Below are 57,671 nucleotides of genomic sequence, written 5' to 3' on the forward strand. Positions count from 1 at the left end.
AGCTTGTCTCATAGACAAACTCTTCAAAATTAACGTCTGCACATTTTGGTGGTTACCACAAATCAATCTGAATAAATCTAAATCGATCCGTCGTCTCCAGGATGCACAGACTGTAGCGCCATAACGCTGCCCGCGCATCCCTTCCTTCTGATCTACAATGTCAAAGAACTCTAGGACCGAAGCCCCGAACCGCTCAGTCCGCGTCGCCGTCTCGTTGGCGCCGCACCCCGTCGGTGGAGGCGGGTTATAGGGCCCCTATCCCGACCTGTAAACACCTTTTTTCGAGATTTATCGAGATTTTCGGCGATTGTTTTTTTCACCCCCGAAACGGTCCGCACAAACCCTTGGCTTTCGGGGGTTTCACGTAGAAATCGGATATGTGCATAGCTCGACCCACATCGGTGCATAACGCCGAAAACCACAGGGAAAACCGACTCTGCGCCAATAATTACAATATGGAGTCCAATGACTTCGCAGCAAAAACGAAAAAGGAAACGTTCAAATCGCAACAAGATTTTCGCTTTTTCACACAATCCAAGTCGCGTAAGAGAATCGCATTGATGTTCTTGCACCACCAGAACAACCGATGGCCTGATCCATCATCTGTTTTGGCTGTTGTAGCCCCACATATATAAAAGGCCCATATCCGTGATCGATATCCCGCACATTGTCGCCCATCGCGGCGCTTCGATTGAAGCCCCGGAAAACACCATTGCCGCATTCCGGGTTGCCGGCGCACGCGGCGCCAAATGGATTGAGTGTGATGTCACCCTAAGTGCGGATGACAAATGCGTGCTCATCCATGACGACACGCTTGAACGGACCACAAACGGTACCGGCCCCATCCACCACAGCGATTTCGACACCCTGCGCAACCTCGATGCCGGGGGATGGTTTTCAGACATATATAAGGGTGAACGAATCCCCAGCCTGAAAGATACGCTGGAAACCCTGTATTTCATGGATATGGGGGCCAACCTTGAAATCAAGCCATCTGGTTGCGATCCGGTCCGCCTGTGCGAGGAAGTGATCAAGGAACTCCGCACGTCAAAGACCGTGCCGCCAATTCTGATTTCAAGTTTTGATGACACCGCGGTTGCCCATATGCGCAAGCATATGCCAGACCTGCCGTGCGGCTGGTTGCTGGAAACCCTGCCAAAAAACTGGAAGGCCGAGTATGCGCGTCTTGGTGCATCGGCCATTCATATCGACCACAAGGCACTGACACCGGTGAGTGCTGCCGAGATTGTCGATGCTGGTGTCCCGCTGGTTTGCTATACCATCAATGATGTCGAACGTGCCAAGGAGCTATTTTCCTGGGGGGTAACATCGGTGATTACCGATGATCCGGCCAAATTGCTGATGGCGATTCCCCGCCGACCGTTCGCCGCCCACAGATAGACCCTGGATCAAATCAAACCAGGGCAAAACGGCATCATGGCTCTGATCGCCACCACGACCCAGAGCCTGAACGCCAGATAAAAACAGGAAACAGTCCAATGTCCATTGCCCCACAAGATGGTGCTCCGGCGCCACCGCCACTTGATCCGGCACTTGATCCCGCACTTTCGCCAACCCCGCTTTATCCCAATAACCGGGTAAAGCGTCATCTAAGCGAATTGTTCAGGCTGGCCCTGCCGGTGACGATTGCCCGTCTTGGCATGCTGATCATGGCGGTTGTCGATACCATCGTGGTTGGCAACTATGACAGTGCGGCACTGGCCTACCTTAATATTGCACATGCACCCTTTACATCCTTGATGGTGACCGGCATCGGACTTCTGACCGGGGTCATGGTCATGACATCGCATGCCAAGGGTCGCGACAACCTGATGGCGGCCGGGGCTGTGTGGCGCAATGCCATGCCTTATGCTGTCCTGATCGGCATTGTCTTTACCGTTCTGACCATGCAGTCGGACTGGCTGTTTAAAATCACCGGTCAACCGGTCGAAATCACCGACCATGCCGGCGATCTGGCCATGATTCTGGCAATCGGAATGCCCGCCGCACTGATTTACATTGCCTGTGCCTTTTTCCTTGAAGGATTGCAGCGCCCACTGCCGGGCATGGTGTTGATGATCGCAGCCAACCTGGTCAACCTCGTTCTTGATTACGGGCTGGTTTACGGGGCGTTTGGTTTGCCGGAACTGGGTGCCGAAGGTGCGGCATGGACATCAAGCGTCATTCGCTGGTTCATGGCGCTTGGTCTGCTGGGTTATATCCTGCTGATGAAAAGCCATCATCTTTATGGCATTCGCAACGGCTTTGCCGGGTGGTGGCGCGGATCGCGCGATGCCCGTCATCTGGGCTATGCTGCGGGCGCCAGTCAGGGGATGGAAACCGGGGCCTTTGCCGCCATGCAGCTTTTCGCCGGCCGTCTTGGCGTGATTGCCGCGGCAAGTTACGGCATCAGCATGACGCTTTTGGCCCTGATGTTTATGGTGGCCCTTGGTCTGGCCTCGGCAACATCGGTTCGGGTCGGCATTGCCTATGGCAGGCGGGACCGACCGGACATGGCACTGGCCGGTTGGATTGGTCTTTTGACCACGATGTGCGTGATGCTGGCCCTTAGCATTCCGCTTTATTTGTTCCCCGATGCGGTTGCACATCTGTTTACCCAGGACGTCGCGGTGCTTGCCACCACGGTTTCGGTCCTGATTTTGATGCCGATCATTTTCCCGACTGATGGCGGGCAGAATGCGGCAATCAGTGCGCTTCGCGGGGCTGGCGATAAATGGGCACCAACGATTTTGCATCTGGTATCCTATATCTTTGTCATGATCCCGGTTGGCTATTACCTGTCATTCGTTCTTGAGATGGGGGTGCGCGGCCTGTTCTGGGGTATTGCGATTGCAAGCCTTGTCGCGGTCAGCGGCCTGGCGATCCGTTTCCTGATCGTGTCATCGCGCGACATTCCGGAACATCCCGAACAGATCTAGGCATCGAGAACCAACAAACAAAAAGCGCCGCCGGTTTCGCCCGGCGGCGCTTTTTTTTAACCCATGCCATGCATGTGATCAGGAACGCGCGGCATCAAATTGGCGCTTCGGCATCAAAAGATCACAGAATGGCAGGACCAATGTGTCGAATGCTGATGCGGCGCGCGCGGCATCAATCCGGATGATGTGCTGTTCGATATCGCGCTGGGTGGCAAACGCGCCAAGCGGTGCCAGTTCCGGCAAGGCATCAACCATGATCGCGTAAAATGCGATTTGATCCTCGCGCGCTGTTCCCGCCGCCAGATTGCCCAGATGGTTATAAAGCGCCATCGCCAGGAACCAGCGGCAATAGGGCATCAGACCTTGCAATATCTCGGAGCGTTGTTGCGGCTGGACATATTGTTGCAGGTCATGATCAAGCCAGACGGCATTCTGCACGCCCGCCACAAAGGCATTGCGAAGGGCTGGATATTCATCACTAAAGAACACAGTCGTCAGCCAGGATGACACATCATCAAGGGCTGCCCGGCGCGATGCCGGTGTGCTGTCATCCCCGAAATCAAGGGCAGGCATCGGCGGTTTGCCCGACATGGCAAGACTTGCCACCGCCGGATCAATCAGCGCATTGGCAAGCCATGCCTGATGCCAGATTTTCATCGGCCGGAAATAGGGCTCCTTTTCCGCACCGCCGGCTTCGATCCAGCTTTCGATCAGATGCGCACGCCCCAATGCGATACCAAGGCGCAGGGCATCTTCAAACCCCATGCCGTTTTGCAAGAAAGCATCACCGAGCATATCTTCAAGCAAGGGCAGCATGCTTTTGACATTGTCAGACCGAAGTCCTGCACCAAGCGGCTGATAGAATGATGCCGCGTCACTGTGTCCAAGAATGGCGCGGGCATGCTTGGCAAAATCACCCCAGAAAACAAGCTTTACCGGCTCTGCCCGCTTGCGCCAAAGCGGGCGGGTCATGTGCCAGTTTTCGCATTCAAAATTGGCCACCGGCAGGGCATCAACAAGGCGCGCCAACGGTTTGGCCACCGCCAATTCCAGATCATCCTCGGATCCGACATGCCCGATGGACAGACGCCAGCCCGGTTCTTCATGCGGATGACGGTCCAGCCACAACATGGCAAACCCGGTTGCATTCGAACGGCCCGCTGCCGGGGCAACGAGATCAAAAAACAGCGACAGCGGTGCCGGCATTTCCGGCACGCTATGATCGGTCAGTGCGTCCCCAACGGTCCATGTTTTGACCAAAACATCATCGGCATCCGGTCGATTGTCAAAACGCGGCGGCAGAAAACCGGAATACTCGTTTGCAGGACGGATGGGGTCAGTCATGGCAGCCTCATGGATGCGAAGGGGCACGATGATTTAAACGAAATCATACATGGCGCTGCTGATACCCAAGGAAACCGGGCAGGTCAATCACCGGGCAATCAACCCGCACACCTTGAATGGCCGCGCTCACCCCAGACGGGTTAGGCATTACGCCCGGGTCAAACCGGCATGTCCGATGCTGGCCTCGCGGTAGACCGAGGGCGGCATCGCCATCAAACGTCTGAAATCGCGTGAGAAATGCGCGTTATCTGTAAAGCCGCACCAGAACCCGATTTCACCAACCGAAAGGGTGGTGCCATATAAAAGTCGGCATGCTTCGCGTACGCGCACCAGACGCAACAGATCAGAAAACCGGCTGTTGGCCTGTTGCAAGCGGCGCTGCAAGGTGCGCCCGGATGTATCAAGCGCAGCAGCAACTTCATCAATGGTCCAACTGCGCCCGATGTCATGTTCCAACACCGTACAAAGTTGTTGCACGATCGGGCGTTGCGCCCCGATTGACGGCGCGGTTCCGGGCATATTGGCCATGAATGGGTAGGAGGACGAAACCTGTTCGAAGCTGCCCCAGTTAATCCGGAAGCGAAGGCCACGACCGGAAAATGCCAGTTTGTCGCTAATGCGACCCTTGCGAGTCACGCGCACTGCCGGACCGTGGCTGGGCAAAATGGTGGCATCAATATTCTCGGCCCCGGCCGCCTCAAGCAAGCCGATCAGGAACCCCAGCAACAGCAGGTTTTCCACCCGTGCCGGTGGCTGACCGCGCACGACCCCGCGATGGATGGTCATGGATTTTCCGGTGACGGAAAAATCACTGCGCGCACGCGCGTGCGAATAACCTTCAAGCCGGCGCCAGCGATCGGCAATCACCGACGGGGTAGCCGAGTGACGCAACATGGTCAGGATCGGTTCCTGTTCCTTGGCCGCCAGATACCGCCCAAGACGCACCAGCACTGCCGGACCATTGATCTCTTCCAGTGCGAGCATGATGCTGCGCAGCTTGGCAGAAGTTACAACAGTCCCGCCCGGGACAAGGTCATAGCCCCGCGGCAACCATGCCAGTTGCCGGATCAGGGCAACATGCAAACCAAAAGAAACAAATTCCTGCATCAAAACGCGCCAAATTGAAGGTAATTGGCGCGATCATACAAACTAATGACCGACCTGTCAGTGTCACATTCAAAATGTCACGAAGCTGTTACATTGATCGCGATTTTTAAAAATCCGCTGAGATGGAGATCACTGGGCGCAACGACAAGCCATTGCTCGCCGGGTACGGGCATGTCACTTTTAGACATCTCCTGCCCCTTCCCAGACAATACGGATTGATAACGTGATCAAGGTTCTTTTCGTCTGCACCGGCAATATATGTCGCTCGCCCACGGCCGATGGCGTTTTTCGCAAGATGGTTCGTGACGCCGGACTGGATAACCGTATCAGCGTCGATAGCTGCGGGCTTTCGGCCTATCATGTTGGTGAATTGCCCGACCCGCGATCGCGCGAAATGGCAAAAAGTCGCGGCATTGATTTAAGCGACATTCGATCCCGCAAGATCAGGCCCACCGACTACCATGAATTTGACTATGTTCTGGCCATGGATGACGGGCATTTGCGTGATATGCGCCGCCAGGCACCCAATACCCATCAGCACCGTATTGAGCTGTTTCTGGATTATCATCCGTCGATGGCAGGACAAAGTGTCCCCGACCCCTATTACGGCGGCGCCAACGGGTTTGTCGATGTGTTTGACATGATTGAGGAAGCCTCAAGCAACCTGCTGTCGCACATCCGCGAAAAACACGAAATCTAGGCCCTTAACCCCGGAATAGATTATGGATAAACGCGCGCTTGCAGATTTGATCAAACGCCATACCGGGGCGTCGGTGCGATCCGTCGCGCCACTTTCGGGTGGATGCGTTGCCAATGTGGCGCGAGCTGATCTGGATGATGGGCAGCAACTGGTGATCAAGCAAAGCACGACAAATGACGCGCAAAATGATGCAGGTCTTTTGATCGAGGCGGAAATGCTGCGTTATTTCAAAACGCACTCTCCGATCCCCTGTCCCGAGGTCATCCATGCCGACGCAAATTGGCTGGTGATGACATTTATCGCCAACGACAATCGAATGACTGGTCGTGTGCAGCGCGATCTTGCCGAACAGCTGGCAAGCCAGCATCAGGTAACCTCCAAAACGTTCGGACTTGGCTTTGACACTTTAATTGGCGGCCTGACGCAACCAAATACACCCGAGGAAAGCTGGATCACGTTCTTCGCCGAACACCGTTTGCGCCATATGGCGCAACACGCACATCGCGAAGGCAGGCTGCCCGGTAGTATGGCCGCGCGCGTTGATCGATTGATCGACAGTCTTGGTGATCTTTTGCCAGACCAGAGCACAGCGGTACTGCTGCATGGTGACTTGTGGGGTGGCAATATCCTGTGTCAGTCTGACAAGCTTGCGGGCTTGATTGATCCGGCGATTTATTACGGCGATCGGGAAATCGAACTGGCCTTTGGGACACTGTTTGGGGATCTGACGCCGGAATTTTTCGCGCGGTATAATGAAATATTGCCGATAGAGCCGGGGTTCTTTGAAGAACGCCGTGATTTGTATAATCTTTATCCGTTACTGGTCCATGTTCGCCTGTTTGGCGGCCATTATGTCGGTTCGGTTGACCATATCCTTGCCCGATTTGGGCACTAAAGCACGTGAACAAACACAAAATACCATCAGTTAGGCACACCTAGAATGGGGAAGAGAGAGTTGAAAGTACTAGCAGGAGCCGCCATCGCCTTGACCATGACGGTCAGCATCGCCGCCATCGCCCATGAAGGCGCGACCGGTGTTGTCAAGGAACGCATGGAAGGCATGAAGGCCATTGGCCAACAGGTCAAAATCATGGTCCCGATGATGAAGGGTGCATTGCCCTATGACCCGGATCAGGTCGCGAAAGCCGCGACGATTATCGAAGGTCACTCAGGCGAGACCTTTACCGCCCTTTTCCCGGAAGGCAGTAATGGCAAACCGTCTGAAGCGCTGTCAGACATCTGGGAAGACTGGTCAAAATTCACCAATCTGGCAAACGAACTGCACGCCAAGGCCAGCGATCTTAAATCGGTCGCCGTTTCCGGCGGATCAGAAGACGATTTCAAGGCATCACTTGGTGAAATGATGCAGACCTGCAAATCCTGCCATAGCGATTTCAAGGAATAGATCGGACAAATTTTGCGGTCCTGACGCAAAAAAGGCCGCAGCATTTTGGTGCTGCGACCTTTCTTTTTGGATCAACTGACTGCGTCTTAGCGACCGATCATGGCAAAGAATTCGCGGCGTGTGATCGGGTCATCGCGGAATGCGCCAAGCATCCGGCTGGTGACCATTGATACGCCGGTTTTGTGCACGCCACGGGTGCTCATGCATTGGTGATTGGCATCAATGACCACCGCCACACCAAGCGGATCAAGTTCTTCCTGAATGGTGTTGGCAACCTGTGCGGTCATCTTTTCCTGAATCTGCAGGCGTTTGGCATAGACCTCGACCACGCGGGCCAGTTTGGAAATACCAACGACACGGCGGCGCGGCAGATAGGCGACATGTGCCACACCAATGATCGGCACCATGTGATGTTCGCAATAGGATTCGACGCGAATGTCGCGCAGAACGACCATTTCGTCATAGCCGTCGGTTTCTTCGAATGTCCGACGCAGAATCTCGGCCGGGTCCTGCTGATAGCCAGCAAAGAATTCACCATAAGACCGTGCCACACGGTCAGGGGTTCCGCGCAAACCTTCGCGGTCGGGATCATCCCCTGCCCAACGCAGAAGTGTCCGAACCGCTTCTTCTGCTTCTTCGCGTGTCGGACGCTTCACCGGGTTATGTTCGCTGCACATACCAAATCCTTTGTCATTTTATTACAGGATTGAACCTGCCTTGGTGGGGCTCACGGCCCGCGCTACCTGATACTGTTTTTTGACGCGATCAGTTCACAGTGTGTTGCCCATGCGGACTGTCCAGCGAAAAGGCTGGAATCGCAATATCAAAATGATTGCCGTCCATATCCGTCATTTCGAAAGTGCCCACCATGAAGCCGCTTGGCGTGGTCAGTGGCGCGCCACTGGTGTAGTTGAAACTTTCGCCACATGCCAAAACAGGCTGTTCGCCGACAACACCCAGGCCTTTGACTTCCTGGGTTTCGCCGCGCGAATCCGTAATCCGCCAGTGACGGTTAAGCAACTGAACAGTTTTCGAGCCGAGATTCTCGATCTCGATGCGATAAGCCCAAATATAACGATGGGTGTCCGGGTCTGATTCGTCCTCAAGGAACATCGGCTTTACCGATACCTTGATGTCGTGGGTTACGGTCGAATACATGCATATCTCCGGGCCAAGTGTGTTCCAGTCAATTTGCATCAGCCAAGAATGCGATGGATGGACCCTTTATGTAGACAATCCTTCCCGAAAGTACCAGTCAGCAGTCAAAACAAACTGGCATTATCCCCCGGATCGGAAACGAAAAGGCCCGCACAATGTACGGGCCGGATCGATGTCAGGATTACTGTTGGCGCATGCTTTTAAACGGCAAGGGCTGCCAACAGGTCTTCCTTGAGGTCATCAATATCTTCCAGACCGACAGATAGACGCAGCATGCCCTCGGTAATGCCCATTGCGACCTTGTCCTCGGCCGGCACACGCTGATGCGTGGTGGTCCAGGGATGGGTTGCAAGGCTTTTTGCATCGCCAAGGTTGTTGGAAATATCAATCAGCTTGAGATTATCAAGCAACGAGAAGGCTGCTTTCTTACCACCGGCAAGCTCGATTGCGATCAATCCACCACCACGGCCAGACATTTGCTTCATTGCCAGTTCATGCTGCGGGTGACTTTTCAGCCCCGGATATAGAACGCGTGACACTTGCGGCTGTTCCGTAAGAAATTCAGCCAATGCAGTTGCATTGCGAATATGCTGATCCACACGCAGGCTAAGTGTCTCAAGCCCCTTAAGAAGAACCCAGGCATTGAACGGGCTCATGCTTGGTCCGGTATGACGCAGGAAGGTGGTCAGATGTTCGTCATGCCATTCCTTGTCATTAAACAGGATCGCCCCGCCAAGGCAGCGCCCCTGACCATCGATATGCTTGGTCGCGGAATAGACGACGATATCCGCCCCCAGTTCCATCGGTTTTTGCAGGATCGGTGTGGCAAAGACGTTATCGACAATCACCTTGGCACCGGCCTTGTGCGCCAGTTCGGAAATGAAGGCGATATCAAGAACCTCAAGGGTCGGGTTCGACGGTGTTTCAAGGAAAACCGCATCGGCCGGTTTCGAAAGTGCCTTCTCCCAGGCGTCCTTGTCCGTGCCGTCCACCAGTTCGGTCTCAACCCCGAACCGCGGCAAAAGCGTGGTCAGGATAAATTCGCACGACCCGAACAGCGCACGTGATCCAACCACACGGCCACCGGCCTTGGTGCTGGCGGCCAACGCATTCCAGACAGCCGACATGCCCGATGCTGTCGCGCGGCAATATTGCGCGCCCTCGATCAGGGCAAGACGTTCTTCGAACATGCCAACGGTCGGGTTGGCGAAACGCGAATACACAAAACGTTCCGGACCGCTGCCATCAAAGGAGGCCTCGGCCTCGGCGGCAGTTTCATACACATAGCCGGAATTCATAAAGATGGCTTCGGAGGTCTCGCAGAATCCGCTGCGCGCTGTACCGCCACGCACGGATCGGGTCGCCGCGCGCCAGTTATCGGAAGCCTTTTTGTCGGTCGTCATCGTCTTGCTCCTACATGCCCGGAATGTATGCATACCTTAATCCGGACACAAAAAAACCCTGACCGGCATGAATGGGTCAGGGCCGAAGCCATAGCACCCCTCTTTAGCGATTTTTTACGTGGCCGCAAGCCGGTCGACAAATCCCACGATGCGCAGACGATACGTCCAGTTTTCCCCTACGTCAAGCGCCTCTCCCTCAGGTTTATTGCGCATGTTCCTGCACCATCCGGCCAGGCTTTGTACAATTTGCCCTCACGCAATGGTGAAGGCAGTTCATAAGCAAGTTTTGAAATTTCTCTCTAATGTTGGGTCAAATAATGCGATCCTGTATTCAGGGATTTGCATTTCGACCCGAACGAACGACTTGCAAGAGCCTGAAATCAATGACCAAAACCAGTTCAATGGCGTCACACTTGTCCGACCAGAAACCAGATACCCATAGCGAAATCAAAGGCACCTCAAAGCCCCTATGGCGCAAGCTTTTGCCGGTGATTGTTCTGGTTGTCGGACTTGTCATTGCATGGGCCAGCGGCGTTCTCGATTTGCTGTCTTTTGAGTCCCTGCGTGAAAACCGCGACCTGTTGCAGGGCTTTGTTGCCGATAACCCGGTTTCCAGTGTTCTGGTCTTTATGGGGCTTTACGTCGTTTCAGTCGCACTTTCCCTGCCAATCGGGTCGATCCTAACCATCACGGGTGGCTTTCTGTTCGGGGCGTTTCTTGCCACCAGTTATGTTGTGGTCTCCGCCACCATCGGCGCGACGATCGTTTATCTTGCAGCCCGCTATGCATTTTATGATCTGATGCGCGCCAAGGCCGGCAACGCCGTCCGAAGGATGGAGGAAGGCTTTGCTGAAAACGCCTTTAGCTACTTGATGGTTTTGCGCCTGATCCCGATCTTCCCGTTCTGGCTGGTCAATCTTGTGCCGGCCCTTCTTGGTGTCAAACTGCGATCCTTTGTCTTTGGCACCATGATCGGCATCATTCCGGGCACTTTTGTCTATGCCTCCATCGGGGATGGTCTTGGTGCGCTGTTTGATCAGGGAAAGACACCTGATCTTGGTATCATCTTTGAACCCCGTATTCTGACCCCTATCATCGGGCTCGCCGTGCTGGCGCTTTTGCCGGTGGCCTATAAGAAATTGCGCAAACGTAAAATCGGGGTGAACGCCGATGAATAAGATCATCACGACCGATATTTGTGTCATCGGGGCTGGATCCGGCGGCCTTTCGGTTGCCGCCGGTGCGGTGCAGATGGGCGCAAAAGTTGTCCTGATCGAAAAGGGCAAGATGGGCGGTGATTGCCTTAATACCGGCTGTGTTCCGTCCAAGGCGCTGCTGGCGGCTGGCCATGCGGCTGACAACGCCCGCAGGGCTTCACGGTTTGGCGTATCGACCGGGCCGGTGGAGATCGACTTTGGCCGGGCAATCGACCATGTTCATTCCGTGATCGCAGGCATCGCGCCGCATGATTCCGTCGAACGGTTCGAAGAACTCGACTGCGCCGTCATTCAGGCCGAAGCCCGTTTTACCGGTCCGGGTGAAGTCGTTGCCGGTGACACCACAGTCAAGGCCAAACGCTTTGTCATTGCCACCGGATCGCGTGCGGCCGTGCCGCCGATCCCGGGGCTTGAGACCGTTTGCTATTTCACCAATGAAACCATTTTCGAAAATCGCGTTCGCCCGGAACATCTGATCATCATCGGCGGCGGCCCCATCGGGCTTGAAATGGCGCAGGCCCATCATCAGCTGGGCGCAAAAGTCACCGTGATTGAAATGGGCACTATCCTGCCCAAGGATGATCCGGATCTGGTGGCTGTTGTCCGCGACCGCATCAAGGCCGATGGCATCAGCCTTTATGAAGGGGCGAAAACAAAGGAAATCCTTGATGTGAATGACCAGATCAGGGTCGTGATCGAACATCAGGGTATCGAGATTACCTTGGAAGGCAGCCACCTGTTGCTGGCAACCGGACGCAAACCAAATGTCGAAAATCTCGGCCTGAAGGATGCCGGTATTGACTATACCGACCGCGGTATTTCCGTCGATGCGCGTTTGCGGACATCCAACAAAAAGGTCTTTGCCATTGGCGATATCACCGGCGGCCTGCAATTTACCCATATGGCAGGATATGATGCCGGCATCGTCATTCGCAATGCCCTGTTCCGTCTTCCGGCCAAGGTTGATCACAGTGCCGTGCCATGGGTGACCTACACCAACCCGGAACTGGCACAGGTCGGCCTGACCGAAAAGGCCGCCCGCGAACAGCATGGCGATGACATCCGTGTCGTCACGTGGGATTACGCCGAAAATGACCGCGCCCGGGCAGAGGCCGAAACCGAGGGCTTCATCAAGGTCATCACCAAACCAAACGGCCGGATTCTGGGCGCTGCCATCGTCGGACGGCAGGCCGGTGAGTTGATCGGTGTCTGGTCACTTGCCATCAGCAAGAAGATGAAGATCGGCGCGATTGCGGGCATGATCGCGCCCTACCCGACCTTGGGCGAACTTTCCAAACGTGTCGCCGGGGCCTGGTATACCCCCAGCCTGTTTGGCGAAAAAACCCGTAAGCTTGTGCGTTTCCTGCTCAGGTTCGCATAAGCGGCTTGCTTGCCATCGCGCATGAAAACAAGCATCTGTATTGCTGTACTTTTTTCGGCTTATTGGCCTAACATCCAAAAATGAATAACCGGCATCTGAAATTGCCCCCATGGGCCAAATCGCTTTCCGCGCGCCTTCTGGTGCTGACGGTAAGCTTTGTGATGCTTGCCGAGGTGTTTGTCTTTGCCCCCTCCGTCGCGCGCTTTCGGATCGACTGGTTAAAGGCACATCTTGATTCAGGCTACCTTGCGGCCCTAGCCCTTGAGGCGACCCCCGATCAGATGATCCCCGACGATCTTGAACGCGAACTTCTGTCCAATGCCGGGATCGAGGCAGTCATCCTGCGGCGTGAAGATCGCAAATTACTGCTGCAACGCGATGATATGCCTGCCAAGGTCGACAAGGACGTCAATCTGAGCGATTTCTCGATCCCGATGGCCTTGATGGAGGGGCTGGCAACACTCAGCCAGACCGAAAACCGGGTATTGCGCGTGGTCGGCATGCCCTCCATGGCACCCGATTTCGAGATCGAGGTGCTTGTGCATGAAGACCGCCTGACCGAGGCGATGCGCAATTTCGGTTGGCGGGTATTTGGCCTGTCGCTGATGATTTCGTTCTTTACAGCCGGGCTTGTCTATTTCGCGCTCAACCGGTTGCTGGTGCGCCCGATGCGCACCCTGACCAGCGATATGATCCGTTTTCGCGAAGACCCGCAGGACAAGGCATCGCTGATCAATCCCGGCGAACGGGATGATGAAATCGGCGTCGCCCGCCAAGAACTTGCCATGATGCAGCAAGACATTCAGGCGATGCTCAATCAGCGCCGCCGACTTGCCGCCCTTGGCACGGCCGCCACCAAGATCAGCCATGATCTGCGTAATGCATTGGCAACCTCGATGCTGATGACAGAACAGCTTGCCAAAAGCGAAGATGACGAAGTCCGTGCTGTCGTGCCGCGTTTGTTATCATCGATGGAACGCGCAGTTTATATCAGCGAACAAACCCTGTCATTTGCCCGCGAGACGCCACCACCGCGCGATCTGGCAACCTTCACGCTGATTGAACTGATCGAAGAAATCCGCGATCAGATTTTGCTGCAAAAATGCGAACCGTTGCTTGATGGCGGCATGGGCGATGCACCTGTGGCCAGCGAACCCTGCCCCGCGCGCATTGAGATCGACCTCCCTGATGATGTCATGCTTGAAGCGGACTATGACATGCTGTTTCGCGCCTTCAGCAACCTGATGCGCAACCCGCTGGAGGCCGGGGCAACCACCGTCACCATCAGTCACAAAATTCAAACCGAACCTGAAAAGGGTGACGAATCGGCCAAGGCCCGCCGCTCTATTGAAGTTTTCATTGCCGACAACGGGCCGGGTTTGCCCGAAAAGGCGATCAAGAACCTGTTCGTCCCGTTTGCCGGCAGCGGGCGCCAAGGCGGTACCGGACTTGGCCTTGCCATCGCGCGCGAACTGATCAGCACCCATAACGGTGAACTTCGCCTCACTGCAACAGGGCCGGATGGTGCTGTTTTCACAGTCAAATTGCCACTCGGGAACTGATTTCGCTGCATTCCTGTGCTGCAGCGCATCTGATCGATAGATTTTTCCTATCTATTTTTATTTTATATTCGATTTTATCTTTTGATCAGCATTTGCGACCTTGGGTTATGGCGATGCCGGGCTTGATCCCGATCCCCGATCCGCTCCTGACCCAAAGTTCGGTATCGCCAAACTTACTTGAGTGTGCACCGTATTCTTTTGAAGCCTTCCTACCCCTGTTGCACCCTCCCTTGACGTTGGCACCTCAAGTGAGACCGCATGTCGAAGACCCCATAATCCTTGCCGGATTATCATCAGGGGATCTGAAATGGTCCCCGCCCTCAAAACCCCTTGTCCAGATTTGGACAAGGGGTGTTTTTTTGACATCACATCAGCTTGGGCGCACCAATGACGCACGCATGTCGTCAATCTGTTGGCGCAAAAAGCAGCCTTGCGCGTGATCATTGATCAGGCCCATCGCCTGCATGAACGCAAACACCGTGGTCGGCCCGACGAACTTCCAACCGCGTTTTTTGAGATCCTTGGAAATGGCAACGGACGTCGGCGACGTTGACATCGATTGTGGCGGGTCAACGTCATCCGGTTTCGGTTCAAACCGCCAGAAATAGGCGGCAAGTGATCCTTCCTCGGCCACCATCTCGCAGGCCCGTTTGGCATTGTTGATCGATGCCTCGATCTTGCCGCGATGGCGGATGATCCCGGCATCACCAAGCAGTCGCTCAACATCCGCATCATCAAACTGCGCGACCTTGTGAAAATCAAAACCGGCAAAGGCTTGGCGGAAATTCTCGCGCTTGGTCAGGATCGTGCGCCAGCTTAATCCCGACTGGAATCCCTCAAGACAGATTTTCTCAAACAGCCGGATGTCATCGGTCACCGGAAAACCCCATTCCGTGTCGTGATAGGCGTTAAATTCCGGTGCTGCATCACACCAGGCGCACCGGCATTTTCCATCCGTTCCGATTGTTGTTTTGCTCATTGCTCAGGCCATCAGGAAATCAAGACGTTGATCAGCACGCGCAGGCGAGATTTCCAGAATCTCGGCGCTGACAATCCCTTCGACAACGAACGGATCTTCATTCACGCGGGTTTCAATCTCGTCGCGCGACACACCATGGGCCAGAACCGCACCGCCCATATTGGGTTGCAGGCTGCCGACCATCAGAAACACGCCATCATCAAAACCCTTCTTGATCCACGCTTTGTGCGCGTCCATGAATTCCGGGGCCTTTGGGCGGTTTTCGGCAAATTTCAAAAAGATCGCAAACATCGTCTACTCCCTGTCTGGATTGTTTTTGTTGGTAAGATCGGCAATCTGGTCGTCCAACCAGGTGCACATCAGATCGACCTCGTGATGCAGGAACCGGTCATCATCAAACGCATTGGCAAGGGTCGCCACACCCTGGCTGCGACCCAGGATATGCATGGCCAATTCATCGGATTTGTCGCCAAAACCCAACCGTTCGAACTGCCGACACAACCACCTGCGAAACAGGGTAAACAGTGCCGCGGCATCGCTTTTGGCCGCGTGGTTCAGCTTCGCCAGTTCTGACGACAACGTACCTACCGGGCAGCCGTATTTTCGGATTTTCTCGCCATTGACGATCAGGATATGGATGAAACTTCGAATACGTTCTGCCGGGTCTGATCCGGAAATTTCCCAGCGATCAAGCATCTGCTCGGTATTGGCAAGGCGGCGATTGATCACACCATCAAGGATGTCATCCTTGGTCTTGAAGTGATGATAAAAGTTGCCGCGCGATATGCCGACGGTGGCTGCGATATCGGCAAACGATGTTGCCTCGAACCCGTGCTGGTAAAACAGAAGGTCCGCTGCCTCGACAATCCGTTCTCGTGTTTCTGCTGCCATTTTCCGATATGCCGCCCGATTGACCAAGAATTAGGACAAATGTCCCAACCCCAAAATTAGGTCAATTGTCCTATTCTGTCAATAAGACAAAAAAACACCCGCAAGCATCGCCTGCGGGTGCCGGAAAATTCGGTGATAAATATCCTGGGTTTTGATCAGTCGCGCCAGAATGCCGGGAACAGCAGAACCAACACGGTAAACACTTCAAGACGGCCGATCAGCATGCCAATCGACATCAGCCACTTCGCCCCGTCCGGCAGGGTCGCAAAGTTGCCCGACGGGCCAACAATCGGGCCCAGTCCCGGACCGACATTGGCAATTGCCGTCCCGGCACTCGATACCGCGGTGATGAAATCAAGTCCCATCGCGCCAAGTGCTGCGGCCAGAACGACAAAGCAGAACACAAACAGGAAGAAGAAGCTCAGCACCGATTCCGTAACATCTTCCGAAAGTGGCTTGCGGTTGTAATAGGCAATGAAAACGCCATGCGGACGCAGCATGTGCGAAAGCTGGATCTTGGCGATTTCATACAGAACCTGAAGGCGGAAGATCTTCACCCCGCAGGTTGTCGAACCTGCACAGCCGCCAATAAACATGACAAAGAAGAACACCGTCACCGCGAACGGGCCCCAAAGCCCGTAATCGGTGGTGGCATATCCCGTACCGGTCATCACCGACACAATGTTGAAGGACGTAAAGCGCAGCGCATACAGGAAATCGACATTGTTGGTTTCCGAATGCCAAAGGGCGAGGCCGACAATGATCGAAACCGCAATTGTGATAAACCAGCGCACCTGACTGTCGCGGAACAAGGCCCGACCCTGTCCGCGCAGCATCTGCAGATACAAAATAAACGGCAACGCCCCCGTCGCCATGCCAAGCGTGATGATCACATCAATCGTCGCACTGTCATAATGCCCGATTGACGCATCCTTGGTCGAAAAGCCTCCGGTGGCAATCGTCGTCATGGCATGCGCAATCGCATCAAACGGCGTCATGCCCGCCGACCACAACATAATAGCCCAAAGGCCCGTGAAGCTTAGATACAGCATCGCGATACCCATCGCGATCTGGGTTGCGCGCGGGAACGCCTTGTCCGATTTGTCGGAGTTTTCCATGCGGAACAACTGCATCCCGCCAACGCGCAGCATCGGCATGACGGCAATCGCCATCACGATAATCCCGATCCCGCCAAGCCACTGCAACAGTGCCCGCCACAGCAAGATCCCCTGCGGCGCGCTATCAAGGCCGACAATCACGGTCGACCCGGTGGTGGAAATGCCTGACATCGCTTCGAAAAACGCGTCGGTATAGGACATATCAAGATCGGAAAAGGCAAATGGCAACGCCGATGCCGCCGTCAGAACCAGCCAGCTCAGCGTGGTCAGGATAAAGGCCTGGCGTGAATTGATCTTAAGATTGTCCATGCGGTTCATCATGATCAATGCCCCGCCGACAAACAGCGACACAAAGGACGCGGCCGAGAACACGATCCAGTCACGCTGCCCGTAGTAAAGGTCGACCAAGGCCGGGATGAACATGCCAATCGACAACGTACAGAGCAAAATGCCGACGATGAAAAGAATGGGACGGAAATCGATCAATGAAGCGCCTCTTGGCACATACACCGCGAAATCCCCCCGGACAAACGGCATATGGTGCGTCTGATGTTCTGTTTTCGGAAGCCACTGCATACCCGAAAATTCGGTCTGCATGTACCCCCTTCATCACAAGCAGCGAAATTCTTGGCATATGGGGCCACAATGTCCAGTCCTTTTAAGCTGTTGCAAGCTGCCTTGCCGTCGGAATTTCGCGATCATCAACACGATTTGTTCGCGCCCGCACCCTGATTAATGAACGACCGTCACCTTTGATCCGACTTTCAATATCGCCACACTGTGCGACGATATCCGCATAACTACCTCTAAATTTGCCAATGATTTCTGAGCATTCTCATAATGATCAGAATCATTCCAATATAATCTCCGGTTTCTTTTGGCTTTTTCCTCATCGCTCAAAAAAGGCAAACAGGCCTGTATTTGATATTGTGTCGTGCAACATGGCGCGCTTTCCCCTAAATTAGCCGGATCAAAAACGATGAGTTCAATCATCGGTGCCTGCCTTGTGACTATCCTTGGGGAGCTTCCCGTGTGGGGAAAGAAATTATACTTCGCGATCATTCTGTGCGTTCTGCTGGCGGTCGGGTTTCTGACCACGAGTTTTGTAAGCTTCTATGTCGCCCGGGATTCTCTTGAAGAACAGATTTCCGAAAGCACGCTTCCGCTGACCAGCGACAATATCTATTCCGAGATCCAGCGCGATCTGTTGCAGCCGATCTTCATTTCCTCGTTGATGGCCCATGATACGTTCGTTCGCGATTGGGCGCTTTCCGGCGAAAACGATCCAGAACGGATCACCAGGTACCTGGGCGAAATTCAATCGCGCTTTGACACGATCACGTCCTATTTCATCTCTGAAGAAACCCGGAACTATTATCACCCGACCGGCGTGATCAAACAGGTCAGCGAAGATGACCCGGCCGATGGCTGGTATTTCCGCGCACGCGACGGGAAGCAACCTTACGAGATCAATATCGACCACGACACGGTTGATCGGTCGCGCCTGTCGATCTTTGTCAATTATCAGGTGCGTGATTATGACGGCAATGTCATCGGCATTACCGGTGTTGGCCTGGCCGTCAGTTCGGTCACCAATCTGATCGAAACCTATCAGGCACGCTATGGCCGGACGATCTATTTCATCGACACCGAAGGCCACGTCACGCTACGCGGCAGCGGCTTTGGCGATGCCCACAGCCTGCAGGAACGGCCGGGCATGCGCACCCAGGCCACCAAAATCCTGACCTCGCCCGGCGCGTCGATCAGTTATGAACATGGCGGACACACCTATTTCGTCAACAGCCGCCTGGTGCCTGAATTCGGCTGGCTTCTGATTGTTGAACAAAGTGACTATTCGTCTGATGCCCGTCTTCAGAACACGCTGTTTATCAATATCGCGATTTCATTGCTGATCACGATCGTGGTCGGGCTGATCGCCTTCCTGACAGTGCGCAATTACCAAAAGCGCCTCGAAGAACTGGCATCGCGCGACAAACTGACCGGGACGTTTAACCGTCAGGTCTTTGACATGATCTTTGATCAGGCGGTTCAGAACGCAAAACGGCAAAAATCGGTACTGTCGGTGATGTGTTTTGATGTTGATGGCTTCAAGGAAATCAACGATGGCTATGGCCATCCGGGCGGGGACGCAGCACTTCGCGAAGTTCTGACCATGGTCCGCCAGAATGTGCAGGACTCCGACGTGATCTGTCGCTGGGGCGGGGATGAATTTGTTGTTCTGTTCCCCGGAAAGGATCGTAAGGAAGCCATGACAAAGGCCCGCGAACTTGCCGACTCTGTCCGCAATGCGCCGGTCCGCTTCGGGCGTGATCATATTCCGGTCACCATCAGTGCCGGTATCACCGAATACCGCGATGGCGAGGACCTTGATACCTTGATGGCCCGTGTTGACAACGCGCTTTATACCGCCAAGGCATCCGGCCGCGATCACATCTCCCTGTCCTGATCGGTCAGGCCGCGAGCAGATACAAAACACCCCCGGCAGAACAATCTGCCGGGGGTGTTTTTTGTTTAATTCGCTTCGGTGCGCGATCAGTCGGCGATAGATGCCTCGGCGATCTGGACCGCGTTAAGCGCAGCACCCTTAAGCAACTGGTCACCGGCAACAAACAGTTCCAGACCATGATCACCAAAGATCAGGTTGGTACGAATACGGCCAACTTCGACGTCATACTGTTCGGTCGCAGTCAGCGGCATCGGGTATTTGTTGTTTGCCGGATCATCGACAAGTTTGACACCCTTGGCCTTTGCCAGCACTTCACGGGCCGCCTCCGGGGTAACAACCTTTTCGGTTTCAACCACGATGGCCTCGGAATGGGTACGCTCGGTCGGAATACGAACCGCGGTGCACGATACCGGAAGATCCGGCGCGCCAAAGATCTTGCGCGTTTCCCAAGTCACTTTCATTTCTTCACGGGTGTAACCGTTGTCTTGGAAAGTATCGATATGCGGGATCACGTTAAACGCAAGCGGCGATGAAAACACTTCGGCCGGGACCGGCTTGCCCGCAAGACCAGCCGCCAGACCTTCGCGCAATTCGTTCATGCCCGGCTGACCGGCACCCGATGCGGCCTGATAGGTCGACACGATCACCTTTTTCAGGCCAAAGGCCTGATGCAGCGGCCAAAGGGCAACTGCGGCAATCGCCGTGGTGCAGTTCGGGTTCGCGATCAGTTTTGCCGTTTTGGCAAGGTGACCATTGATTTCCGGCACGATCAGCGGAACATCGTCATTGAGACGGAACGCCGAGGAGTTATCAATCACCAGCGCGCCTTCGGCAATCTTGGGCGCATATTCCTTGGCAAAATCACCGGAAACAGCAAGGAAGACAATGTCGCACTGCTTGGCTTCTTCAACAGAAAACAGCGCGACGGTCTTAGTGCCGAATTTAGTCTCCACGGTCTTGCCCGCTGAACGCTCTGACGCGAACAGGGTGAGTTCACCCACAGGGAACTTGCGATCAAACATTACATTGATCAGCTCGACGCCAACCGCACCGGTTGCGCCAATGACACCGACATGGAGATTTTCGGCACTCATAATAGTTGTCTAACCTCGCAATAAATTTGTTGTCATATTCGACTGCCGCGATCATTCGCGGGCCGCGCATTATAAGGATTAATCAAGGTAACGCAAATGTACCTTGCTGCATTGCATTCATGCGCGGTTCTGATTGGGTAAAAACGCACCGGACAACAGATTGTTCCATGGCGATTTTAAACGGGCGGACATAAAAAATCCGCCCTTCAACAGTACCACCGCCAAGCAGACGTCAAAGGGCGGATTTAGCCGCCATAAAGACGACATATCCAGACTATGAAAGAGAATCGGCTGATCGTTTTACAGTCCGATCAGGCGAATGCACTGATCACATCAGGCAATGTTTGGCGAAATCGGTCGCCTCGTTTGCCGTCCAGTCGCCCTTCGGCTTTTCCTTAAGGTCATTGCACCATTCCTCGCTGCCCACCTCGGGCGAGCATGCGGAAACAGCACCAGCCAAGAAAAGGACCGCAAGGGCCCCGGCGATTTTGGTCGTGATCGTTTTCTGCAGTTTCATGTCCGTGTCCACTGTTTGTGTGTTTGTTATTAACGCTACAAACTTATACACGGCGCGAAAATGACGCAAAGTAAACCTTCGGTCTGTGGCAACCGTCACAGACCGACACCAACAATCGGCAAAATGAAAATCAGGGATCAGTCGCGCCAGAAGGACGGCATCAACAGCACAAGAAGCGTCTCGAACTCAAGACGGCCCAGAACCATGGCAACATCCAAAATCCACTTCGCGGAATCCGGCAAGGACTGGAAATTACCAGCCGGTCCGATGATATTGCCAAGCCCCGGCCCAACATTGGCAAGGGCTGTTGCCGCCGCACTCATCGAGGTAATCAGATCAAGCCCCGTCAAACCAAGGGCAATCGTCACCGCGATATAGCTGATGGTCAAAAGGAAGACATAGACCGTTACGGCGTTATAGATGTCGGATGTGATTTCGTGGCGATCAATGCGGCTGACCACAACGGCTGACGGACTGCGCAGGCGCATGAAATGGGCACGAAGTCCGGTAAACACGACATACAGGCGAAACATCTTGAACCCGCCCGATGTTGATCCCGAACAACCACCGATAAAGGTCGCAAAGAAAAACAGCATGACCGCGGCCGGGCCCCACAACAGGTAATCCCCCGATGCATAGCCCGTGGTCGTAATCACCGACACAAGGTTGAACGCCGCCATGGTCAGCGACCGGAAGAAGCCGTCATCTGAAATCTGCAACAGCCGCAAGGTCAGCAAAAATGTAAAACCTGCAATGATCAGGCAGAACAATTTGATTTGCTGATTGCCGATCACTGCCTTGATCGCGCGTTTGCGCAGAAAGACCGCATAGGCGGTAAACGGCAAACCACCAAAGAACATGAACAGGATGGCAATCCAGTGCAACGACAGGCTGGTGTCAAACTTGGCAAATGAAAGGTCCGACGTGGCATAGCCCCCGGTCGACAGCGTCGTCATGCCGTAATTGATCGCATCAAACCATCCCATGCCAAAGATGCGATACAGCACAATGCACACCAGGGTCAGAACCGAATAGATCATCACGATCTGCAGGCACATATCGCGCATGCGGCCACTAAGTTTTTCCGACCGATCCGAACTTTCCATTTGGAAAAGCTGCATGCCGCCAACCCGCATCATCGGCAAAAGGGCCAAGGCGGTCACAATGATCCCGATCCCGCCCAGCCACTGCATGATCGATCGCCAGATCAACAATCCCGGCGGCAGTTCATCCAATCCCGACAGGATCGTCGATCCGGTCGTCGTCAAACCCGATACGGTTTCAAACACCGCATCACAGAAACTGATTTCAAGCGATGAATACCAAAGCGGCAAGGACCCGGTCAGGCTAATCGCAATCCATGACACCACCGTCAGGACATAGCCCTGGCGTGCTGTCACACGCGGGCCGATATCCGACCGGCAGGCAAGACACGCCATACCTCCAAGCCCGATGGTCGTGATCGAGGCTTGGGCAAAAATTTTCCAGTCCGGGTTGCCATATGCAAGATCAACAGCAGCAGGCACCATCATCGATATACCGATGATAATGACCATGACCCCGACAACAAAAAAGATGGGTTGCAGACGGAACAAGCAAGCTTCCCTGACAGCAAAAGACAAACCCGCTTGTAGCGCCAATTGACAATTGATGCATCCGGTTATTGTGCATGACACCATTGATGGCAATTCCCGCTGCCTCCCATCTACCGGACAAGGGCGTCATCATTTTGCCGTTCTTTTTGCTTGTTCTTTTGCCATGACCATTGTGTCATTCTTGCCAAATACTCACCCCGCAGATCTTTGAGGCCAGTGTGAAACGCGTTATCCGCCTGATCGTCCTTCTTTCCATTCCGGCCTTGATTGCCATTGGCCTTCACTGGCACAGCGCACCGGTCCGTGCGGCTGACAACGCGCCCCAAGACAACACGTCCCAACAGGCCGATCCGGCCGGGCTGGAAGCCAGAGGCCGCGATGTTCAGGTGATTGACGGCGATACCATCATGATTGCCGGTCAGGTGCTTGATATCGCGGGCATGGACGCCCCGGAACTCGGTCAGCAATGCCTGCATAACGGCAGTTTCTGGGACTGCGGCATGTCTTCGGCCATGCAATTGCGCAAATATTTCGCCATGGCGCCGTTTGATGTCCATTGCTGGCCCGGTGATCAGGAACGCGCGGGCAAGGCCGGTGATTTCCCCATCGTCGAATGTGGCATCGGTGAACGTGACGTGGCGGCGGCAATGATCAGCGACGGCGAAGCGCTGCCGATTGCGGGCTATTCCCATCGCTATGACCGGCTGTCGCGCGATGCCGACAATGCCGGCATCGGCATCCATGGTGGCGATATGATTGCCCCGTCTGACTGGCGGGCGGGTAAACGGCTTGACGGTGAAACCGGACGCTGCCTGTTTATTGCTGACGGCAAGGGCAATTACCTTAGCACCCTTGATCCGCGCATTGCCGATTTTGCCTCAGACACCAAAATCTGCAGCGACGAAGAGGCGCGTGACATGAACCTGAACTATCTGCCGCCATCACCGTAACCGGCTCCTTTTTGGTGCCAGGTGCATCTTTTGGCGTCTTCGCGCGTCTTCCTGTTTATCGCTTCGATAAAACAGGAGAATAAGATGCGCCTGCAACTTGCCTTGAATGTGAAAAACCTTGACCGTGCCATTGCGTTTTACAGCGAAATGTTCGCAAGCCCGGTGCACAAACAACGGCCGGGATATGCCAATTTCGAAGTTGAAAACCCGCCGCTTAAGCTGGTTTTGTTCGAACACCCGGCGGCAACCGAAAACCTGAACCATATCGGTGTCGAATGTCTGAGCGAACAGGCGTTTGAAACCGCCTCAGCCCGGCTGCATCAAAGTGATCTTGTCACCAGCGACGTTGCTGAAACCGGATGTTGTCACGCAAAGCAGTCCAAGTTCTGGGCAACAGGACCAGACGAACTTGACTGGGAGTGGTATCGTATTCTTGACGATGCGCCACATGACCAGTCTGCCGACCAACAAACGTCGGGGGCTGGCTGTTGTGGCCAGCAATCGGGCAATGAAATGCAACCAGATCAGGTGTGCTGCGCGTAAAGAACCATGAAGTTTGCATCGACACATCATACAAACTCAGACTGGCAGGCCTTGCAAAAAGGCCTGCGCAGTTTCGTCTATCACCGTCTCCCACAGGACGCGGTCGACGATGTCGTTGCCGACATCCTTGAAACGATCATCCGCAAAAAATCGGATCTTCGCATGGCATCCAATCCATCGGCATGGATTTATGCCGTCGCACGCAGCAAGGTGGCGGACTTCTATCGACGACAGGGGCGCGAACATACCGCACTTCAGGCCCTCAATACCGATCCGACCCTGTTGAACCATGACGAGCCGCACGACAAACCCGGTTTGCATGACTGCGTGATGGGTTTCATCGGTCGATTGAGCAAAACCGACCAGACCGTACTTGAAGAAATCGATATCAACGGCATACGGCAAACCGACTTCGCCACCCGCAATGCCATTGCCCTCCCGACAGTGAAGTCACGCGTCCAACGCGCCCGAAACCGTCTGCGCGATCGGTTGGTTGCCTGCTGTCCCGGTGGCGACAAGGGTCATAATGAAGATGCCGGTGATGATGCCACGGCATGCAATGGCGCATGCCAAAATACGGGCGCCTGTCCGCCGGACCGGATGTGATGATGTCTGTGGGAAAAGGCTTGGAGCGGGTGAAGGGAATCGAACCCTCGTATGCAGCTTGGGAAGCTGCCGTTCTACCATTGAACTACACCCGCGAAGCGCGCGATTTATAGCCCGCTTTTCCGATCAACGCAAGCCGGTCCCATCCAGATCCATCCAATTAATTGCCCTACCAAATACTGGAAAACTTTAGCCTTCCGGCACCATGCGCCAGATCGCACTGGCATGGTCATCAGAAATCAGGATCGATCCGTCGATATAGTGTTTCACGTCGACCGGGCGCCCGATCACTTCGCCATTGCTGCGCAGGAAACCGACAAGGAACGGGTTTTCTGTCACCGGCTTGCCATTGATGAACTCGACCCGAACCACCTCGTACCCATCGGGTATCGTTCGGTTCCAGGATCCATGCAGCGCCACCAGCGCATCCCCACCATCGAAGGTGAAGCCAAGCGGCGCATTATGGGCATTAAAGGTAAATTCCGGGAAAGTGACTTCTTCTGGCACCGTTTCATCGGAAAATTGCGGGCTTCTGGTGTCATTCCCCGCATACCACGGGTAGCCATAGAACTGGCCAGACTGGCTGGCGCGATTAAGTTCCTCACGCGGGATATTATCGCCCAGCATATCGCCGCCATTATCGGTAAACCAAAGCTCGTCCGTTTCCGGATGGAAGCTCAGCCCGACAGAATTGCGAATGCCGCTGGCATAAATGTCCGGTGCACCACCATTAACCGGGATGGAGATGATCGTGCCTTCAAGACCGCTGACCTTGCAGATATTGCACGGTGCCCCGACCGCAACAAACAGGCGGTCGCCATCGGGTGACAACGCGGCATAGCGCCAACCATGATGGCGCTCATCGGGCAGATTGGTAAACAGGATCCGCGGGCGACCAAGGCTTTCGCCATCAAAATTGGCAAGATCATAGGACACGATGCGGTGTTGATCGGCGACAAACAGGGTACCGGGTTTATAGGCAATTCCGTTGGCCAGCTTGAAGTCATCGGCAATCAGATTGACGTCCTCGGCAACGCCATCGCCATCCTGGTCGCGCACGAAATAAAGGTTCGGTCCGCGCGTCCCGACAAAAGCGCCGTTCAGCTCCGGGGCAACCGCAATCGTCCGGGCGTTGCTCACCTCGGCAAAGACCGAAAGGCGATATCCGCTTTCAGCAGTCAGCATCGATTGAACGCGTGCCACCCGTTCGGAAACCTGCTGAGCCTGTGCCGAAAGACCTAGTGCTGTCACAGCCGCGGCAGAGACAGCCCCAAAACACAAACGCCCGGCCCATCGGCGTGCGGTGTGCAACTGGCGACGGAAGTCCGGGCGTAAATATTGGGTCATCCTGAAATCTCCTTGTCTGGCAATCGGCCTTACAAGGGATACGGTTAGTTTCCCCAGGTCGATTAACGCACGCGTTCAGAGATCGGGGCGTTGACCGACAGTTCCATGTCCCAGGGGAAGTAAATCCAGGTGTCCTGGGAGACTTCGGTCACAAAGCTGTCAACGATTTCACGGCCAAGCGGCTTGGCATAAACCGTTGCGAAATGCGCATGCGGCAGTTTTTCGCGCACAGCCTTGGCGGTTTTGCCGGTATCGACCAGATCATCAATGATCAGCATATCGGTGCCGTCACCCTTGATGTCTTTCAGCCATTCCAGATCGCCACGCGTCTTGTCAGAGTAGCTGCGTACGCACACCGTATCAATCAGGCGAATATCAAGTTCGCGGGCAATGATTGCCGCCGGCACAAGACCGCCACGGGTGATTGCCACGATTCCCTTGAACGGGCCTTTTTCCAACAGTCGCCATGCAAGTGCACGGGCATCGCGATGCATCTGTTCCCAGGAAACCGGGAAACCTTTGTTATAAGCAGCTTCGCTCACAAGAATTCTCCTGCGCCAGATCGGTTCGCCAAATGAATGTGCCCAGAGATTACCTAAAGGCGTCACCCAAAGGCATCACCATCCAGACCCGCATTCCACAAAATTAAGCCGCTTAACTACGCCCTGTTGGGCCCGAAGGCAAGTATTCGCTGGCAGCGTTGTTACTGCGCGTTCATCCGCGCTTGCAGCAGGGTTGAAAAATCACTGCCGAGTTTCTGGATCGCCGATGACCAGTCGCCGGGTTTATCCTGACGATAGATCCGCAAGGTCGGATACCACGGGCTATCGGCCCGATGCACCATCCAGCGCCAGTCGGTCGTGTAAAGCTGCAACATCCAGACCGGCACACCAAGCGCGCCTGCCAGATGGGCCGGTGAGCTGTCAATCGTGATCACCAGATCCATCGCCTGCATCAATGCGGCACTGTCGCCAAAATCATGAATATGATCACCAAGGTCGGTGACAAAGGCATGCAGGCCAAGCTTGTCGATATCGCCGCGGCGCTCATCAATCTGGAAGCTGTAAAACGCCGCCCCCTTGGCCGACAAAATCGGCAACAACGTCTCAAGCGGGCAGGACCGATCGCGCGGATTAAGCTTGCCCGCCCAGATCAGCCCGACCTTAAGCACCGTACCCGGCGGCGGTGCCAATCGCGCGCGTTTGCCCTGCGGCGCGGAGATGTAGCTATCTGTCGAGATTTTCTGAAGCTCTTTGGATCCGATGCCCATCACATGCGGCAGGCTTAAAAGCGGCACATGCACATCAAATTCCGGAAGCGGCCGGCCCTTTTCCACAACGGTACCCACACCCGACACAGTTTTCATAATCGGGATCAGTTCCTTGCGGCATTCAAGGATCACATGTGCGGCCTTTTGAGCCACAAGCGGCACAAAACGCGCAAACTGGATCATGTCGCCAAAGCCCTGCTCGGCACGCAGTAAAATGCGTTTGCCGCGAAGATCAGCTTTGCCATCCCATTCAGGGGCGGTTTCAAGCGGCCGGATCGGATTATCGGCAAGTTTGCGGCGCGTCTCATACCCCGCCCAACCTTCGGCATAATTGCCAATCGCAAGATGCGCCAGCGACTTGTCCCAGTTCGCATCGACATAATCGGGATCAATCGCAAGCGCACGCTCGAAATAGTCAAGCGCCTCTTCAAAGCGGTTCATATCGCGATACACAAGACCGGTGTTAAACGTATGCGACTTCACCGTGTCATCAAGTGCAAGCGCCTTCTTGTGCGCAACAAGCGCCTCGTCAAAGCGCATCATTTCGCGCAGGCAATTGCCCATATTCGACCACAAGCCGGCATTGCCGGGGCGCAAGTCTGCCGCGCGTCGATAGGCAATCAGGGCGGCCTCGAACTTCTTGCTGCGACGAAGCGCCACGCCAAGGTTGTTCCACACATCCGGTTGATTGGGGTTCTGGCGAAGGGCCGTGCTGTAAAGGCGGATGGCGTCATCAATCTGGCCGGCCTGATGGGCGGCAAGACCGCGCTGAAACAGATCACTGATCACCTGTCGGCGCTGAACCGCCGCATCACCATTTTTGATCGACGGCATGCTTTGATCGCTGGTAGCAACATCTTGGTTTTCAGGGGTGGCATCCTTGGCCGAAATCACCGGATCATCCTGTTTGGCCGGCATATCATCGGCAGACGGCTTTGATGCCTTCTTTGCCGGTCGTTTTTTGCGCGTTGTCGCCGCTTTCGCCATTCCTGTTCCCCCCCGGTGCCTTTGCCCTTGTCTGGCAAAAGCCATCGCCCCCATTAAAGGCATTTCCCACAGACTGACCACGGCTCTGACCGCCCGATTCGGCGGCATGTGGCCTTTCCTGCACAAAGCATAATTTACCAAAAAAGCCTTACCAATAAGTGGATTTATTCATTTGGTTTTATGGAAATGGAATATTCACCACGCCCATCGTTTCTTGTTTCAGTAATTTTACCAGATGGGGTAGCCTCAGCGGCATAACAACAAACCAGAATGTAGTCGTCACGCCTTTGTGCCTCATTACGGAAAAATAAACGCGCGAATTGGTCACTGTGAACATCACGCAGGGCAACAATTCGTCACAACCTGACTGTCGGTAACATGATCGGAGCTTCAGGCCGATCACCGACATCAGATCTAGGGATTGGGTTAATTCTGCCTTTGAAGGATTGGGAGACCGTAAATGGCCGAACCTAAGAGATCCGGTGCCTCCGTCGGACGTAAAGTGATTTTTGTGATTGTGGGACTTCTCATCGTCGGCTTCGCCGCGATGATGACCATCCAGACCGTCTCGCAACGCAATGCCATGATCGAAATCATGTATAATGAATCGGTCGAAAAAACCGAAATGCTGTCAACTGCGGTTCAGCCGGGCTTCATTGCCATGGACGGCGCATCCGTCGAAAAGGAATTCCGCAAGATCACCGACAAGGAAAGCTCGCAGCTGGCAAGCCTGATCGCGGCAAATCCTGATGGTGATGCCATCGGCACCTATCAATCTGAAACACTCAAAAAGCATGATCTGGCAGCCCTGATCGAGCCATATCTCGGGCAGCTTGAAAACAAGGAAGTCATCAGCTTCATTTCCGAAGACGCCGTGATCGTCGGTGCCCCGATCACCAAATACTCCAAGCGCCGCGACGAAGATCAGTATCGCGGCATGCTGGTTACCGCCTGGTCACTTGATCGCGTCAATGCCGAAGTCCAGCAGGCCGTTATCATTCAGGTCGCCCTTGCTGCGGCCATTCTGGTGGTTTTGCTCGGCGTCACATGGTTTGTTCTGCGCCATCAGATCCTGACCCCGATGGTCAAGATCAATGGCGCGATGCGGTCGCTTGTCGATGGCGAACTGGATGTCGATATCCCGGGCCTTAAGCGCAATGACGAAATCGGCGAAATGGCGTCATCGGTCGAAATCTTTAAGGAAAACGCCAAGCGCGTCGCCCAGCTTGATCGCGAACGCGAACAGGAACGCGAACGTGCCGAGGCCAAACGTCGTGAAGCCATGGCGGCCCTAGCCGGTCGGTTTGAACAAACCGTGATGGGTGTGGTCGATGGCGTGTCTGGCGCATCTGGCGAAATGCAGGAAGTCGCCCAGACCATGGTGGCAGCCGTCCAACAAAACGAGGCTGGTTCACAGGCCGTGGTTGCCGCTGTTGAGCAGGCCAACCATAGTGTCGAAACCGTCGCCAGTGCCGCCGAACAACTTGCTGTTTCGATCCGCGACATCAGCGCGCGGGTAAATGAAACATCCAATATCACCGCCAATGCCACGACCGAGGCAAACCGGGTCAACGAAATGGTTCAGGGTCTTGATGTCTCGGCACAGAAAGTCGGCGAGGTCGTCCAGATCATTCAGGCAATTGCCGAACAGACCAACTTGCTGGCACTTAACGCCACGATTGAGGCCGCCCGCGCCGGTGATGCTGGCAAGGGCTTTGCCGTGGTCGCCAACGAGGTCAAAAACCTCGCCAACCAGACCGCGCGTGCGACCGAGGATATCTCTGAACAGATTTCCGGTATTCAGGGCTCGACCCAGCAGGCGGTTGGCGCGATTGACGGGATCACCGGCATCATTGCCAACCTGAATGACATCGCATCCGAAGTAGCGGCTGCGGTCGAAGAACAGGGTCAGGCCACCACGGAAATCTCGACCTCGGTTCAGCAGGCGGTTCAAAGCACGCAGGAAGTGTCCAATCACATCCGCGAAATGCAGGAAGCCGCCCGCCAGACCGGCGAAGCCGCCCATCAGGTATTGGGCGCGTCTGATAAGCTTAACAGCCAGTCGGGCACGCTGCGCGGTGAGGTTGGCAACTTCCTCAATGAAGTGCGCGCAAGCTAAGCGTCATCTGGCTTAAAACCAAAAAAAAACGCCGCCCGGTTTTCCGTGGCGGCGTTTTTGTTTTTCGATGTGGTCCTAGCGTAATGGATCGCGGTTTCTTGCGTCCTCATCAAGGCGCATCATCATCATGTCGTCGAGATCAGCATAGCCATGCAAACGATAAAGCGGTTGCATATCCGCTGTCGCCAAAAGCCAGCGTTTCACACGCTTTAGTTCCGGATGGTTATGCAACGCATCGATCATTTTGGCGGCAATGCCGATGCGGCGATAATCCGGATCGACAAACACATCGGCAACATAGGCAATGGCGATCTGATCACTGACCACGCGCGCAAAACCGACCTGACGGCCATCGCAATAGGCGCCGACAGGAAATGACATCTCGACAGATCGATCAAACTCACCGCGGGTTCGCCCGGCGGCCCAATAAGAGGCAGCGATAAAATCATAGCAATATTCAAGATCAATCCGCGCCCGATCCAGGCTGATTTCAATGGTTTTGCCGCCATCTGCCATCATGGTCGTCCCACAAGGTGTCGTCCCGTAAGGTGATTGGGTTATTTCAGGTAAACCGCAACAGCCAGTGCCGCAATCGCCACCCACATCACAAGGGATTGGCGCGAAAATCCGCCAGGTTTGCTTTGCCCGTTATTTGGCTTGCCACGCATGGCGGCAACCGTGTCGGGATGCAGGCGCAATCCCTGATCAGTAAAGACGGCGGATGCCTGTTCTGCGGCTTCGATCACGCGCGGCAGTCGGCGCAACATGGTGCCAGCCTGAAGGGTAGCCTCCTTGATCTTGGCTTCCGGACCAAGGTTTTCACGCATCCAGTCTTCGATCAGCGGACGCGACAGTTCCCACATATTCTCATTCGGGCTGAGAATACGTGAAAGCCCCTCGGCGACGATCATGGTTTTTTGCAGCATCAAAAGCTGCGGCTGGGTTTCCATGCCGAACTGTTCGGTAATCTGGAACAACTGCCCCAACAACCGGCCGACGGAAATATCGGCCAGTTCCTTGCCCAGGATCGGCTCGCCAATCGAACGACACGCCTGCTGGAAGTTTTCAAGTGACTGGTTGCGCGGAACATACCCTGCTTCGAAATGGACCTCGGCCACGCGGTGATAATCACGCGTCAAAAAGCCCAGCAGCATCTCGGCCAGATACAGGCGCGTTTGCTTATCCACCCGGCCCATGATGCCGAAATCAACCAAACTTACCCGGCCATTTTCATCAACAAACAGGTTGCCCGGATGCATGTCGGCATGGAAAAAACCGTCGCGGAAAACCTGTTGGAAAAATGCCCCGGCCGCCTTGGCCAGCAAGTCCGACCGGTCAATGCCCATGCGATCAAGGGCTTCGACATTATCAATGCGCACACCCTTGACCCGTTCCATGGTCATCACGTGTTCAGCCGTGCGTTCCCAATCGATCTGCGGGATGTAATAGGTCGGATCGTCTTCAAAGTTTTGGCGGAATTCCGATGCCGCTGCCGCCTCGAAACGCAGGTCCATCTCAAGATGAACACTGTCTTCAAGCGCCTTGACCGTTTCAATCGGTTTAAGACGACGCAGGCGCGGCTGGGTCAGTTCGACAAGTTCCGCAATCCAGTAAAACAGGTCCATGTCGCGCGCAAAGCGATACCGGATATCCGGGCGCAGGACCTTGACCGCCACTTCGCGCCCGTCGGTCGTGGTCGCGAAATGCACCTGTGCGATGGATGCTGCGGCGACGGGCGTTTCATCAAATTCGGCAAACAGCACGTCAAACGGTTCGGCCAGCTGTTCGGTGATGATGCGTTTGGCAACCTTGGCCGAAAACGGCGGCAGGCGATCCTGAAGCGACGACAGGTCGGCCGCCACATCATCGCCAATCAAGTCGGATCGGGTCGCCAGGGTCTGGCCAAGCTTGATAAAGGCCGGGCCCAATTCCTCAAGCGCACGCGCAAGGCGCTTGCCCGGTGGCAAATCAGACCGGCGCGAAAACGGTGCGGTCAGGCGGGCCAGAAACGCGACAAGTTTTCCCCCCGGCACAAGGGCGAGAGGAAACAGCGCATCATAGCGCGCCAAAGTGCGCGCCATGGCAAGCAGGCGAAAGCTGTTACGAATAAAACGGATCATGCGTCAAACGCCCTTATATCCGCCAACCGGAATGAATCGCTGCAATCCCGCCAGACAGGTTGCGGTATTTTACCCGCTCAAAGCCGGCAGCCCGGATCATGGATGCAAATGTTTCCTGATCGGGGAACTTGCGAATGCTTTCCGCCAGATACTGATAAGCTTCGCGATTGCCCGCAATAAACCGTCCGATTTCGGGCAAAAGCTTGAACGAATAGGTATCATACAGCTTGTCAAACCCCGGCACGACGACCTTGGAAAATTCAAGACACTGGAACTTTCCACCCGGACGCAGGACGCGATAGGCTTCTGAAAGCGCTTCTTCAATGCGGGTCACATTGCGAATGCCAAAGGCGATGGTATAGGCATCAACCGACTGGTCTGGCAGCGGCAATTTCTGCGCATCACCGACCGTCCAGTTGATGTTTTTCAGGATCCCGTGATCAACCGCGCGGTCGCGCCCGACATGGAGCATTTCATAGTTGATGTCACAGACCGTGACAGAGCCACCACCATTTTTCAGGAAGCGAAACGCAATATCACCAGTACCCCCGGCAACGTCGAGAAGCTTCATTCCCGGACGCGGCTTGAGCTCGTTGATGAAGCTGTCTTTCCACAAGCGATGCACGCCACCGCTCATCAAATCGTTCATCAGGTCATATTTCGACGCAACAGTGTCGAAGACCTCGCGCACCATGGATGCCTTCTGGCTTTCGGGAACATCACGAAAACCAAAGTGGGTTGTGTTTTCGCCGGTTTCGCCCGCGGCAGGGTCTGTGTTCTTGCTCATGGCCGGGAAAATAGCGCAGCAATGATTATCCTGCCAGTGGAAAGCCACGACAAAACGCAAATATCCTGTTGGATCGTGGTCATTTCTGTTAAGTCAATCTGACGCGGCAAGCGTTTGCCAAGAAGATTAGAGCGACGACAAGAACAGGATGCCCCGATGACCTGCATGGTAAAAATCTGTGGAATTAACAGCGAAGATGCCGCGATTGCAGCCATGAGTGCCGGGGCAGATGCCCTTGGATATGTCTTCTTCCCGCCAAGCCCGCGCCATATCTCGCTTAAGGGTGCCAAGACGCTCACCGAACGGGTTCCCAACAGCATCTATAAGGTTGGGCTGTTTGTCGAAGCCGGTGACGAGGCGCTTGAAAACGCGATCAAGGCCGGCAATCTCGACGTCATCCAGCTTCATGGCAAGGAAAGCCCGGAACGCGTGGCCGAGGTCAAGGAACGCTTTGGCCTCAAGGTCATGAAGGCCATTTCGGTCAGCACCGCAAACGATATCGAAAACGCCAAGAAGAACTATGACGGCGTTGCCGATTTTCTGTTGTTTGATGCCAAGCCCCCCAAGGACAGCGTCCTTCCCGGCGGCAATGCCGTGTCATTCGACTGGACGCTTCTGACCGGTCAGAACTTCCAAAGCAACTGGATGCTGGCTGGCGGACTTGATCCCAGCAATGTCGCAGAGGCCGTCAAGATTACAGGCGCGCCCTGGGTGGACGTGTCATCCGGTGTCGAACGCAGCAAGGGGGTCAAGGACCCGCGCAAGATCTCGGCTTTCATCCAGGCGGCAAAAGGGTACTGATCCCGCTGAGCAACTGCGATCAGAGCTGATTTAACCATTTCTGAAATGATTGGGCGCAAAACTGCCCGGGCAATATTGCACTCCATTGCCCGGACCGAGTACGCGCGACATGAAACCGACCCTTCGATCAAGAACCCAGAAACTTCTGCACGGTGTTGACCGGGAATCGCGGTTTTCGCTGTTTGTGCATCTGGTTCTGGCCAGCGCGATCATCATCAATGTCGTCTCCGTGATCTTTGACTCGGTCGAAGCCTTTGCCGAACGCTATTTCATTCTGTTTGCCACAATCGAGATCGTCTGCACGCTGATCTTTGCCATCGAATATGGCCTGCGTGTCTGGTCTGCCCCGGACAATCCGCGCTTTAGTGGCCGATTTGCGCGTCTGCGCTATATGCTAACCCCGATGGCGCTGATTGACCTTCTGGCGATCCTGCCGATCTTCCTGTGGTTCTTTACCAGCATTGATTTGCGCTTTATCCGCATCGTCCGGTTGCTGCGCCTGTTGAAATTCACCCGCTATTCCACCGGGCTGGAACTGATGATGCTGGTGTTTCGCCAGCAAATGGGCATTTTTGGCGCCGCCAGTGCCGCCCTTGCCTGCATGCTGGTGTTCAGTGCCGGGGCGATTTACCTTGCCGAACACGAAGCCCAACCTGAACAATTCTCCAACCTGCTTGATGCGCTTTACTGGAGTGTCATAACGCTTGCCACAGTCGGCTATGGCGATGTTGTCCCCATCACGCCGTTTGGCAAACTCCTTGCCAGCATCATCTCATTGACCGGTATCGGCATTGTTGCCGTCCCGGCCGGTATTCTGGCGTCGGCCTTTAACGCCGAACTGCGCAGGCGCGAAAGCGAGTATCGCCATCAGGCCACCCGCCAGTTGCTGGGCAAACGCCTGACCGAACGGGTCCGCCACAAACTAAGGTCCCATCAGGAGGAACTCGGCATCAGCGAAGAACAGGCCCAGTCCATCATCGAGGACATCCGCGATGTCCATCGCAATGAAAGCGATGAAATCCTGACCTGTCCGCATTGCCATCAGCCACTTCATCTTGAACTGCACGACACCGAAACAACACCCACGCCGCAAAAGTCTTGACGCCCGGTTTTTTTGGGCACATGGTTGACCCATGAAAACACACGGCATGAACCCGACCCACATTGCAAATCGTTGGTGGTGGCTCGCTTAAGCGGGCGGCCAAAACTCGTGCCCTAAACATACCGGCCGCCTCATTCTTGCAGGCGGCTTTGTGTTTTCAGACTTCTTCTTCCTTGTCTTAAGATCACATGGCTCCTGCAGCGCTTGGCCCACACAGGAGTAAAAAACGTGACGCCCCCGACAAGCCAAACCGGCATTTCCACTGACAGCAGCGAGTATCGCTACACCACCGATGGCGGTGTCTCGGTCATCCGCCGCATGACCGAAATGCCCTATGAAAACGCAACCGAAGGCCTGATTGATGCGCTTGATGCCACCAAGGGCGTGTTGCTGTCTTCAAGCTATGAATTTCCGGGGCGCTATTCGCGTTGGGATATGGGCTTTGATGCCCCACCGATTGAAATTATCGGGCGCGAACGCGGCTTTGCCGTGCATGCACTCAATGATCGTGGGCGGGTTTTGCTGGATGTCATTTCAAGCGCGCTTGAAAACCATCCCCATGTCGAAAGCCTGACCAACGGCGAAGACGGGCTTTATGGCGTGGTCAAAAAACCCGCCGCCTGGTTCCCCGAAGAAGAGCGCAGCCAGCAACCCAGCCTGTTTTCGGTTATGCGCGCACTGCGTGATTTGTTCGGGCACAAGGGCGATGAACGTCTTGGGCTGTATGGTGCCTTTGGCTATGACATCGCGCTTCATTTCGAACAGATCAATCTGGCGCAAGACCGCCCGGCGGATCATAAGGACATCCACCTGTTCCTGCCCGATCAGATGGTCACAGTCGACCATGCCTCGCGCGTCGCCACCCGGTTTGATTACGAATTTATCGCACCCGATGGTCGCAGCACCGCAGGGCTAGAGCGCATTTCCCAACCCCACCCGCCATCACGCGGCAACAACGCCGCCATCGAAAACGACATGAAACAGGGCGAATATGCCGCCATTGTTGAGGATGCCAAGCACCGCTTTGCCCGTGGCGAATTGTTCGAAGTCGTGCCCAGCCGGGTTTTCCGCACCGCCTGCGATGTCAAACCGTCGGAAATTTTCCGCCGTCTTAAGCGTCGCAACCCGGCCCCTTACGGCTTCCTGATCAATCTCGGCGATGGTGAACACCTGATTGGCGCATCACCCGAAATGTATGTCCGGGTCAAGGGACAGCGTATTGAAACCTGCCCGATCTCCGGCACCATCGCGCGTGGCCGCGACGCGATTGAGGATGCCGAAAATATCCGCACGTTGCTGAACTCGGCCAAGGAAGAGTCGGAACTCACCATGTGCACCGACGTCGATCGCAACGACAAGGCACGCGTTTGCAAACCGGGCAGCATCCGCATTCTGGGCCGGCGTCAGATCGAAATGTATTCGCGTCTGATCCACACGGTCGACCATGTCGAAGGTCGCCTGCGTGAAGGGTTTGATGCGCTCGATGCCTTCCTGACCCATTGCTGGGCCGTAACTGTCACCGGTGCGCCCAAGCGTGCTGCGATGAAACATATCGAGGCCGTCGAACGCAGCGCACGCGCCTGGTATGGCGGGGCGATTGGCGCGGTTCTCTGCAATGGTGATCTCAATACCGGCCTGACGTTGCGCACCGTGCGGCTCAAACAGGGTGTCGCCGAAGTCCGTGCGGGCGCGACATTATTGTTTGATAGTGAACCGGACGCCGAAGAAGCCGAAACCGTGCTTAAGGCATCGGCGATGATCGATGCCGTCACCCGTGATGCCAAGGATGAAGTCACCCTTGATCCGACGGTGTCAGGTGTAGGCAAACGCGTGCTTCTGATCGATCACGAAGACAGCTTTGTGCAAAACCTTGCCAGTTACATCCGCGCGACGGGGGCCGAAACGCTCACACTCCGTCCGGGATTCCCCGATCAGGCGTTTGAGGATTTCAAACCTGATCTGGTGTTCCTGTCACCAGGCCCCGGGCGGCCGGATGACTATCACCTGCGCGACAGTATCGAACGCGCCCTTGCTGCGGGTTTGCCGGTGTTCGGGGTTTGCCTTGGTCTGCAGGGGATTGTCGAATTCTTTGGCGGGTCACTGGGTCAACTTGTCACACCGATGCATGGCAAACCGTCAAAGGTGAAACTCGATACAACCGATCCGCTGTTTGATGGCCTGCCCGAAGACATCGTTGTCGGACGCTACCATTCCCTGTTTGCCAAGGCGGCTGAAATGCCAGCCGACCTTACGGTCACGGCGCGCAGTGATGACGGGGTGATCATGGGCATCCGCCACAAAAGCCTGCCGATCAGTGCCGTGCAGTTCCACCCCGAAAGCCTTTTGACCCTTCAGGGCGAAGTCGGCATGCGCATGATTGCAAACCTTCTGCGCAACCCGCATGGCGAAAGCCCGGACGACAAGATCGAAGACCCCGAACAGGACGACACGACAAACAAGGAAGAGACAGCGACCGATCACAAGGCCGCCTAGACCATCACCAAACACCCTGATCTGCGTAGCGTGCCAAGCCCCCCCCTGTCAAGGCACAGCAAACCGCAGATCACACACAGCAACGGCCGTGCTCCTCCCTCGCGGCCGTTGCTTCTTTATATCGGGGGCATTGGGTTGCGGTAATCAGGCGTCGTCATCATCAAGCGAACCGTCGATTACGGAGTAATCCGGCGGCGGGGCCTGACGGAATTTTTCCGGGTCACCCTTGCGTTTGTCGCGCGTGCGCGAAATCCAGCCGCCGTAATGCGCTTCGGGCTTGGGTTCGGTCGGCGCACCGGCACGCACCGGGCGCGGGGCAAACCGGCCCAGATTGATCACGCGGTCATACATCACGATATTGGCGGCAATCGCCACATTGACACAGAAACTCATCGGGATCTTGATGATGAAATCGCATTTTTCCTGCATTTCATCAGACAGGTTTCCGCGTTCCGGACCCAGGATATAGGCCGCTTGCGACGGATGCTTGAAGCTTGGCAGTTCAATCGCATCGGGTGTCAGTTCGACCCCCACCATGCGGCAGCCTTGCGGCAGGAACAGGTTTTCGTGATCGGGGAAATGATAGTAGGGCATCTGTTCGCCCGACTTCGATGTATCGGTGATGTTGGAGCGTTCCTCACGGAAATCTGCATCCACCGTAAACGCAAAACTTGCGCCAAAGGCATGGGCAGAACGAAACAGGGTGCCCACATTCAAAGGCTTGCTTGCCCCTTCAATTCCAATCCCGAAATAGCCGCGCATATCTTCCTCCGTGCCGCACCAGACAGCCGATGTGGGGCCGGTGCGAAAACAACTCCATAAAAAGAACTGTAGGGGGCTATAGCGCCCCGGGCACGATATGGCAAGCAAACCACGGGCAATGCTGCCACCCGTTGCTGTAACCGCTTGCTCTGTCCGATTGCCTGAACCGACGTGGCAAAACAATTTGGAACAACACCGCTGCTGCTTCGTTGATTCTAGCAAAGGGCACAACATCCCTTGGTCGAGCAAACCGTCAATCAAAACAGGAGACGATAATGAATTGGGACCAAATCGAAGGACGTTGGAAACAGCTTACCGGTGACGTCAAAAAACAGTGGGGTCGCCTGACCGACGATGATGTCGATACCATTGATGGCCAGCAAGACAAACTGGTCGGCAAGATTCAGGAAGCCTATGGCATTCAACGCGAAGAGGCCGACCGTCAGGTCCGCGAGTGGTTCAATCGCCTTTAAGTGATTTGATTTAAGCCACAACCGGCCATTCCCCCGTTCGTTTCGCGCGCAGCCCAAGATCCTCCCCTTGATTGCTGCGCGCGAAACTGCTTTTCATGGGTCTGACATCTTTGTTTTCGCGTTTACAGGCCCATCATCATGCCCGTCAAATCCCCGTGCAACGGCACCTGCCTACTTGACCCAAGATCGGGTTACTGCATGGGATGTTATCGCACCGGCGATGAAATCGGTTCCTGGATGACCATGAGTGACGGCACCAAAAAACGCGTCATTTCCAAGACCCGCCAACGCCGCGCCGAACTCAAAAACGCGACCGGTGCAAGCTGTTCAGACTGACCCGGCCGAACGGGCAGATGCCAATTGTGCGTCGCCTTGAACGGAAAACGGGCTTTCCTGTGTTGCTTCGTAGGACGGCGCGTCCTTTGGCAGGATCATCTGGAATACGGTCCCCGATCCGGGCACAGACGAAATCTTGAGCTGACCACCAAGGGTGTTTTGAACCACATTCAAAATGATCGCCAATCCAAGCCCGCTGCCCCCGGTTGATCCGTCAACTGACCAGAATGGCTCGAAAACCTTTTCGTGATTTTCCGGCGCGATACCAATGCCGTTATCAGCAACTTCCAAAAGATAGTTTGCATCATCCCGATTGCTTAGCCTGATGCTGATCTTGCCGGTTTCCCGTCCGACAAAAGCATGCTGATGGGCATTCATGATCAAACTCAGCAGCACCTGATCAATCGCGTCACTGTAACTGTTCAGATGCGCGGATTGCGGCAGCGCCATCGTCAGTTCAATACCGGTCTTTTCAAACTGTTTGCGCAATGTTTCGACCAGATTGGTAACGACCTTGGTCAGATCGAAATTGCGAAGAACATGAACCGTCTGGTCTGTCGCCGTCTGATTGAAATGTTTCAGAAGTTCCTTGGTCCGGATGATGTTCTTCTGAAGAATTCTGTTGCCTTCCAGAAGGGAGTTGACCGCCTCCATGCGGTCTTCATCAAAGTCGCCTGCCTTGATCAGGCCTTGCTGCAAGTCCTGCAGATCATCGGCCATGGTGGTACTGACCGTAAGCGCATTGCCAAGCGGGGTGCGCATTTCATGTGACACCCCGGCAACAATCCGACCAAGGGATGCCATGCGCCCCTGAACAAGCAGATCCTTGGTCAAAAGCGCCTGAAGTTGTGCTGTTTGTCGTCGTCGCAGCAACAGATACCCAATCCCCCCCGACAGACCCCAAATCATGATGGTAACGAGGCCAACAAAGATCCCCTCTGCCGTTTTATCCCCTGCCCAGGCCTGATAGGCGGGCGCACTTCCGACCAGATGGAACCTTGCAGTTTCCGAATGCACGCTGCCGCTTGAAAAACTGCTCATCATCCGCTCAACCGGAAGGGTTTCCACCTCGTAAATCAGGCCATCAATTTCAAAACCAGCCTGTCGATCGACTGATTTGATGCGCTGCCAAAGTTCCGGACTGGCCTGCGCCACAGACGCATTATGCCCAAGCATGAAGCCCCAGTTGCGATCGTCGCTCGCCCCGGCCAGCCAGTATCCGTCGTGATTGATAAGTTCGGTTTGCGTCACACCGTCGGATGCAATGCCATACGGGATCAATGGCACCCGCATATCCAGATTGACGATCAGATATCCGACAATGCTTTGATCAACGCCACTGATCGGTGCCACCAGCCGGGTTGTCGGACGCAGCGGCATTTCGATCTCGCCATTTTCGACATTGAGGTCAAGCCTGCTGACATAAACCTGGCCAAGGCGCAAAGACCGGGCTGCTTCGAAATAATAACGATCAGACTTGTCTTGTAGCGCATCATCAGGGGAAACAATCACCTCGTTGCCGCGTGCATCAACCCGGATGGCTTCCATACCGGATGGCAGGATGATCCGAAGCTGGCTGAAACGTTGCACTTCACCCGCCAGTTCCGTGAAATATCTGATCGTCTCGTCCGGGCGGGTCTGAAATTCCTCAACTGCCGGATGCAGGATCGACAGGTTCAGGGTCTGGATGGCTGTTTCATACCATTGCTGGATGTCTGCCGCCCGATGGGTAACATCCACAAGCAATCGCCGAACCGTCCGTTCGTCTTCGCGGCTGGACTCAATTGTGTGCCAGAACGCCATCACGCCGAAAAACAGAAACATCCCGCCAAGCGCAAGAACGCCCGTGACCTGCCAGAAATAACCGCTCTGATGCCATTGCGCGTCGCGTCCATCGACCAAAGGCAGGGCTTTGTCGCCCGAAGACGGCGTTTGTGCATCCGGATCAGTCATCATCTGACCATCCGTCGCAATCCCGGCTTTTCAGCCAGTCGACAAATTCTTCCGGCACAATTCCCGGGCTGTACAGGAAACCTTGGGCAAACTGAATGCCAAGATCCTTGCAGATCCTTTGTTGTTCGATGGTCTCGATCCCCTCGGCGACCGCAGAAATTCCAAGGGTTTCTGCAATTTTTGCCGCGGTTTCGGTAACCTGATTGGCTCCTACATCCACCGCAAGCCCACTGATAAATGACTTGTCGATCTTGATGCCGCGCACCGGCAGGATATTCAGATGATTGAGCGACGAATACCCGGTGCCAAAATCATCAAGCCAAATCTCAAACCCAAGGCCCGCCAGTTTCTGCACACAGGCTGTCGCCTCGCCATCATTGGTAAATCGCTGGGTTTCGGTAATCTCAAAACCGACCGTTTCCGGTCCAAGATGATGGGAATTGCATGCCTCAATCAACTGATCGACGAAATCCATATTGCCGATATCATTTGCCGCCAGATTGATCGCCACCTTCAAGGGCGGCAGGCCCGCATGCCCAAGCATTTCGTTCAGGTTCCGAACGGCATCAAGGCATTGGAACGTGATCGCGCCACTTAATCCTGCCCGCTCGGCCACCGGGATGAAACGCCCCGGCGAGATGGGCTTTCCATCCTCCACCCAGCGACAAAGGACCTCGCTGCCAATGACAGCGCCGGTGTTCAGACAGATCTTCGGTTGAAAAACGAATGTCAGTTTCCGATCCCGAACGGCCTCTCGCAAGGCGCCGACCATCCGCAGTGAGCCCTGCACTTCATCGGCCATGGATGGCTCGAACTCAGCCGTACCACCCGGGCCTCTTTGCTTTTGTTTCAGCAAAGTCAGCCTTGCGGCCCGTTGTATATCGCTTGACCGGCGCCCTTGCGGATTACCGCGCACAACACCGATAGTTGCCCGCACGACAACCGGGCTTCCGACAACATCGAACGGATCGTCGAAGATTGCCTCAATGGCGGAAACTTCAAATGTGCCGGTACTATCAACAAGACCAAGCGTATATTCCCCGACGCGCGCGACAAATACCCCGTCCCCCGCCACGGCGCGCAAGCGTTCATAAACCGCGGTAATAATCCGCTCGAAATAATTGACACCAAATGCAACGCAAAACTGGGCGGCATCTTCGATGGCGATCATTGCGACGATGGCTGCATCGCTGCCATTTCGCGTCATATGCATCAGTTCGCGATCAAACGCGTTCTGATTGGGAAGGCCGACACGCTGATCGACAAACGCCAATTCGGCCAACTCGTTCATCAATGCCAGATTGTCAAAACAGATCCCGAGATTGGTGGCAAAAACTTCAACCAAAACAGTGTTTTCGCGGCTCAGGGTCTGATCATGCACAAAATAGATCAGCAACCGTCGTCCGGTATCGCTGCGATGGCTGAACACTATCTTGTTTTCCGAAATCAGCGGCATTTGGCCGCCTTCAAGCCCCTCGGAAATCAGGACATGATCAATGTCTTCGACCTCTAGAAGTTTCCTGCCGACATAGGGGGCAAACCGCCCCACACCCGACAGGACAACAAGGTCATTTTGGTGGTCGGGGAGCTCGGCCAGGGCGCAAACGCCGCCTTGCGGACTGACGCGCAGGATTGCGGCAAGCTGGGTCAGGACACCTTCGGCAAAGATATCGATACTCTTGTTTTGATAGAGGTATTGCGTGCCCTCGATCACCAGTTCAAGGCCGGTGCGCGTCCCCTTAAGAGCCCGCACATAGTCAACCGCCCGGATCGCCGTTGTCAGCGATGTGACAAGACGCGTGCGGGTCAACTCGTCCTTTGACCAGTAATCATCAACTTCATAATCGCGGATGACTTCCTTTTCCGGCGCATCACCGGGATATCCGGTGCGCAATATGATGCGCTGTTCGCGGTATCCTTCGGCACGAATCTCCTCGACCAGACGCAATCCGCTATCGGGACGCTCCATCACGATATCCAGCAGAATGACCGCGATATCAGGTGTTTCATGCAGAAGTTTCAGCGCCTCTTCGGCCGAAAAGACGTGGATCAGTTCGAGGGACCGTCCGAGGATTTTCACTCGCCCAAGGGCGAAGTCCGTTGCCTCGTGAACATCCCTGTCGTCATCGACGACCAGAATACGCCATCTTGTATCGCCTTGCCGCGCATCAAAGGTGCTTGAAGCTATCCTTGACGGCGAGGTTTCCGACATTGCGGGCTCAATCAACGTTGTTTCCCTTGTTCATTCGCGCACCTGCCCGCGACAAGAACCGGATCGGTCAGCAAACAACCATTTCCCGATGCTTTTACGCGCGAACAAGCGCGTGATGCCCTCACAAAGGGCGCAAAATCAATATCCCCGAAACGACCCCTTACCATCTCCTGGTACAGTATCCTCTGATAAGCGATATGGGATCACCCAAACGCGATTACAGCCCAATGATTGGCAATTTTCTGGTTCTTTCCGACGATGTTCGATTCTTGAACTCAGTCCCAATGGTAAACGTGCGTACGGCACGCAATTTTTTCAACCTATGGGATATCCGATTTGATGTTTTTACGCGCATCTACACGTTCTCCCGGACTCGGTTGCGCTGTCAGCAAGTTGGCTTTATCTGTTGATAGGCAACAACCACAAGGCACCGGCATCCCATGTCATCATATAACGCACCGTCATCACACGCCCTGCGCCAGATGCTGCGTCATGCCAGACGGGCCGTTCTGGCAACAACCGCGCACAATCACGCTCAGATCCCTGATGGCTGGCCGGTGACATCGATGGTTGTCCCGGCCTGCGACTTGGATGGTACGCCCTGCCTGCTGATTTCCGAACTTGCCGATCACACCCGTCATATCAAGGCCGACAATCGCGTTTCGCTTCTGGTGACAAACCACGATCTGGCCGAAAACAACGATGGTACGGCCACAATAGAAACCGATACCGCCCGATTAACCATCTTCGGGCGCGCCATGCCGGTAACAGCCGCCACTGACCTTGATCGGGTGAAGAAACGCTATCTGCAAACCCATCCCGATGCTGCCCAGTATGCCGGGTTTGCCGATTTCGGGTTCTATCGGGTTTCTGTCGATGCAGCCTACTGGGTAGGTGGATTTGGCAAACAACGCCGCCTTTCGGGTGACAAGCTGATACCCGCAAACATCACCCCCCTGATCGACGGCCATGACGGGATCGTTGCGCATATGAATGCCGATCATGCCGATGCCCTGTCTGGCATCGTTGGTCACTTCACCACCGCCGACCCCAGTGCTGGCTGGCAGATGCAATCGATTGACTGCGATGGCATGGTTTTGGCCGCCAATTCTGACGATATCGCACCGCTTAGAATCGACTTCCCGACCCCGGTCCGAACGCCGGACGAGGCGCGCGAAATTTTGGTCAAAATGTGCAAAATATGGCGCGCATAAGTCGGACCATTTGCATTCTGAACATTAAACCCGCGACCCTGAAAATGTAATTTTCGCAAACGCAAAAACACTTACGTTTTCCTAGGTATAAGGCAAAAGGAGCGGTTGCTTTTAAGACACCTTTGTAACAATATGTCTCAGCGCTTCCGATTACCCACAATTGGCAGTGTAAAATAGGACATTAACCCCCAGATTTTCATTCCCACCAGGAGAGTTTCGTGCTGCAATCAGGACCCGTTGTCAGCCGTGTAGGCCTTGAAACCCATGGCCTCAAAAACCTTGGCGCCGTTCACTGGAACCTTGACGCTGCCGGCCTTTATGAACATGCGATCCGTCGCAACGAAGGTAAAATCGCCAAAGGCGGTGCCTTTGTCGCCCTTACCGGCGAACATACCGGCCGTTCCCCGCTGGATCGCTTCATCGTCGAAGAAGAAAGCACCAAGGCAGATATCGATTGGGGCGATGTAAACCGCCCGGTCAGCCCGGAAGTATTTGAGCGCCTCTATCAGAAAGTGCGCGCATATTTCCAGGGCACCGAACTGTTCGTTCAGGATTGCTTTGCCGGTTCCGATCCGCGTTTCCGCCTCCCGGTGCGCGTGATCAACGAAAACGCATGGCATAACCTTTTTGCCCGCAACATGTTCATCCAGCCGCAGAAAGAAGAACTGCGCGACTTCGCGCCGGAATTCACCATTCTGCATGCACCGGGCCTTCAGGCAGACCCGCAAGACGACGGCACCCGCTCCGAAGTCTTCGTGATGGTCAGTTTTGAGCGCAAAATGGTCATCATCGGCGGCACCTGGTATGCCGGCGAAATGAAGAAATCGATCTTCTCGGTTCTCAACCACATCCTTCCGGCCAAGGGCGTCATGCCGATGCATTGCTCGGCCAATATGGGCAAGAATGGCGATACCGCCGTGTTCTTTGGCCTGTCGGGTACCGGTAAAACCACCCTGTCTGCCGACGCATCGCGCACCCTGATCGGGGATGACGAGCACGGCTGGGGCGAAGACGGCGTCTTTAACTTCGAAGGCGGCTGCTATGCGAAGGTGATCAAACTTTCGCGCGAAGCAGAACCGGAAATCTTTGCAACGACCGAGCGTTTCGGTACCGTTCTTGAAAACGTTGTGATGAACAAGCAATCGCGCGAGCTTGATCTCGATGATGCCCGTCACACCGAAAATACCCGTTCTTCCTATCCGATCGAATTCATTCCGAATGCGTCGGAAACCGGTCGTGGTGGCCATCCGAAAAACATCATCATGCTGACCTGTGATGCCTTTGGCGTTCTGCCGCCGATCGCAAAGCTGTCCTCGGCACAGGCGATGTACCACTTCCTGTCGGGTTACACTGCGAAAGTTGCTGGCACCGAAAAAGGTGTCAAGGAACCGACCGCTGCGTTCTCGGCCTGCTTCGGTGCGCCATTCATGCCGCGTCATCCCTCAGTTTACGCCAAGCTGCTTGGCGAAATGATGGAAAAACACGAAGCCAATTGCTGGCTGGTCAATACCGGCTGGTCCGGCGGCGGCTATGGCGTTGGTTCGCGCATGAAGATTGCCTATACCCGTGGCCTGCTGAATGCCGCACTGAATGGCGATCTGGAAAATGCCGAATTTGCCACCGATCCGTTCTTCGGTCTGGCCTATCCGACCGCATGTGGCGATATCCCCGCAAGTGTTCTGAACCCGCGCGAAAGCTGGAAAGACAAGGCTGCCTATGACAAGGCTGCCACCAACCTGACCGGCCTGTTTGAAAAGAACTTCGCGAAGTTCGAAGAACATGTCACTGACGATGTCCGCGAAGCAGCCATCCGCAACAGCGCGGAAGTCAAAGCCGCCGAATAAATTCGGGCATTGATATTCAAAAAGGCCGGTGTTTGACACCGGCCTTTTTTATTCGCGCGACGTATCTTAACGGTATTTCTACCTTAAATTGTTTCACTCATCGTGTGAAAAGCGCGTGCCAATCACCGGAAACGTGATAGCATGTTGATCTCGTTGTTCTTTTTAGAATGATTGCAGCACATTCGTGACAAACCGGGCCGATATTTCCTTGCATGTGCCTTTGCGGTGCTTTGTTCTCAACGGGCGCCGAAACTTGCGCGCGTTCGTACACGTCATCAGCTTGACCCTTGTTGCACTGGCCCTTATTGGCACTGGCAAACCGGCATCTGCCCAGAACACGCTGATACCACCCGCTGGGAACCAGCAAACAGTGACACTGGCCTGCAATCCTTTTCCGCCTTCAAAGATTGCCGCAGACGCGGCCCTGCCAGGATATGACATCGAAATTCTGCGCGCTGCGTTTGCAACCCGCAACATCACCCTGATCACGCCATTTTACCCTTGGCGACGGGCCTATTTTCTTGCCCGTACCGGACAGGTCGATGGCCTGTGTTCGTGCAGTTACCTGCCTGAACGCGAAGAGGACCTGTTTTATTCTTATCTGCTGGGACATGTCCGCGTGGCGTTCTATGCCATGGGCGAGAACGCCCTGACATCAATTGAAAAGATTGCCGATGCCACGAACATGATTGTCGGTGTCGTCAACGGATATAGCCTCGAAGTAACTGCACGCCATGCCGGACTTGATGTTCTCGTGGTTAATAGCGAAGCCACCCTGCTTGATATGCTGCTTTCGCGCCGTATTGATGCCGCCTTGTCCTATAAGGCGCCGATGGATTACGAGTTGCACAATTCGGAACACAATTTTAGCGGGGCCGGTCAAATTCACTTCAAGGTGATTTCGAACAATCCCTACTATTCCTGCATCTCGCGTAAAGCCAATGACCCAAAGGCCCTCTTGACCGAGTTGAACAACGGCCTTGTCACAATCCGGGAAAACGGCCTGTTTGACAAAATCCTCGCCCGATATGGCGTGACTTCCGGGGACAGCAAAAACTGATCGGGCCAGTCAGCTCCGCATCTCGCGGCTCAATATCCCGGCCCGGAAATGTCTTTGTCTGCCAGCATCACCGCTTGTAAACAGAATCACGCCAATACAGCGTAATGTCGGCTTCTGGCTTGCCGAACAGATAGCCCTGCGCATAGTCAAAACCGGCCTTGGTCACAAGTTCGCGCATCTTGTCTGTCTCGATCATCTCGGCGACAACCTCGACATTGATGTCGTGACACAGATCGACAAGCGATCGCAGGAACGCCAGCCCCTTAGGTGTCTTGGTCGATTGCCGGATTGATTCGCCGTCAATCTTTACATAATCGATATCCATTGCGCTGAGATACCGGAAATTCGACGCACCGGTGCCGAAATCATCAAGGCAGATCTCGACCCCGAATTCACGGAAACGGGCAATCCACTTTGCCGCCGTATCGATATCGCTGATCTCGGCGGTTTCGGTGATCTCAAGCATCAATTGGCCAAGTGCCTCGCGATGGCGCTCAAAGAGCGCAATCACAGACCGGCAAAAATCCGGATTTCCAAGCGAATGGCCGGAAATATTCACAGCAACCCGGGCTGTTATCCCCTGATCAAGCTGGGAAGTGATCCATTTAAGGTTTCGGCGCAACATCGCCAGATCAAGACGATGGACCATATTGACCTGCTCTGCAAAGCTGACTAGTTCCTGTGTCGGGATCAGTTTGCCATCATCGTCATAGAACCTTACCAGCACTTCGAAATGATGGATTTCCGCATTCGGCAGGCGCACGATCGGCTGATACACCGTATCGAACTTCAACTGATCGACCCTTGTGCCGAAATCCTGCATCGCCGAAAAGGTATTGTTGACCAGATTATCCGCCTGGCCCATCAGGCGCGAAAATGTAAAGCTGTGCTCCTGCCGGTCACAGAACCGCCGGATGGAATACAAAACCCCGCGCGCCAGATCGCCCGGTGGGATCAGCTCGGCGGTAAAATCGGTCACCGATGAACTGACCTCGATGCCAACCCCGGTCGGATCGGCATCGCGCACACATTCCTCGATCCGTTTTTCAAGATCGCCAATCGGGACATCTGCGCGATGTAACATGCCAAATTGTTCTGTCCCCAGTCGCCCGGCCGTGTCGCCCGCAACCGAATGGGCGCGCAGAAAGGCTCCGACGCTGGCCATCATTTCCGCCTGTTCGATCTGTTTCATCCGCGCGCATAGCGGATCAAACGCATTGAGGGTCATCAGGGTAAATTTGTGCTCGATCCCGGTTTCCCGGCGCGCCATCAACCGTTCCGTGACGACCTTTGACAGGCTTTCTTCATCCAGAAGGCCCGTAGCAGTGTCGCGCTGAAGGCTGGCGGCAACATCGGGCGACAGGGCATTGATCGCAACTCTGAGCGCGACAAAGAAATGATCGCCAAGATCAGGCAGAAAATAGCCGCTCATGGAAACCGGCGGGCTTAACATGTCGGCCTGCTGATTGAAGCGGACCTGAATATTGTCCATGCGTCCGCGGCGACGCGCGACCCGCAACATCTCTGTCACCAGCGGGCGATACTGTTTTGCCAGGAATTGGATGAACGACTTCCCCGACAGATCTTGTTGCCGATTCCCCAAAATCCCGTCTGATGCGCCAGAGGCAAAAACAATGCGCAGATCCCCGTCCAGTTCCAGAAGAAGATCCCCCCAGACAAAGGCCAATGCCGCAAAACGGTTTCTTTCTTTGCGCAGTTCGGTTGTTCGCGCCTTTATAAGTTTATCCAATGCACCCTCTCACGCTGCCCGGATCAACAAGTGATTCCCTTCCCCCGAGCACGGAAACCAGTCTGATCGCCTTAATGGCTTTCGGTCATTTTCACTGCTTCTACTTAACAAGGGTTTTACAAAACCTGAATTTCCTATGCGGACGGATAATAATGTCCTCGCCCGGTTTTCCGGGCCGAACCTCCATCACATTTGGCACGCGCAGTCCAAGGCCCCAGACATGGATCCCAAACAAGAACCCAATATATGTTTGCTCTTTTTGGCGGTTTTAAACCCCTGTGCCGTTCTCGCTAGGCACCCTGCAATTCAACGGCGAACAAATGACCACGGGTACACCATTTCTGGTTCTGATTGATCCTGATGGTTTGCAACACCGTAAGGATCGCATACAAATGTCGACTGCCTGACACGCGCGCCAGGCACGTCTGTCCAACAAGCATATCCGGAAGGCCCCAGATCATGACCACCGCCCCGAAACGCAGATCCGAATTGCCCCGTGTCGACGATGACAGCGTTCTGATCTTTGATCTCGACAACACGCTTTATCCGGCGGCCTGCAATCTGTTTTCACAGGTGTCTGATCTGATCGGGCAATATGTCCGCGATGCGCTGAAGCTTGAGGCAACCGAAGCCCACCGGGTGCAGAAGGACTATTTCCATCGCTATGGCACCACCTTGCGCGGGTTGATGACCGAACATGAAATCGATCCGGCCGATTATCTTGCCAAGGTCCATGACATCGATCTGTCCGTGGTCGACCCGGCACCCGATCTTGCCAGCGCGCTGAATGATCTTCCGGGCCGTAAACTGATTTTCACCAATGCCTCGCGGGGCCATGCCGAACGGGTGATGGATCGCCTTGGCATTGCTGATCATTTTGAAACCATCTTTGACATCGTCGATGCCGAATACATCCCCAAGCCCAAGCAGGAACCCTATGACCTGCTTCTGGCGCGTGATGGCATTGACCCGACCCGTGCGGTCTATTTCGAAGACATGGCCAAAAACCTTCTGCCGGCCAAGGATATGGGCATGACCACCGTCTGGGTGCATACCGATCTTGAATGGGCGCAGGCCGGCCGCGATGATCCGCGCATTGATCATGAAACTGATGATCTTGTCGGCTTCTTGCGCGGGCTTAACAACGGATCGTAATTCCCCCGCTAAAGCTGCGCCCAGTCAGGGTACTTCACTTCCCCGCTACCGGGCAGGGCAGAGCTGATTTGTCATCGTTCCAGGATTGAGCTTGGCGGAATGATCGGCTATGTCTATCGGCCATACGGGATCAGGAACGGAAATCTGCCTGAAACAGGCGTTTCTACGTAAACTGGCGGAGTTGACTTGCACGCGCGCATTGACCATTCTCCGCCGACGCAATTTTGGCTGACCGCAAGGACCTTCGAAAAATGAACAGAACCGAGCTTGAAGGCGTGATCAACGTCGCATGGGAAAACCGCGACGAGATTAACTCCTCTACCCAGGGTGAAATCCGCAAGGCTGTTGAACAGACGCTTTCCGCCATGGATTCCGGCGACCTGCGCGTTGCCGAAAAGACCAATGGCAAATGGGTTGTCAATCAATGGGCCAAAAAGGCGGTTCTGCTGTCCTTCCGTCTCAACGACATGACCACCATCGCAGGTGGCCCGGGCGAAAACACCAACTGGTGGGACAAGGTCCCGTCCAAGTTCGAAGGTTGGGGCGAAGCCGAATTCAAAAAGGCCGGTTTCCGTGCCGTTCCGGGCAGCATCGTGCGCCGTTCGGCCTATGTCGCACCGGGCACCGTTTTGATGCCGTCCTTTGTCAACCTTGGCGCCTATGTTGATACCGGCGTGATGGTCGACACCTGGGCAACGGTTGGATCGTGCGCGCAGATCGGCAAGAACGTTCACCTTTCAGGTGGTGCCGGTATCGGTGGCGTGCTTGAGCCGCTTCAGGCTGGCCCGGTCATCATCGAAGACAACGCCTTTATCGGCGCACGTTCGGAAATCGTTGAAGGTGTGATTGTCGAAGAAGGTGCTGTCATTTCGATGGGTGTCTTCATCGGCGCATCGACCAAAATCATCGACCGCACCACCGGCGAAACCTTTGTCGGTCGCGTTCCGGCCTATTCCGTGGTCGTTCCGGGCAGCATTCCGGGTAAGCCGCTTCCGGATGGCACGCCTGGGCCGAGCCTCTATTGCGCGGTAATCATCAAACGCGTTGATGAAAAGACCCGCTCGAAAACCTCGATCAATGAATTGCTGCGCGACTGATCTGCGACACGCAATGTGATCATGATATAAGGGGCGAAACGGATGGCTGTTTCGCCCCTTAATGTATATTTGTTCCTATTTTGTTTCACTTGAAACATAAAAATAGGCGTAAATTCCTACACAGACGCAAACCACTAAGACCAAGAGAGTGCCAATGTCGACCGCCCTTGAACTTGCACAATCCCTGATCCGCTGCCCGTCGGTTACTCCGGCCGATGAAGGCGCGCTTGATGTGTTGCAAAAGGCGCTTGAGGCACGGGGATTTAAGTGCACGCGCAAGGTCTTTGATGGCGATGACAGTGACGCCATCGATAACCTCTATGCCCGTCTGGGGACCAAGGGGCGCAATTTCTGCTTTGCTGGGCATACTGATGTGGTCCCGGCTGGCGATGTTGCCGCCTGGACCGTCGATCCGTTCGGCGGCGAAGTCAAAGATCGCCGTCTGTTTGGCCGCGGTGCGGTGGACATGAAAACCGGCATTGCCTGCTTTGTTGGTGCGGTTGACGCCTTTCTTGCTGCCCATCCGGATTTCGATGAAAGCATCTCGTTCCTGATCACGGGCGACGAAGAGGCTGACGCGATCAATGGTACGGTCAAGCTTGTTGAATGGTGTGATCAGCAGGGTGAAAAGTTCGATTGCTGTCTGGTGGGCGAACCGACCAACCCGAAATATCTGGGCGAGATGATGAAAATCGGCCGCCGTGGGTCGGTCACCGGCTGGTTGACGGTTTATGGCGCACAAGGCCATGTCGCCTATCCGCATCTGGCCGATAACCCGGTGCCGCGGATGCTGAAAACCTTGGATGTGCTGAATTCCCGCGAACTCGATCAGGGCACCGATCATTTCCAGCCCAGCAACCTTGAAATCACCACAGTTGATGCCGGAAATGCGGCAACCAACGTGGTCCCCGCCAAGGTCAGTGCGGCATTTAACATCCGCTTTAATGATCAGCACACAGGCAGCGATCTTAAAAAGTGGATCGAAGATGTCTGTGCCGAGCATGCCGGTGCGCACGATCTCAAGGTCAAGATTTCCGGCGAGGCATTTCTGTCCAATCCGGGCAAGCTCGCCAACCTGATTGCCGATGCCTCGGAAAAAGTCACCGGCAAACGGCCTGAAATGAGCACGACGGGTGGCACGTCCGATGCGCGCTTCATTCAGAAATACACCGAAGTCGCCGAATTCGGTCTGGTCGGACAAAGCATGCACAAGGTCGATGAACACGCCATGGTCGATGACATCGAAAACCTTGTGAAAATCTATGCCGAAATCCTGTCGGGCTTTTACAACTGATCAGGCGGTTTTCTGACCGGCCTTCGAACTTAGGTGATCGCGCGATTGCAGGATTGTCTTGCGCGTAGAGGTCAGGATATCGTCGGCCGTCTCATCATCGACTGCACGGCTCAGCACCACCGCCCCGACCAACATCGCCAGCATCGATGTGGCTTCGGTGCGGTAGCCATCAGGAACATCTGGCAGCACGGACGCATCATCAACCGGGACGGGCTTGTCCATGCCCGGAACACCGTCTTCCTTTGCCAGTTTCCAGGCAAGTTTGCCCGATGCCTGATCAATCAGTTTTGAGAACGCCGAACGCGCCTGGTCGCCAGAGCGTGAGACTTCGGAGGACAGGGTTGGCAGCGCACATCCAAGTTCGGGGTTATCAATATGGACCCGTGACAGATAGAGTTCGGCAAAGGATGTCACCCAGTCGCTTCCGGACAGCTCGGCCTTGCGCAATTTTGCCAGCACGGGCGATGACAAAAGCGACATGCCGTTTTCAACGCAGGCAACAAACAGGGCTTCCTTGTTCTTGAAGTGGGCATAAAACCCGCCACGGGTCAGCCCGGCCGCTGCCATGACCTGATCAATCGTGACATTTTCAAACCCGTGCTTTTTAAACAGCGCACTTGCCGCATTAACGATGCGAATGCGGGTTTTGGGTTTGTGCGTCGGCGCATAGGGCATTTCGAACTCCAGCAGGTAATCAGCACGTCATCGGATGTTTGGATCGGGCGACAGATCGACCATGACACATTCTGACAATATGTTCTTGAACATATTATGGGGGACGTAATCCTGTCTGCAAGTTCACCGAACAAAAGGGTCTTGCCATGTCGGATGTCACAATTATCGGAATGCCGCGCAGCAACCTGACACGCACGGTTCGCATTGCCTGTCTGGAAAAGGAAATACCGTTCGCGTTCAGCAGCCAGAATGTCCAGCCACCCGGCCATCCGCCAACACCTGAACTGTTGCGCAGCAACCCGTTTGGCAAGGTGCCGGTACTGACCCACGGGCCGTTCGTTCTTTACGAAACCGCCGCCATTTGCCGCTATATTGATGACAATTTCCCCGGACCGTTATTGCGCCCGGTGCATGCCGAAAAAGCGGCCCGGATGAACCAGTGGGTCAGTGTCGCCATGACCCGGCTTGATCCGGACATCATCCGTAATTTCGTTATTCCGATGTTTTTTGCCGATGATGTCAAACGTCGTGACCCGGCATTTACCACCCGTATGAACGAAATGACGGACCGCATCCGTCATGATCTTTCTGTCCTTGATGCTGCTTATGGCGATGGCTGGGTTTGTGGTGACCGTTTCACCATTCCCGACATGATGATCATGCCGATGATCCATTACCTGAACGCGATGCCGGGCGGCCCGGAAATGGTGGCAAGCGCGCCCAATGTCGCCGATGCCTTTGCGCGCTTCAAGGCGCGAACTTCTGCAGCCCAGACCGATCCGCTTTTGCCAGAAAAGCTTTTGAAATCAGCCTGACGATTGTACCGCCGCCCTGACGTTTCTCCCGTCAGGGTATTCAGCCACCACGGATGGGAACAACTTCCCCCGCCTCCCCCTTGCCTTGGGTGACGTTCCTGTTTGTGGTGGCTGCTTTTTGGTGCCCTTTAAGGCGTCCAGGTGATCGGCACATAGCCCGGAACCGCCGTCATCCGGTCAAGCCATGCACGAATGCCGGGATAGGGTGCCAGACTGATTTTGCCAAGCTCGGCCCGGTGCGTGTAGGCATAAAGCGAGATATCGGCGATGGTAAGCGCATCGCCGACCAGCCAGTTATGACCTGAAAGCCGCTTTTCCATCAGATCCAGCGCACGTTTGGCACCAGCCTGTTTCATTGGTCCGAGAATATCGGCATGTTCCGGCAGGCCCTTGATCGCATACCAGGAAATCAGAACGGCAACGTTCGGTTCATGGTCATACTGTTCAAAGAACAGCCAGCTCATCATATCGGCCCGGTCATAGGCATCCTCGGGGATGAAATTGGTGCCTTCGGCCAGATAGATCAGAATGGCGTTGCTTTCAGCAAGGCTCCTGCCATCATCAAGGACAAGGGCCGGAATTTTGCCGTTCGGGTTGACCTTTTCAAGGTATTCGGGCGTGTGGGTTTCGCCTTTCATGATGTCGCGTTCGACATATTCAAACGGTTGACCCAGCATCGAAAGCAGCAAACGGACCTTATAGCCGTTACCCGACATCAAATAGTCGTTCAAAATCATCAGACTCATCCTTGTGGCATATGCATCAAAAGCATTCGCGTTACAGCATTGGCCGGCCGGGTTTGATATTTGCCGCTGGATCACAATCGGACAATCGAATAGTTTTGACCCTATTGTTCAAAATTCCTGATCAATTTTTCTGATCAAAGGAGAGGCCATGGATTCCGATCTTCTCAGAAGCTTTGTCGCCTTTGCCGAATGCGGCAGCTTCAACCGTGCCGCCGACCGTATCGGGCGCACGCCATCGGCCTTTTCCATGCAGATGAAACGGCTTGAAGAACTGGTCGACAACAAGCTGTTTGAGCGCGACGGACGCAACGTTCAACTGACCCATGAAGGCATCACCTTTGTCGGCTATGCCAGACGGATCCTGAGCCTTACGGATGAGGCGATGGGACAATTGCGTTCTCAGGAAGAAAGCCGTCCGATCCGCATCGGCTGCCCGGATGACTATGCGCAAAAGATTTTGCCAATTGTTCTGCGCGCCATAAGTAGCGTTCATCCAAAGGCGCGTTTTTTCGTGTCGGTCAATCCGACGATCCTGCTGCGCCGGATGCTTGATCAGGGGGAGCTTGATCTGTCGATCATCAGCCGGTCGGAAACAGGCGAAGAAGGATATTTCCTGCGCCATGAACTTGGGGTCTGGGTGACATCGGCAGTCCACAAGCAGCACCTTCTTGATCCGCTGCCGCTTGTCCTGCCAGCCGAGGATTGCAAGTTTCATGCATGGGCGATTGATGCCTTTTCGAAATCCAACCGGCCCTTCACGCTTTATGCGACCTCGCGGCAGGCGGCTTCGATGCTGCATCTTGTGCGCGACGGGTTGGGGGTTGGCGCCCTTGCGGCGGCCAGTGTGACCGACGAATTCAAAATTCTTGATGCGCGGGACGGATTTCCGCCACTGCCGGCCGTCGGTGTCGCCGTGATGCTGGCCGAAGAAGCCCATCCGCTGGTCAATCGCCAGCTTGCCGGCGCGATTCAGGAATATGTCACCCATCATCTTGATGATGACTTGACCAAAACGGTCGCAAGCTGATTGGATGCGCCCCCGCGTCGTTTACATCTCACCAGCCCGGATAAGATCACCCGCATGACCGCCAAGTCCCGCCTGAATATCTGCACGACCTGCACGTCCTCAATCGCCAACGCACCAACTGATCCGCGCGATGGTCAGACGCTTTTTGATCGTATTCAGGAAGTCTGTGCCACACGCGATCTGCCGTTTGAGGTTAAACCGGTTGAATGCCTGACCAACTGCAAGTCTGGCTGTTCGGTCGCGCTGAACGGACCGGGCAAGTGGGGATATGTTTATGGCAACGTTGATCCCGACAGCATGGTGGAAGAACTGTGTGAACTGGCGTCAAAATATGCCGAAAGTGAAAAGGGCATTGTTGCCTGGCGCGAACGCCCAGATGCCCTGCGGCGCAATGTTATTGCCCGCATCCCACCGATCGACTAGCAGATGCGGTCGGGGCTTGGGTCGGAACTTGGGGCAGGACCTAGCCAGACAGACCGATGTGAAGTTGCTGCCACAGGCGTTCGACCTCGCCAGTGGATTGCAGTTTCGCAATCAATTGATTGAAGTGTTCAAGCGGGATCGACGATCCGGCTGACAGGACCGCCACCAGATCATGGACGGCATCGGGTTGATCTGAAATCACAAGGCTTTCGCGCAAGGACGGATAATCAACAAACCGGGCAGCCAGAAAGCCCGCCGAGACAATCCCAATCGGGGCTTCCCCGGCCAGAAGTCCGTCAAGGACCTCTTGCTCGTTATAGCGCAGCAAAACATCAAAGTTCTGGCGCAGATAGTCCGGATCTGCGTTGAAATCGGCAAATCCGTAATGGAACCCCAAGACACACAGGATCGGATAATTGGTCACATCTGACAAAAGTGCGTCGGTGTTATCCGGCCCGGCAAGCGTCAGATAAAGGTCCTTTTCCTGAACAATGGATTTGGAGAACTGAACATCCAGATTTCGCCATTCCCATTGCGCACTTTCCAGCAGAACAAGGTCCACCTCGCCACTGGTGACGGCCTGATAGCGCCTGCGCGATGAGGTTTCGGCAAGTTCAAACACATATTCGTCCTGCAAATCGTTCAGAAGTCTGATCAGGTGCAGAACCATGCCCCGTGGCTTGCCATCATCATAGAAATAGACCACGCCATATTCATACGCACCGACCTTGACGGGGATCCGTTCATGGGCCTTTGCGGCCGTTACTGCGAACAAAGTCGCAAGCAAACAGACAGCAACGCCGGTTACACCCAAATCGCGTAGAAAACGTATC

At 54.9% G+C, this 57,671-nt stretch carries 53 protein-coding genes, 1 tRNA gene and 1 riboswitch (1 of these 55 running past the window's edge); of the genes, 27 read left to right on the forward strand and 27 right to left on the reverse strand.

All coding sequences use genetic code 11. The annotated features are described in order from the left end of the window. The first annotated feature begins 648 nt into the window (after positions 1 to 648). Together AC5Q5A_RS13830 and AC5Q5A_RS13835 are read left to right on the forward strand one after the other, a co-directional pair. On the forward strand, positions 649 to 1,401 hold the full coding sequence (locus AC5Q5A_RS13830) for a glycerophosphodiester phosphodiesterase family protein (protein WP_338176965.1): 753 nt from the start codon (positions 649 to 651) through the stop codon (positions 1,399 to 1,401). A gap of 98 nt (positions 1,402 to 1,499) precedes the next feature. Continuing rightward, complete coding sequence (locus AC5Q5A_RS13835; RefSeq protein WP_493895639.1) at positions 1,500 to 2,939, forward strand: MATE family efflux transporter; 1,440 nt, start codon at positions 1,500 to 1,502, stop codon at positions 2,937 to 2,939. 78 nt (positions 2,940 to 3,017) lie between these two features. On the opposite strand, the gene AC5Q5A_RS13840 is transcribed toward AC5Q5A_RS13835, so the two are convergent. Continuing rightward, the gene (locus tag AC5Q5A_RS13840; protein WP_493895640.1) at positions 3,018 to 4,283 is read right to left on the reverse strand and encodes a hypothetical protein; all 1,266 of its coding nucleotides are present in this window, start codon (positions 4,281 to 4,283) and stop codon (positions 3,018 to 3,020) included. Between the two features lie 147 nt (positions 4,284 to 4,430). Further along, on the reverse strand, positions 4,431 to 5,390 hold the full coding sequence (locus AC5Q5A_RS13845) for a helix-turn-helix transcriptional regulator (RefSeq protein ID WP_008889133.1): 960 nt from the start codon (positions 5,388 to 5,390) through the stop codon (positions 4,431 to 4,433). Positions 5,391 to 5,613: 223 nt separating this feature from the next. Here AC5Q5A_RS13845 and AC5Q5A_RS13850 point away from each other — a divergent pair, with 223 nt between their 5' ends. The 3 genes from AC5Q5A_RS13850 to AC5Q5A_RS13860 are packed head-to-tail and all read left to right on the forward strand — an operon-like array spanning position 5,614 to position 7,495. Further along, positions 5,614 to 6,090 (forward strand): low molecular weight protein-tyrosine-phosphatase, encoded by a 477-nt coding sequence (locus AC5Q5A_RS13850; protein ID WP_493895641.1) that lies wholly within the window; start codon positions 5,614 to 5,616, stop codon positions 6,088 to 6,090. A gap of 22 nt (positions 6,091 to 6,112) precedes the next feature. After that, positions 6,113 to 6,985 carry a fructosamine kinase family protein gene (locus AC5Q5A_RS13855; protein ID WP_493895642.1) on the forward strand — a complete coding sequence of 291 codons (873 nt, stop codon included), beginning with the start codon at positions 6,113 to 6,115 and terminating at the stop codon, positions 6,983 to 6,985. 60 nt (positions 6,986 to 7,045) lie between these two features. After that, the gene (locus AC5Q5A_RS13860; protein WP_158586094.1) at positions 7,046 to 7,495 is read left to right on the forward strand and encodes a c-type cytochrome; all 450 of its coding nucleotides are present in this window, start codon (positions 7,046 to 7,048) and stop codon (positions 7,493 to 7,495) included. An 86-nt stretch (positions 7,496 to 7,581) separates the two neighbouring features. Here the strand turns inward: AC5Q5A_RS13860 and folE are convergent, their stop codons facing one another. From folE to metZ, 3 genes are all read right to left on the reverse strand, one after another. Continuing rightward, entirely contained in the window at positions 7,582 to 8,172 is a 591-nt protein-coding gene (gene folE, locus AC5Q5A_RS13865) for a GTP cyclohydrolase I FolE (protein ID WP_008889129.1), read from the reverse strand. Positions 8,173 to 8,260: 88 nt separating this feature from the next. Next, on the reverse strand, positions 8,261 to 8,653 hold the full coding sequence (gene apaG, locus AC5Q5A_RS13870; RefSeq protein ID WP_493895643.1) for a Co2+/Mg2+ efflux facilitator ApaG/CorD: 393 nt from the start codon (positions 8,651 to 8,653) through the stop codon (positions 8,261 to 8,263). A gap of 200 nt (positions 8,654 to 8,853) precedes the next feature. Continuing rightward, entirely contained in the window at positions 8,854 to 10,056 is a 1,203-nt protein-coding gene (metZ, locus tag AC5Q5A_RS13875; RefSeq protein WP_336231723.1) for an O-succinylhomoserine sulfhydrylase, read from the reverse strand. 82 nt (positions 10,057 to 10,138) lie between these two features. After that, positions 10,139 to 10,213, reverse strand: a riboswitch (SAM riboswitch). Positions 10,214 to 10,439: 226 nt separating this feature from the next. Between metZ and AC5Q5A_RS13880 the strand changes: the two genes are divergently transcribed. From AC5Q5A_RS13880 to AC5Q5A_RS13890, 3 genes are all read left to right on the forward strand, one after another. Beyond that, positions 10,440 to 11,234 carry a TVP38/TMEM64 family protein gene (locus AC5Q5A_RS13880; protein WP_493895644.1) on the forward strand — a complete coding sequence of 265 codons (795 nt, stop codon included), beginning with the start codon at positions 10,440 to 10,442 and terminating at the stop codon, positions 11,232 to 11,234. Beyond that, positions 11,227 to 12,654: a dihydrolipoyl dehydrogenase family protein gene (locus AC5Q5A_RS13885; protein WP_493895645.1), complete on the forward strand. Its 1,428-nt coding sequence runs from the start codon at positions 11,227 to 11,229 to the stop codon at positions 12,652 to 12,654. Before AC5Q5A_RS13880 ends, AC5Q5A_RS13885 begins: the two co-directional genes overlap by 8 nt. 80 nt (positions 12,655 to 12,734) lie before the next feature. Then, positions 12,735 to 14,216: a sensor histidine kinase gene (locus tag AC5Q5A_RS13890; protein ID WP_296988032.1), complete on the forward strand. Its 1,482-nt coding sequence runs from the start codon at positions 12,735 to 12,737 to the stop codon at positions 14,214 to 14,216. Between the two features lie 370 nt (positions 14,217 to 14,586). Here AC5Q5A_RS13890 and AC5Q5A_RS13895 read toward each other — a convergent pair whose 3' ends face one another. The 5 genes from AC5Q5A_RS13895 to AC5Q5A_RS13915 all read right to left on the reverse strand — a co-directional run bounded on the left by AC5Q5A_RS13895 (position 14,587) and on the right by AC5Q5A_RS13915 (position 18,197). Continuing rightward, complete coding sequence (locus AC5Q5A_RS13895) at positions 14,587 to 15,195, reverse strand: DNA-3-methyladenine glycosylase I (protein ID WP_493895646.1); 609 nt, start codon at positions 15,193 to 15,195, stop codon at positions 14,587 to 14,589. A gap of 3 nt (positions 15,196 to 15,198) precedes the next feature. Beyond that, positions 15,199 to 15,486 carry a YciI family protein gene (locus AC5Q5A_RS13900; protein WP_296988035.1) on the reverse strand — a complete coding sequence of 96 codons (288 nt, stop codon included), beginning with the start codon at positions 15,484 to 15,486 and terminating at the stop codon, positions 15,199 to 15,201. Between the two features lie 3 nt (positions 15,487 to 15,489). Next, entirely contained in the window at positions 15,490 to 16,086 is a 597-nt protein-coding gene (locus AC5Q5A_RS13905; RefSeq protein WP_493895647.1) for a TetR/AcrR family transcriptional regulator, read from the reverse strand. A 155-nt stretch (positions 16,087 to 16,241) separates the two neighbouring features. After that, on the reverse strand, positions 16,242 to 17,801 hold the full coding sequence (locus AC5Q5A_RS13910; protein ID WP_493895648.1) for a TrkH family potassium uptake protein: 1,560 nt from the start codon (positions 17,799 to 17,801) through the stop codon (positions 16,242 to 16,244). 135 nt (positions 17,802 to 17,936) lie between these two features. Then, the gene (locus AC5Q5A_RS13915; RefSeq protein ID WP_493895649.1) at positions 17,937 to 18,197 is read right to left on the reverse strand and encodes a hypothetical protein; all 261 of its coding nucleotides are present in this window, start codon (positions 18,195 to 18,197) and stop codon (positions 17,937 to 17,939) included. Between AC5Q5A_RS13915 and AC5Q5A_RS13920 the strand changes: the two genes are divergently transcribed. Then, complete coding sequence (locus tag AC5Q5A_RS13920) at positions 18,184 to 19,671, forward strand: sensor domain-containing diguanylate cyclase (RefSeq protein WP_493895650.1); 1,488 nt, start codon at positions 18,184 to 18,186, stop codon at positions 19,669 to 19,671. The genes AC5Q5A_RS13915 and AC5Q5A_RS13920 overlap by 14 nt on opposite strands. Positions 19,672 to 19,757: 86 nt before the next feature. On the opposite strand, the gene AC5Q5A_RS13925 is transcribed toward AC5Q5A_RS13920, so the two are convergent. The 3 genes from AC5Q5A_RS13925 to AC5Q5A_RS13935 all read right to left on the reverse strand — a co-directional run bounded on the left by AC5Q5A_RS13925 (position 19,758) and on the right by AC5Q5A_RS13935 (position 22,877). After that, positions 19,758 to 20,765 (reverse strand): aspartate-semialdehyde dehydrogenase, encoded by a 1,008-nt coding sequence (locus AC5Q5A_RS13925; RefSeq protein WP_008889118.1) that lies wholly within the window; start codon positions 20,763 to 20,765, stop codon positions 19,758 to 19,760. Between the two features lie 328 nt (positions 20,766 to 21,093). Next, positions 21,094 to 21,282 carry a DUF3012 domain-containing protein gene (locus tag AC5Q5A_RS13930; RefSeq protein WP_008889117.1) on the reverse strand — a complete coding sequence of 63 codons (189 nt, stop codon included), beginning with the start codon at positions 21,280 to 21,282 and terminating at the stop codon, positions 21,094 to 21,096. A 137-nt stretch (positions 21,283 to 21,419) separates the two neighbouring features. Beyond that, positions 21,420 to 22,877 (reverse strand): TrkH family potassium uptake protein, encoded by a 1,458-nt coding sequence (locus AC5Q5A_RS13935; protein WP_245227770.1) that lies wholly within the window; start codon positions 22,875 to 22,877, stop codon positions 21,420 to 21,422. A 218-nt stretch (positions 22,878 to 23,095) separates the two neighbouring features. Here AC5Q5A_RS13935 and AC5Q5A_RS13940 point away from each other — a divergent pair, with 218 nt between their 5' ends. The 3 genes from AC5Q5A_RS13940 to AC5Q5A_RS13950 all read left to right on the forward strand — a co-directional run bounded on the left by AC5Q5A_RS13940 (position 23,096) and on the right by AC5Q5A_RS13950 (position 24,976). Beyond that, complete coding sequence (locus AC5Q5A_RS13940; protein ID WP_493895651.1) at positions 23,096 to 23,827, forward strand: thermonuclease family protein; 732 nt, start codon at positions 23,096 to 23,098, stop codon at positions 23,825 to 23,827. An 84-nt stretch (positions 23,828 to 23,911) separates the two neighbouring features. Next, entirely contained in the window at positions 23,912 to 24,370 is a 459-nt protein-coding gene (locus AC5Q5A_RS13945; protein ID WP_493895652.1) for an ArsI/CadI family heavy metal resistance metalloenzyme, read from the forward strand. A 6-nt stretch (positions 24,371 to 24,376) separates the two neighbouring features. Continuing rightward, a complete protein-coding gene (locus AC5Q5A_RS13950) occupies positions 24,377 to 24,976 on the forward strand; it encodes a sigma factor (RefSeq protein WP_493895653.1) in 600 nt (199 codons plus the stop codon). A gap of 21 nt (positions 24,977 to 24,997) precedes the next feature. Here AC5Q5A_RS13950 and AC5Q5A_RS13955 read toward each other — a convergent pair. The 4 genes from AC5Q5A_RS13955 to AC5Q5A_RS13970 form a co-directional block, all read right to left on the reverse strand. Then, positions 24,998 to 25,071 (reverse strand) — tRNA-Gly (locus tag AC5Q5A_RS13955). 94 nt (positions 25,072 to 25,165) lie between these two features. Further along, positions 25,166 to 26,323 carry a PQQ-dependent sugar dehydrogenase gene (locus AC5Q5A_RS13960; protein WP_493895654.1) on the reverse strand — a complete coding sequence of 386 codons (1,158 nt, stop codon included), beginning with the start codon at positions 26,321 to 26,323 and terminating at the stop codon, positions 25,166 to 25,168. 62 nt (positions 26,324 to 26,385) lie between these two features. Then, a complete protein-coding gene (gpt, locus tag AC5Q5A_RS13965) occupies positions 26,386 to 26,865 on the reverse strand; it encodes a xanthine phosphoribosyltransferase (protein WP_008889111.1) in 480 nt (159 codons plus the stop codon). A 161-nt stretch (positions 26,866 to 27,026) separates the two neighbouring features. Continuing rightward, positions 27,027 to 28,580: a tetratricopeptide repeat protein gene (locus AC5Q5A_RS13970; RefSeq protein ID WP_493895655.1), complete on the reverse strand. Its 1,554-nt coding sequence runs from the start codon at positions 28,578 to 28,580 to the stop codon at positions 27,027 to 27,029. A gap of 460 nt (positions 28,581 to 29,040) precedes the next feature. Between AC5Q5A_RS13970 and AC5Q5A_RS13975 the strand changes: the two genes are divergently transcribed. After that, complete coding sequence (locus tag AC5Q5A_RS13975) at positions 29,041 to 30,699, forward strand: methyl-accepting chemotaxis protein (RefSeq protein ID WP_493895656.1); 1,659 nt, start codon at positions 29,041 to 29,043, stop codon at positions 30,697 to 30,699. Positions 30,700 to 30,774: 75 nt separating this feature from the next. On the opposite strand, the gene AC5Q5A_RS13980 is transcribed toward AC5Q5A_RS13975, so the two are convergent. Genes AC5Q5A_RS13980 through ubiE form a run of 3 tightly spaced genes read right to left on the reverse strand, consistent with a single transcriptional unit; the run spans position 30,775 to position 33,606 of the window. Beyond that, entirely contained in the window at positions 30,775 to 31,218 is a 444-nt protein-coding gene (locus AC5Q5A_RS13980; RefSeq protein ID WP_493895657.1) for a GNAT family N-acetyltransferase, read from the reverse strand. Positions 31,219 to 31,256: 38 nt separating this feature from the next. Then, entirely contained in the window at positions 31,257 to 32,819 is a 1,563-nt protein-coding gene (gene ubiB / locus AC5Q5A_RS13985) for a 2-polyprenylphenol 6-hydroxylase (RefSeq protein WP_008889107.1), read from the reverse strand. Between the two features lie 13 nt (positions 32,820 to 32,832). Next, complete coding sequence (gene ubiE, locus AC5Q5A_RS13990; protein ID WP_063085689.1) at positions 32,833 to 33,606, reverse strand: bifunctional demethylmenaquinone methyltransferase/2-methoxy-6-polyprenyl-1,4-benzoquinol methylase UbiE; 774 nt, start codon at positions 33,604 to 33,606, stop codon at positions 32,833 to 32,835. A 156-nt stretch (positions 33,607 to 33,762) separates the two neighbouring features. Here ubiE and AC5Q5A_RS13995 point away from each other — a divergent pair, with 156 nt between their 5' ends. The 3 genes from AC5Q5A_RS13995 to AC5Q5A_RS14005 all read left to right on the forward strand — a co-directional run bounded on the left by AC5Q5A_RS13995 (position 33,763) and on the right by AC5Q5A_RS14005 (position 38,002). Continuing rightward, complete coding sequence (locus tag AC5Q5A_RS13995) at positions 33,763 to 34,407, forward strand: phosphoribosylanthranilate isomerase (RefSeq protein WP_008889105.1); 645 nt, start codon at positions 33,763 to 33,765, stop codon at positions 34,405 to 34,407. A gap of 109 nt (positions 34,408 to 34,516) precedes the next feature. Next, a complete protein-coding gene (locus tag AC5Q5A_RS14000; RefSeq protein WP_493895658.1) occupies positions 34,517 to 35,509 on the forward strand; it encodes an ion transporter in 993 nt (330 codons plus the stop codon). A gap of 228 nt (positions 35,510 to 35,737) precedes the next feature. Further along, positions 35,738 to 38,002: an anthranilate synthase component I gene (locus tag AC5Q5A_RS14005; protein ID WP_493895659.1), complete on the forward strand. Its 2,265-nt coding sequence runs from the start codon at positions 35,738 to 35,740 to the stop codon at positions 38,000 to 38,002. 144 nt (positions 38,003 to 38,146) lie between these two features. Here AC5Q5A_RS14005 and AC5Q5A_RS14010 read toward each other — a convergent pair whose 3' ends face one another. Then, positions 38,147 to 38,764 (reverse strand): RNA methyltransferase, encoded by a 618-nt coding sequence (locus AC5Q5A_RS14010; protein ID WP_197146504.1) that lies wholly within the window; start codon positions 38,762 to 38,764, stop codon positions 38,147 to 38,149. Between the two features lie 275 nt (positions 38,765 to 39,039). On the opposite strand from AC5Q5A_RS14010, the gene AC5Q5A_RS14015 reads away from it, so the two are divergent. After that, the gene (locus tag AC5Q5A_RS14015; RefSeq protein ID WP_063085705.1) at positions 39,040 to 39,237 is read left to right on the forward strand and encodes a CsbD family protein; all 198 of its coding nucleotides are present in this window, start codon (positions 39,040 to 39,042) and stop codon (positions 39,235 to 39,237) included. 138 nt (positions 39,238 to 39,375) lie between these two features. Then, a complete protein-coding gene (locus tag AC5Q5A_RS14020) occupies positions 39,376 to 39,573 on the forward strand; it encodes a DUF1289 domain-containing protein (RefSeq protein ID WP_493895660.1) in 198 nt (65 codons plus the stop codon). On the opposite strand, the gene AC5Q5A_RS14025 is transcribed toward AC5Q5A_RS14020, so the two are convergent. Further along, positions 39,565 to 41,529 carry a sensor histidine kinase gene (locus tag AC5Q5A_RS14025; protein ID WP_493895661.1) on the reverse strand — a complete coding sequence of 655 codons (1,965 nt, stop codon included), beginning with the start codon at positions 41,527 to 41,529 and terminating at the stop codon, positions 39,565 to 39,567. The two genes, AC5Q5A_RS14020 and AC5Q5A_RS14025, sit on opposite strands and share 9 nt — an antisense overlap. Then, positions 41,519 to 43,753 (reverse strand): EAL domain-containing protein, encoded by a 2,235-nt coding sequence (locus AC5Q5A_RS14030; RefSeq protein ID WP_493895662.1) that lies wholly within the window; start codon positions 43,751 to 43,753, stop codon positions 41,519 to 41,521. Before AC5Q5A_RS14030 ends, AC5Q5A_RS14025 begins: the two co-directional genes overlap by 11 nt. Before the next feature lie 425 nt (positions 43,754 to 44,178). On the opposite strand from AC5Q5A_RS14030, the gene AC5Q5A_RS14035 reads away from it, so the two are divergent. The 3 genes from AC5Q5A_RS14035 to AC5Q5A_RS14045 all read left to right on the forward strand — a co-directional run bounded on the left by AC5Q5A_RS14035 (position 44,179) and on the right by AC5Q5A_RS14045 (position 47,856). After that, the gene (locus tag AC5Q5A_RS14035; protein WP_493895663.1) at positions 44,179 to 44,952 is read left to right on the forward strand and encodes a HugZ family pyridoxamine 5'-phosphate oxidase; all 774 of its coding nucleotides are present in this window, start codon (positions 44,179 to 44,181) and stop codon (positions 44,950 to 44,952) included. A 218-nt stretch (positions 44,953 to 45,170) separates the two neighbouring features. Continuing rightward, positions 45,171 to 46,796, forward strand: a complete 1,626-nt coding sequence (locus AC5Q5A_RS14040; protein WP_120223664.1) for a phosphoenolpyruvate carboxykinase — start codon at positions 45,171 to 45,173, stop codon at positions 46,794 to 46,796. Between the two features lie 253 nt (positions 46,797 to 47,049). Next, positions 47,050 to 47,856, forward strand: a complete 807-nt coding sequence (locus tag AC5Q5A_RS14045) for a substrate-binding periplasmic protein (RefSeq protein ID WP_493895664.1) — start codon at positions 47,050 to 47,052, stop codon at positions 47,854 to 47,856. A 67-nt stretch (positions 47,857 to 47,923) separates the two neighbouring features. Here the strand turns inward: AC5Q5A_RS14045 and AC5Q5A_RS14050 are convergent, their stop codons facing one another. Continuing rightward, positions 47,924 to 49,606: an EAL domain-containing protein gene (locus AC5Q5A_RS14050; RefSeq protein ID WP_493895665.1), complete on the reverse strand. Its 1,683-nt coding sequence runs from the start codon at positions 49,604 to 49,606 to the stop codon at positions 47,924 to 47,926. A gap of 459 nt (positions 49,607 to 50,065) precedes the next feature. Here AC5Q5A_RS14050 and AC5Q5A_RS14055 point away from each other — a divergent pair, with 459 nt between their 5' ends. From AC5Q5A_RS14055 to dapE, 3 genes are all read left to right on the forward strand, one after another. Further along, positions 50,066 to 50,761, forward strand: a complete 696-nt coding sequence (locus AC5Q5A_RS14055; protein ID WP_120223668.1) for a pyrimidine 5'-nucleotidase — start codon at positions 50,066 to 50,068, stop codon at positions 50,759 to 50,761. A 251-nt stretch (positions 50,762 to 51,012) separates the two neighbouring features. After that, entirely contained in the window at positions 51,013 to 51,858 is an 846-nt protein-coding gene (gene dapD, locus AC5Q5A_RS14060; protein ID WP_064780413.1) for a 2,3,4,5-tetrahydropyridine-2,6-dicarboxylate N-succinyltransferase, read from the forward strand. Between the two features lie 154 nt (positions 51,859 to 52,012). Further along, on the forward strand, positions 52,013 to 53,152 hold the full coding sequence (gene dapE / locus AC5Q5A_RS14065) for a succinyl-diaminopimelate desuccinylase (protein ID WP_493895666.1): 1,140 nt from the start codon (positions 52,013 to 52,015) through the stop codon (positions 53,150 to 53,152). On the opposite strand, the gene AC5Q5A_RS14070 is transcribed toward dapE, so the two are convergent. After that, a complete protein-coding gene (locus AC5Q5A_RS14070) occupies positions 53,153 to 53,827 on the reverse strand; it encodes a TetR/AcrR family transcriptional regulator (protein WP_493895667.1) in 675 nt (224 codons plus the stop codon). A 146-nt stretch (positions 53,828 to 53,973) separates the two neighbouring features. Here AC5Q5A_RS14070 and AC5Q5A_RS14075 point away from each other — a divergent pair, with 146 nt between their 5' ends. Further along, a complete protein-coding gene (locus AC5Q5A_RS14075) occupies positions 53,974 to 54,642 on the forward strand; it encodes a glutathione S-transferase family protein (protein ID WP_493895668.1) in 669 nt (222 codons plus the stop codon). A 128-nt stretch (positions 54,643 to 54,770) separates the two neighbouring features. Here AC5Q5A_RS14075 and AC5Q5A_RS14080 read toward each other — a convergent pair whose 3' ends face one another. Further along, positions 54,771 to 55,379, reverse strand: coding sequence for a glutathione S-transferase family protein (locus AC5Q5A_RS14080; RefSeq protein ID WP_083952888.1), 609 nt, complete (start codon positions 55,377 to 55,379; stop codon positions 54,771 to 54,773). Between the two features lie 157 nt (positions 55,380 to 55,536). On the opposite strand from AC5Q5A_RS14080, the gene AC5Q5A_RS14085 reads away from it, so the two are divergent. Both AC5Q5A_RS14085 and AC5Q5A_RS14090 read left to right on the forward strand, forming a co-directional pair. Further along, positions 55,537 to 56,415, forward strand: coding sequence for a LysR family transcriptional regulator (locus tag AC5Q5A_RS14085; protein WP_493895669.1), 879 nt, complete (start codon positions 55,537 to 55,539; stop codon positions 56,413 to 56,415). 54 nt (positions 56,416 to 56,469) lie between these two features. After that, the gene (locus AC5Q5A_RS14090; protein ID WP_493895670.1) at positions 56,470 to 56,838 is read left to right on the forward strand and encodes a DUF1636 family protein; all 369 of its coding nucleotides are present in this window, start codon (positions 56,470 to 56,472) and stop codon (positions 56,836 to 56,838) included. Between the two features lie 40 nt (positions 56,839 to 56,878). Here AC5Q5A_RS14090 and AC5Q5A_RS14095 read toward each other — a convergent pair whose 3' ends face one another. Then, a protein-coding gene (locus AC5Q5A_RS14095) for a hypothetical protein (RefSeq protein ID WP_493895671.1) crosses the window boundary here: on the reverse strand, positions 56,879 to 57,671 show its 3' portion. 8 nt of this gene lie beyond the right edge of the window; the window shows 793 of its 801 coding nt (coding positions 9-801); its start codon lies off the right edge, out of view; it ends in the stop codon at positions 56,879 to 56,881.

The sequence above is a fragment of the Thalassospira sp. CA1 genome, assembly GCF_059052855.1.

Coding starts and splice junctions, on each gene's coding strand:
- AC5Q5A_RS13835 (WP_493895639.1), top strand. CDS start 1,500: ATGTCCATTGCCCCACAAGATGGTGCTCCGGCGCCACCGCCACTTGAT.
- AC5Q5A_RS13840 (WP_493895640.1), bottom strand. CDS start 4,283: ATGACTGACCCCATCCGTCCTGCAAACGAGTATTCCGGTTTTCTGCCG.
- AC5Q5A_RS13845 (WP_008889133.1), bottom strand. CDS start 5,390: ATGCAGGAATTTGTTTCTTTTGGTTTGCATGTTGCCCTGATCCGGCAA.
- AC5Q5A_RS13855 (WP_493895642.1), top strand. CDS start 6,113: ATGGATAAACGCGCGCTTGCAGATTTGATCAAACGCCATACCGGGGCG.
- folE (WP_008889129.1), bottom strand. CDS start 8,172: ATGTGCAGCGAACATAACCCGGTGAAGCGTCCGACACGCGAAGAAGCA.
- apaG (WP_493895643.1), bottom strand. CDS start 8,653: ATGTATTCGACCGTAACCCACGACATCAAGGTATCGGTAAAGCCGATG.
- metZ (WP_336231723.1), bottom strand. CDS start 10,056: ATGACGACCGACAAAAAGGCTTCCGATAACTGGCGCGCGGCGACCCGA.
- AC5Q5A_RS13880 (WP_493895644.1), top strand. CDS start 10,440: ATGACCAAAACCAGTTCAATGGCGTCACACTTGTCCGACCAGAAACCA.
- AC5Q5A_RS13885 (WP_493895645.1), top strand. CDS start 11,227: ATGAATAAGATCATCACGACCGATATTTGTGTCATCGGGGCTGGATCC.
- AC5Q5A_RS13890 (WP_296988032.1), top strand. CDS start 12,735: ATGAATAACCGGCATCTGAAATTGCCCCCATGGGCCAAATCGCTTTCC.
- AC5Q5A_RS13895 (WP_493895646.1), bottom strand. CDS start 15,195: ATGAGCAAAACAACAATCGGAACGGATGGAAAATGCCGGTGCGCCTGG.
- AC5Q5A_RS13900 (WP_296988035.1), bottom strand. CDS start 15,486: ATGTTTGCGATCTTTTTGAAATTTGCCGAAAACCGCCCAAAGGCCCCG.
- AC5Q5A_RS13905 (WP_493895647.1), bottom strand. CDS start 16,086: ATGGCAGCAGAAACACGAGAACGGATTGTCGAGGCAGCGGACCTTCTG.
- AC5Q5A_RS13910 (WP_493895648.1), bottom strand. CDS start 17,801: ATGCAGACCGAATTTTCGGGTATGCAGTGGCTTCCGAAAACAGAACAT.
- AC5Q5A_RS13920 (WP_493895650.1), top strand. CDS start 18,184: ATGAGTTCAATCATCGGTGCCTGCCTTGTGACTATCCTTGGGGAGCTT.
- AC5Q5A_RS13915 (WP_493895649.1), bottom strand. CDS start 18,197: ATGATTGAACTCATCGTTTTTGATCCGGCTAATTTAGGGGAAAGCGCG.
- AC5Q5A_RS13925 (WP_008889118.1), bottom strand. CDS start 20,765: ATGAGTGCCGAAAATCTCCATGTCGGTGTCATTGGCGCAACCGGTGCG.
- AC5Q5A_RS13930 (WP_008889117.1), bottom strand. CDS start 21,282: ATGAAACTGCAGAAAACGATCACGACCAAAATCGCCGGGGCCCTTGCG.
- AC5Q5A_RS13945 (WP_493895652.1), top strand. CDS start 23,912: ATGCGCCTGCAACTTGCCTTGAATGTGAAAAACCTTGACCGTGCCATT.
- AC5Q5A_RS13950 (WP_493895653.1), top strand. CDS start 24,377: ATGAAGTTTGCATCGACACATCATACAAACTCAGACTGGCAGGCCTTG.
- AC5Q5A_RS13960 (WP_493895654.1), bottom strand. CDS start 26,323: ATGACCCAATATTTACGCCCGGACTTCCGTCGCCAGTTGCACACCGCA.
- AC5Q5A_RS13970 (WP_493895655.1), bottom strand. CDS start 28,580: ATGGCGAAAGCGGCGACAACGCGCAAAAAACGACCGGCAAAGAAGGCA.
- AC5Q5A_RS13975 (WP_493895656.1), top strand. CDS start 29,041: ATGGCCGAACCTAAGAGATCCGGTGCCTCCGTCGGACGTAAAGTGATT.
- AC5Q5A_RS13980 (WP_493895657.1), bottom strand. CDS start 31,218: ATGATGGCAGATGGCGGCAAAACCATTGAAATCAGCCTGGATCGGGCG.
- ubiB (WP_008889107.1), bottom strand. CDS start 32,819: ATGATCCGTTTTATTCGTAACAGCTTTCGCCTGCTTGCCATGGCGCGC.
- ubiE (WP_063085689.1), bottom strand. CDS start 33,606: ATGAGCAAGAACACAGACCCTGCCGCGGGCGAAACCGGCGAAAACACA.
- AC5Q5A_RS13995 (WP_008889105.1), top strand. CDS start 33,763: ATGACCTGCATGGTAAAAATCTGTGGAATTAACAGCGAAGATGCCGCG.
- AC5Q5A_RS14000 (WP_493895658.1), top strand. CDS start 34,517: ATGAAACCGACCCTTCGATCAAGAACCCAGAAACTTCTGCACGGTGTT.
- AC5Q5A_RS14010 (WP_197146504.1), bottom strand. CDS start 38,764: ATGCGCGGCTATTTCGGGATTGGAATTGAAGGGGCAAGCAAGCCTTTG.
- AC5Q5A_RS14015 (WP_063085705.1), top strand. CDS start 39,040: ATGAATTGGGACCAAATCGAAGGACGTTGGAAACAGCTTACCGGTGAC.
- AC5Q5A_RS14020 (WP_493895660.1), top strand. CDS start 39,376: ATGCCCGTCAAATCCCCGTGCAACGGCACCTGCCTACTTGACCCAAGA.
- AC5Q5A_RS14025 (WP_493895661.1), bottom strand. CDS start 41,529: ATGATGACTGATCCGGATGCACAAACGCCGTCTTCGGGCGACAAAGCC.
- AC5Q5A_RS14035 (WP_493895663.1), top strand. CDS start 44,179: ATGTCATCATATAACGCACCGTCATCACACGCCCTGCGCCAGATGCTG.
- AC5Q5A_RS14055 (WP_120223668.1), top strand. CDS start 50,066: ATGACCACCGCCCCGAAACGCAGATCCGAATTGCCCCGTGTCGACGAT.
- dapD (WP_064780413.1), top strand. CDS start 51,013: ATGAACAGAACCGAGCTTGAAGGCGTGATCAACGTCGCATGGGAAAAC.
- dapE (WP_493895666.1), top strand. CDS start 52,013: ATGTCGACCGCCCTTGAACTTGCACAATCCCTGATCCGCTGCCCGTCG.
- AC5Q5A_RS14070 (WP_493895667.1), bottom strand. CDS start 53,827: ATGCCCTATGCGCCGACGCACAAACCCAAAACCCGCATTCGCATCGTT.
- AC5Q5A_RS14075 (WP_493895668.1), top strand. CDS start 53,974: ATGTCGGATGTCACAATTATCGGAATGCCGCGCAGCAACCTGACACGC.
- AC5Q5A_RS14080 (WP_083952888.1), bottom strand. CDS start 55,379: ATGATTTTGAACGACTATTTGATGTCGGGTAACGGCTATAAGGTCCGT.
- AC5Q5A_RS14085 (WP_493895669.1), top strand. CDS start 55,537: ATGGATTCCGATCTTCTCAGAAGCTTTGTCGCCTTTGCCGAATGCGGC.
- AC5Q5A_RS14090 (WP_493895670.1), top strand. CDS start 56,470: ATGACCGCCAAGTCCCGCCTGAATATCTGCACGACCTGCACGTCCTCA.